The sequence below is a fragment of the Microbacterium sp. gxy059 genome, assembly GCF_050958665.1.
GTDB lineage: Bacteria > Actinomycetota > Actinomycetes > Actinomycetales > Microbacteriaceae > Microbacterium.
Window position 1 is genome coordinate 1 of sequence record NZ_JAMXWT010000004.1, and the last position, 53,167, is coordinate 53,167.

A 53,167-nucleotide genomic window follows, 5' to 3' on the forward strand; every position below is an offset into this window, starting at 1 on the left:
CGACAGGATCCCTCCCCTCCATGACCGTCACGATCGACGACCTCCCCCTTCCCGACTCCCTCGACTCCTCCGACCCCGCGGCCGCCGACTGGCTCGCGTACGCCGACATCGTCAACGGCGTGTGCCGCGCCGACTCCGGCACCGACATGTTCGACGGCGACCCGCGCGCCTGGCTCGTGCACATGCGCGACCAGACCCACACGGCGACCCGGATCCTCGCGGCCCGCGACGACGAGGGCCGCCTCGTCGGCATCGGGCTCCTCGCCTACGACCGCACCACGGACAACGACGTGAACGTCGACGTCGCGGTGCTCCCCGAGAACCGCGACGCGGGCATCGAGGACGCCCTGGAAGAGCGCCTCGAACTCCTCGCTCGCGAGGCCGGGCGCACGAACGCCCGGTCGTACGCCTTCGTGCGCCCCGAGGCGATGCCCGACGACGAGGGCGCGATCCTCCGGCCGGCATCCGGCTTCGGCGGCGTGCCGCGCGACGCGGGCACGACGGGCTTCTTCCTGCGGCACGGCTACGAGCTCGGGCAGGTCGAGCGCGCGAGCGCCTTCGACCTGCGGCAGCCGCTCGACGGCGTGTGTGACATGCTCGCGCGGGCAGAAGAGTTCGCCGGCCCCGACTACGAGCCCGTGTGGTGGCAGGCGCCGACACCCGACCACCTCCTCGACGACTACGCGCGGGCGATCACGCGGATGTCGACCGACATTCCGACCGGCGAGCTCGACATGGACGAGGAGCGCTGGGACGCGGATCGCGTGCGCTCCCGCGACGCCCGCCAGATCGAGAGCGGCCGCGTGTGGGCCGTCGCGGGCGTCGTCCACCGAACCACAGGGCGGCTCGTCGCGTTCAACGAGATCGCATCGCACCCGGATCCCACCCGCGCCGCCGAGAACTTCGGCACGATCGTCCTCGCCGAGCACCGCGGGCACCGGCTGGGCACGATCGTCAAGTGCCTCGGGCTGCTGCGCTTCCACGAGGAGGTGCCGGAGGCTCCCCTCGTGCAGACGTTCAACGCCGAGGAGAACCGCTTCATGCTCGACGTCAACGAGGCCGTGGGGTTCCGCACCGTGTGCTGGACGGGTGAGTGGCAGAAGAAGCTCGTACGCTGATCGGATGCGCATCGTCGTCATCGGAGGAGGGGTGGGCTGCGCCCGCTTCGTCCGCGGAGTCAGGGAGCACGTACGGCGATCCGGGAGCTCGGACGCCATCGACGTCGTCGTCAACACCGGCGACGACTGGTGGGTGTCCGGCCTTCGCATCTCTCCCGACCACGACAGCCTCCTCTATGCGCTCGCGGGAGTGAACGACGCCGAGCGCGGCTGGGGCCGCGCGGACGAGACGGAGCGGGTCTCGTCGGAGCTCGCCGCCTGGGGGACGGCCCCCGACTGGTTCGCGCTCGGGGATCTGGATCTCGGCACCCACATCGCGCGCACCGCCTGGCTGCGCGACGGCGTCTCGCTGAGCGAGGTCTACCGCCGGCTCGGCGCGCGCTGGCCGCTCGGGGCGACGCTGCACCCCGCCACCGATCAGGAGATCGACACGATCGTCGAGACGAGCGAGGGATCCCTGCACTTCCAGGAGTGGTGGGTGCGACACCGCGCCGCGCTCCCCGCTCGCGGATTCGCGCAGCGGCGCATCGCGGAGGCCCGCCCTTCCGAGGGAGCCCTCCGGGTCCTCTCCGAGGCGGACGTGATCCTCCTCGCGCCCTCGAACCCCGTCGTGTCGATCGGGCCCGTGCTCGCCGTGCCGGGGATGCGAGAGGCTCTCGGCCGCGCCGCCGCGCCCGTCGTCGGGGTCTCGGGCGTCATCGACGGGGGCGTCGTGCGCGGGATGGCCGACGCGTGCCTGGCCGCGATCGGCGTCGAGACCTCCGCGCGCGCCGTCGCCGAGCACTACGGATCGCGCGACGCGGGGGGCGTCCTCGACGGCTGGCTCGTCGACGAGGCCGACCGCGACGCCGTCGCGCCGCTCGCCGCGCGCGGGATCGCCGCGCGCGCAGTCCCGCTGTGGCTGCGCGACGCCGATTCGTCCGCACAGGTCGCCCACGACGCGCTGGCGCTCGCGCGGGACATCGGCGAGCGCCGCTGAAGACGACGGCAGGCGCCGCCCTCCGCGAGGAGGACGACGCCCGCGCGCCCGGAATCCGGGTCAGAGCTTCTCGGTGAAGAAGGGGATGGCGTGCTTCAGCGCCTCGCCCGCACCGTTGGGCTGGTCGTAGATGTCGTAGTGCGACGCGCCCTCGAGCACGACGAGCTGCTTGTCGGTCGACGCCGCGCGACGGTGGATCTCCTGCCCGTCGCCGTAGGCGCCGAAGCCGCCCTTCTTGTCGCCGACGACGAGCAGCGGCTGGTCGAGGAGGTCCTCGGCGAAGGCGAAGGCGTCCCAGGCCTGCGTGCTGGCGCCGTGGGAGACGTCGAAGGTCGCCGGGGCGTTCTCGTGCTGCGCGCGCGGCGTGCAGTAGTAGTCGTACGCCTCGATCACGTCGATGTCGCCGATCTCCTGAGCGACCTCGGCCGACGGCGGCAGCGCCGCGTTGAGAGCCTGCTCGCCCTCGCCGCGCACCTCGGCGGTGCGCTGCTGCGCGATGCCGCGGAGCACCTCGAGGGGGCCGCCGGCCAGGCCGGCGTTGTCGCGCGACATGCGGCCGTAGTTCACGCCGGTCATCGAGGCGACGGCCTTGAACCGCTTCTCGGTCTTGGCCGCGGCCCAGGCGTATCCGCCTCCGCCGCAGATGCCCAGGACGCCGATGCGGACTCGGTCATGATCTGCGCACCACCCTGTGTCGCGTCGTCGGAGCGCCCGGGGGGGGCCGCGGCGCTCGTGTGACGGAAGCATGTCGGATGCGCTCCCCGCGGTCAAGACCTCAGACGTCGAGGGTCATCCGTCCGCGGACGGGAGGAGGGAGGCTGCTCTCACGAGGTCGACGATCTCCCGGCGACGCTCCTCCGCCTCCTCGGGGCGACGCAGCTTCACGTGCCGCATCCCGGCGGTCCCCTCGAGGAGCCCCGCGGGGTCGTCGAGCTCGGATCCGCGCATCAGCGTCAGAGACGCCCAGCGACCGAAGGGCGTCACCGCCGCCATCCCCCAGCCGCCGTACCCGTACTGCCGCGCGCCGTAGCCGATCGCGGCATCCACCTCGTCGACGGAGAACACGACGTCGGGGAGCGCATCGAGCACGATCTCGTGCAGCGCGAGGTAGACCTCCCGGATCGCGTCCGGACGATCGCTCACGAGGGAGGCGAGCTGGTCGCGCGTCGGGGAGTCGATGTGGGGGTGCGTCTTCGCCATGCCGTAGAGCCTAGCCTCGGCGCGGGGGCGCGATGCGAGGCCGCCCGCGAGGGCGGACGCTAGTCGCCGGTCGCGGCGAATCGTCTGCGGATCGCGATCGCCGCGACCAGGCCCGCGCCGGTGAGGGCGGCGGTGGCGACGAAGACGGCGTTCGTGCCGAGCGCGCCGCCCAGCACGCCCGCGGCGATCGGACCGGCGACCTGCCCGACGTACTGGGCCGACACGTTGTAGCCGAGGACGAGCCCGACCGAGGTCTCCGGGAGCAGCCGGCGGATCGTGGCGACGACGGTCGGCGTGACCCCTCCCAGCGCGATCCCCGTCGCGAAGCGGAGGGCGGCGAACGTCCACAGGTCGGGCGCGATCGCCTGGAGGGCGAGGAGGACCGTCGCGAGGGCGAGGCTGGCGATCAGCACCCTGAGGTGTCCGACCCGGTCGGCGAGTCGGCCGAGCGCCGGACCGGAGAGGATGGTGCCGAGCGCGGTCAGCGAGAACACCGCCGCGGCGGCGATCGCGACGTGCTCGGCGCTGCCCGTGAGCCGCTCCACGTGGACGGTGATGATCGGCTCGACCGAGATCGTGGCGAACATCAGCAGCATCGACAGGCCGAGCAGGGAGAGCACGGCCGACTTGTGCGGCACCTCCCGCCATCCGCCGACCCGCGTGCGCCGGCGGTCCGCCCTCGCGCGGCGATCTCGGGGCGTCTCGTCGAGGAAGAGCCAGGTGCCGAGGAAGGCGAGGAAGATCAGCGCTCCGGTGCTGAGGAAGGCGATCTCGACGCCGAACGCCTGGGCGATCGTGCCGCCCAGCAGGGGGCCGACGACGTTCCCCGCCATGATCGCCGACGAGAGGACGCCGAGCGCCCACGCGGACCGCTCGCGCGGGGTCTGGGCGGCGACGAGGATGGTCGACCCGGACGCATAGCCGCCGAGCAGTCCCGCCAGCAGCCGGATGAGCACGAGCTGATGCGCGTCCTGAGCCAGCCCGATCAGCGACATCGCGACCGCCATGCCGAGGCTGGCGCGGATCAGCATCGGCTTGCGTCCGAATCGATCGCCCAGGCGTCCCCACAGCGGGGCCGCGAGGGCCGCGGTGAGGAAGGTGGCCGCGTAGGCGATGCCCGACCAGGTGGTGATCGCCGCGGTCCCCGTGACGCCGAGGTCTTCGACGTAGAGGGGCAGGATCGGCAGGATCAGCGTCATGCCGATGATCGTGGTGAACGAGCCGGCGGCGCAGACGACGAGGTTGCGCCGCCAGGCGCGGTCGGGTGAGGAATCCGTCGATGCGGTCATGGAGTGCTCCGTGTCGCGAGGGGTGCAGACGGCAGGACGGCGCCGCGACGAGGAGCCTGCGTCTACGAGACCCCGTCGCGGCGCGGAAGGAGAAGCCGGAGCGACATGATGCGGTCAGTCTAGGGCGTCGGCGACGCAGGCGACGAGGCCGCGAGTCGGGTCGGCCTGGAACCCGACACGCTGCGGTACTTCGAACGCGAGGGAGTCGTGCCGCGGCCGGAACGCGACGGCGCGGGTCATCGTCGATACAGCGCGGCGGACATCGAGCTGATCGACATGCTCGTCCACCTGCGCACGACGGGAATGCCGCTGTCGGAGATCGCACGGTTCATCGGCGCTCACGGCGCCGACGCCGATGCGACGCGGGTGCGGACCGAGCTTCTCGAGGCGCACCGGCGCCGCATCGAGGCCCGCAGGACGGATCTGGATCGCGCGCTGGACATGATCCGACGCAAGCTGTCGAGCACCGCCCCGCTCTCGACGGATCCGGTGCGGCGACTGCGCCGACCCGACTGCACGATCGCGTTCAGCGTCCGCGGCGACGGCCCCCTCCTGTTCCTCGTCGGAGCCCCCGCGGGACGATCCGGGTTCGCGTCGCTGGCGAACGAACTCGCGACGCGCTTCACCGTCGTCACCCATGACCCGCGCGGCACGGGAGAAAGCGGCGCCGTCTCGGGAATGGCCGAGCCGTCGCCGGAGGTGCTCGCCGATGATCTTCACGCCCTCGTGCGCCGGTTCACCCGCGACCGAGCGCTGTTCGCGGGAACCAGCGGCGGCGCCGTGACCGTGCTGGAGCTGGCCAGGCGCTTCCCCGACCTGATCGACCGGGCCGTCCTGCACGAACCGCCCCTCATCCCCCTGCTCGACGAGCCGGCGCTGGAGGATCGCGCTCGCCATGCGTTCGCGATGGCCGACGACGACCCTCAGAGCGCGGCGCAGGAGTTCCTCGACCTCAGCGGCGCGGGGCACCGCACCGCGCCCGGGCAGACCCCTCCCGCCCACACGCCCCTCCCGGCGCTGCCTGACGAGGAGGTCGAGAGGAATCGCTACTTCCTCGGTCGGATGGCCGGCCCGAGCGTCTTCTACGCGCCGGATCTGCACGCCGCACGTCGTGTCCCGCTCACGATCTGCGCAGGCGCCTGGAGCCATCAGCAGATGGCGCGGCGGGCCAGCGTCGCCCTGGCGAACGCGCTGGAGCTTCCGCTCGTCGACATGCCAGGCAGCCATCTCGGTCCGAGCATCGAGCCGGCGGAGTTCGGGCGGGCGCTCGCCGATCTGCTCGAACCTCGAGAGGGGCGATGAGGCGAGAGCTTCCTGCACCCGTCTGCGCGCGCCGGATCCTGCCGATCCCGCGGCGACGCGCGGTCGTCACGATCCATGTCTGCGGATTCGGAAGGCACGCCCTGGACCCGCCAGGTGTCGCCCGCGATGGCGAAGGCGCCCTGGACGGCGTTCCAGGCGGCGCCCAGGTCGCCGAGCGAGCGCAGGAGGATCGCGACGGTGCGGCCGCACTCCGAGCGGAGAGCTCGGCGCACGGCCGCACGCGCGTCGGACATCAGCCGAAGCTCAGCGCGGGACGGACCTCGATCCGGAGACCCGTCGCCTCCGAGACCCTGCCCGCCCACCGCGTCGCCTCATCGAGGTCCGCGACGTCGATGACCGTGAATCCGCCGACGTGCTCCTTGAGCTCCGCGAACGGCCCGTCTGCGAGGACGACGCGTCCGTCGCTGGTCGAGACGACCGTCGACGACGAAGGGTCTGCCAGTCCCATCGCGAACACCCACACACCGGCGGACTGCATCTCGTTGGTGATCGCGGTGATGCGCTCGGCGATCTCCTGAAGGCGCGCCGGCTCGATCGTGCCCCCGGTGGGAGCGAGGTTGTTCAGCAGGTACTGCGTCATGATCTTCTCCTCGTGTGCGACATGGCCCGTGTGCCGCGTTCGCCCTCTACACGTTCGACGTGCGCCGTTCTCGACATCGCCGCAGGATCCGGCGAGCAGGACGCGAGCTCCGCCTGACGCGCGCCGTGCCGCCCCTCTCGGTCGCGGTCTGAGTCGATTCCGTCAGGATTCCCTCCCGGGGGTGCGAATCCCATCCGGCAGCAGCAGCGCGCCCGCCGAGAGCACCAGATAGCCGACGAGGCCGAAGACCACGGCCGTCAGGTCGGGCGCCGCCGCCCACAGCACCGGGAACGGCACGGCGCCCTCGAACCCGAGCATCGCGCCAAGCCCGAAGACGGTCCCGGCCCACAGCACGGCAGCGGCGATGACCCTGGGCAGCGTCGACCGCAGCAGGCGTTGGGCGCGGGGGCGACGAGCGAGTCTCGGCCAGCGCATCGCGTCGGTCACCATCCCCGCCACGACGAGCGCGGCGAGCACGGTCATCGACAGCGCTACCGCGCGGAACCCGCCGTCGTCGGGTTCGGCCGGTTCCCCCGCGAGACGCTCGATGCCGGAGAGGAACGGCGCGTCGCCGGCGTAGAGCTGTCCGTTCTGGGTGCTCAGCACGATCAGTCCGGCCCGCGTCGGCTCGAGCACGCCGACGTCGGCGTACTCGGTCGCCAGCTCGCCCTCGTGCCAGAGCATCTGCGCACCCTCGACGTCGAGGACGCGCAGCCCGAACCCGTAGGTGCTGCCGTACTCCGGATCCTCGGAGACGCCCTCGGGCGGCGAGTGCATCTGCGCGAGGACGTCGTCGGACACGAAGCGCTGGTCTCCGTTCAGCCCGGTCGCGATCACGTCCGCGAAGCTCGCCAGATCGGCGGCGGACGAGATGAGGTAGCCGTCCGCCAGGGCGCCGGGGAAGAACGGCGTGGATGCCGGCAGCTGCGCTCCGAACATCGCGAGATGCCCCTGAGAGACGTCGCGGCCCGCCGCGAGCGGATCGGTGTGGGTGCTCTACAGGTCAGCGGTTCGATGACCTCTTCGGTCAGCACCTCCGCATACGGGGCGCCAGTCACGGCCTCGACGATCAGGGCGAGCACCGCGAAGTTCTTCGTGCAGTAGTGGAACTCCGCTCCCGGCTCGCTCACCGTCTCGACCTCGGCGAGCACGCGCACCCGCTGCTCCAGGGAGACCTCCGGCGTGACGAGGTCCACGCGGCCCGCGCCCTCGGGCAGCCCGCTCGTCTGGGTGAGCAGATGCCGCAGGGTGATCGCCCCGTGCTCTCCCCGCGTGCGGAACCACGGTAGGTATTCGGTCACGGGCGCGTCCAGGTCGAGCCGGTCGTCGTCGACCAGACGGGTGACCACCGCGGTCGTGAACATCTTGCTCACCGAGCCGACGAAGAACGGCGTGTCGGCGCCGTGCGGATGCTCGCCGACCGCGGCGACCTCGGTGATCTCGCCGTCCTGGAAGGACGCGACGACCCCGTCGGGGCCGCCCTGCGCTTCGAGGGCGGACGCCGCGACGCCGACCGCGCTTCCGGTCCGATCCGACGACGGAGTCGTGTTGACGATGACCATGACCCCACCGATCACGGTGAGGATCAGCGCCACCGCGAGGAAGACGATCGCTCTGCGCAGGAACGATCCGACGCGACGTCGGCGGGCGCGTTCCGGATGCGTGGGGACAGACAGGTCCTCAGCCCTTCGTCGGGTCGTCGGGCCGCATCGGCCGATCCGGCGCGCGCTTGACCGTGTGCCGGAGGAAGCCGTCGACGCCGTCCATCACGGCCTGGAGGCGCCACGACGCGAACGTGTCGAAACCGTGCTGCGCGCCCGGCAGCTCGGCGTACCAGACGTCGCGCCGCGATCCCGCCCGGAGGTGATCGCGCAGCGCGCGAGCCTGCTCGACCGGGACGAACGAGTCGTGACCGCCATGCACGATGAAGAACGGGGGCGCCTTCGACGCGTCCAGCGCGAACGGCGTCGACGCCGGCGTCTCGTCGGGCCCGCGACCGTAGTACCGGTCGTACCAGGCGTACAGCGAGACCACCGCGTCGGCGCGTGGCCGATCGGGAGCGCCGTCGTCCTGGGTGAGCGCGCACAGCGCCGCGAGATGGCCGCCCGCCGAACTTCCCGCCATCGCCACGGGGGCGCCCGCGCCGCCGTGAGCCCCGGCATACGCGTGCGCCCAGGCCAGCACGGCCCGCGCGTCGGCGAGGTGATCCTCGAAGCCGAACCGCGGGCGGAGCCGGTACGCGGCGCTGATGCAGGTCCACCCCCGCGCGGTCAGTCGATGCAGCAGGGCGCGCGCCTCGCGCCGGTTGCCGCCAGAGGAATAGCCGCCGCCGTGCAGGCACACCAGCACCGGGCCGCACTTCTCGCTGCCCGCCGGTCGGAAGAGGTCGAGATGCTGCCGGCTGTCCTCGCCGTAGGAGATCGGGCCGACCCGAACCACCGAGCGCGGGCGCCACGGGAACGGGAACAGCAGCGGCCGCACCCATCGGCGGCGCGGGGGGCCTCGCCGTGATTCCGCAGAACGTCCGCGATGACGCTCCGCGCACGCAGCGCGCGGACGAGCAGCCCGATCAGTCCGGCCGCGATCAGAGCGACGACGAGCAGAACGACGACGCGCGCGGCGACCGGGAGATCGTTCAGGTCGCGGTCGACGACGGCCCGAACGATCGAGAACAGCAGGAACAGCATCGCGATGTGCGGGAGCTCGCCGACCGGCAGCGCGAGCGCGAACAGCTGGCGACCCCACCGGCGGATGCGCACGAGCGCGAGCGCCGTGAACGCACCGAGGACGACGAGGGAGAACAGAAGACCGAAGGGCATGAGAAGACTCCCGAATGACTACTACGATCGTCGTAAGCTACCACAGCGATCGTAGTGATATGCGCCCTCCTCCTCGAGCGTCTCAGGACGCTGGCGGCATCTCCTGCCGAGCGCCGATGCCGATGAGCCACGCCGTCAGCACGCTCCGCGCATCGACCCGCTCCCCGCGCACGCCGTTGCCGGCGAGCCGGTCGAACAGCAGTCCGTTCATCAGCCCGATGAAGTCGACGGCGCGTGGGCGCGGCTCCGCGACGTCGAGAGCGGCGAGCATCCGCTCGGCGTCGCCGAGCAGCTTCACTCGCACAGGGGAATCGGTCGTCAGCAGGGCGTGGAACTCGTCGTCATTCACGAGATCGATCGACAGCGCCATGCGCGCACGGGTGTCGACGGCCCGCTCGACGGTCTCCTGCAGCGCGGGGACCAGCTGATCGACCGCCTCGGAGACGGTGCGCGGCAGCGTGCGCTGCTCTCCGCCGCGGATGTCGGCGAGCGCGGCGACCTCGTCGATCACCATCCGCACGAGCGCCCGACGCGACCTCGCGTAGTTCGAGGTCGTCCCCTCGGGCACGCCCAGATGCCGGTCGATGCGGCGGTGGGTCAGCGCGTGGGTGCCACCCTCCGACACCAGCTCGATCGCCGCCGTCGCGATGTCCTGCCGTCTGCTCATCGGTCGTCCTCTCGTCCGCGCCACCAATCCACCACTATCGTAGTAGCCTCGGTGTCGCCGACTGCCGAGCCAGGCCTTCGCGGTCAGCACCGTGGCGCGTCGACGACGATCGCCCCGGTGCGGATGCGCGGCCCGTCGTGATCGACGGCGACGATGACCTGATCAGGTCAGGTCGGAGGCACGGGCATGGTTCCCGGGCATGGCCGAACGACGAGGAGGCGCATGACTTCCCACATCGACGCGATCAACATCACCTGCTCCGACCACGAGGCATCCGGACGGTTCTGGCAGCAGGTTCTCGGGCTCGAAGAGGACCCGACCAACCCGAACAACCCCGGCGATCCGGTGACGGTGCTCGTCACCCATCCCCTGCAGATCACCTTCGTGTTCCAGCCGACAGACGAGGGCGACGAGTTCCACCCTCGCATCCATTTCGACGTCGACGCGGTCGACGGAACGCGCGACGAGGAGGTCGAGAGACTGCGCTCCATCGGGGCGACGGTCGTCGCCGATCGCCGGCGCGTGGACGGCTCCGGCTACGTCACTCTGCGCGACCCCGATGGCTACGACGTGTGCGTGCAGCGGAGCCCGGAGGAGGTGGCCGCCGCACGAGGCATCTGACTACGCGCGCGGCGTGAGCCCGATCAGCGTTCTCGCGTCGGGCGCGGCCGTCGTTGACACCGCGGACAGAAGTGGCTCGACCGATTCGCGAACGCCATGCGCCGGATCGAGCCGCCGCACCGCGGGCACGGCTCTCCCCCGCGACCGTAGGCGTTCAGCGAGTGCGCGAAGCAGCCCCACTCCACACGTTTGTGACATTCATGCTCGACGAGTCGAAGATTGCCGTGTTTCCGCAGGTCAGAGCGCTTTTGGGGTGGCGTCTGGCAGGCTTTCAAAGGCTAGCGAACCTGTCTATCAACCACGAGCACCCGACCATCATGACATTGCACGGGTGCGTTGTGGCGTGACTACCGCAACTGCCCTTCTCTGGGTCCCAGAGGGAGATGTCTGCGAAACGTAGACGGTTGCACCTCCCAGCCTCCCACCGAGCGTACGACGAGCGATCGGCCCGGCCGACTTGCATCCTGTATCGAGAGATCTCAATATCGAAGCATGTCTAATCAAGCGTTGACCGCTGCGCCTCCGGCGACCCGACGGCTCTCGACCCTCGACCGCTGGCTGCCGGCGTGGATCGGCCTGGCGATGGTCGCGGGGCTGCTGCTCGGCCGCCTGGTGCCCGGCCTGTCGGACGTGCTCTCGGCGCTGGAGGTAGGCGGGATCTCGGTGCCGATCGCGCTCGGGCTGCTGGTGATGATGTACCCGGTGCTGGCGAAGGTCCGCTACGACCGGGTCGCCGCGGTCACCGCCGACAAGAAGCTGCTGGGCTCCTCGCTCGTGCTCAACTGGCTCGTCGGGCCCGCGGTGATGTTCGCCCTCGCCTGGCTCTTCCTCCCCGACCTGCCCGAGTACCGCACCGGGCTGATCATCGTCGGCCTCGCCAGGTGCATCGCGATGGTGGTGATCTGGAACGACCTGGCCTGCGGCGACCGGGAGGCGACCGCGGTCCTGGTGGCGATCAACTCGGTGTTCCAGGTGGTCGCATTCTCGCTCCTGGGCTGGTTCTACCTCTCGGTGCTGCCCGGCTGGCTGGGCCTGGACTCGCAGGGACTGGACGTGTCGGTGGGGCAGATCGCGCTGAACGTCCTCGTCTTCCTCGGCGTGCCCCTCGTGGCCGGCTTCGCGTCCCGCTGGATCGGCGAGAAGCGCCGCGGGCGCGACTGGTACGAGGAGAGGTTCCTGCCCCGCATCGGCCCGTGGGCGCTGTACGGCCTGCTGTTCACCATCGTGTTGCTCTTCGCCCTGCAGGGCGAGGCGATCACGAAGAACCCTCTCGACGTCGCGCGGATCGCACTGCCTCTGCTGGCCTACTTCGCAATCATGTGGCTGGCCGGGATGCTCCTCGGGAGAGGCATCGGCCTCGGCTACGCGCGGTCGACGACGCTGGCGTTCACCGCGGCGGGCAACAACTTCGAGCTCGCCATCGCCGTCGCGATCGGCACCTTCGGCGCGCCGTCGGGCCAGGCGCTGGCCGGCGTCGTCGGCCCCCTCATCGAGGTGCCCGTGCTAGTCGGCCTGGTCTATGTCTCGCTCTGGGCCGCGAGGGCCTGGTTCCGCACGGATCCGTACTCCGCTGAATCGAGGACGTCATGACCGACGCCGTGACCATTCCCGACGCCGAGGCGTGCTCGCCGTTGGCGACCCACGCCATCGGCGCGGAAACGGCGACCGTGGTCGCCGGTGCGCTGAAGTCCCTGGCCGACCCGCTGCGGCTGCGGATGCTCTCGGCGATCGCGGCCGACCCGCGCGGCGAGTCCTGCGTGTGCGACCTCGCCGAGCTCGCCGACGTGTCCCAGCCGACGGTCTCCCACCATCTCAAGGTCCTCAAGGACACCGGGATGCTCCTGGCCGAGCGGCGCGGCACCTGGGTCTGGTACCGCATCGCGCCGGAGCGCCGCGCCGCGGCGACGGCTCTGCTGGACGCCTTCGCCCCGGCCGCCGTCGCGCAGGACGCGCCCGACGAACCGGGCCGAGCGGCGGCACTGGCCGCGATGGCCGACAGGGTGGAGCGCCTGGCCGCCGAGCTCGCGGACGAGGCGACCGGGCTGAACCGCGACCTGGTGGTCCAGGTCGTGCGGGAGTCGTACGCCGGCCTGGTCCGCTCGGCGAGGCTCACCGGGCACCTGCTGCCGCTGACCGAGCGGTTCGCCCGTCAGCGCCTGGCCGACCTGGCACGGGACCGGGCGAGCAGCGCGCCGCAGGTGCTGTTCGTCTGCGTCGCCAACGCCGGCCGCTCCCAGCTCGCCGCCGCCCTTGTCAACCGGCTCTCCGGAGGGAAGGTCGTCGCTCGCTCCGCCGGTTCGACGCCCGCCGCCGACGTGCACCCGCGCGTGCGCTCCGTGCTCGCCGAGATCGAGGGCGAGCACGAGGCCGGTGCCGCGTTCCCGAAGCCGCTGACCGACGACGCCGTGCGTGCCGCCGACGTCGTGGTGACCATGGGCTGCGGCGATGTCTGCCCGGTCGTGCCGGGCGTGCGGTACGAGGACTGGGCGGTCGGCGACCCGGCCCTGGCCTCCCCGGAGGGCGTCGAGGCCATCCGCGACGACATCGAGTCCCGTGTGAAGGCCCTGCTGGCGACCCTGACCACCGACTGACCGAGGAAAGCACCATGAACGACAAGAAGAAGCCGTCCGTCCTGTTCGTCTGCGTCCACAACGCTGGCCGCTCCCAGATGGCCGCAGGGTTCCTGCGACACCTCGCCGGCGACCGGATCGAGGTCCGCTCCGCCGGGTCGATGCCGGCCGAGCAGATCAACCCGGTCGCCGTGGAGGCGATGCTCGAGGAGGGCATCGACATCCGCGCCGAGCACCCGAAGGTCCTCACACCCGAGGCCGTGCAGGACTCCGACGTCGTCATCACCATGGGCTGCGGCGACGCCTGTCCGTTCTACCCCGGCAAGCGCTACGAGGACTGGAAGCTCGACGACCCCGCCGGGCAGGGCATCGAAGCCGTCCGGCCGATCCGCGAAGAGATCCGGGCCCGTATCCAGCCTCTGGTCGACGAGCTGCTGGAGCCGGTAGGCCAGGGCACGCCGTCGGTGCTGTTCGTCTGCGCCAAGAACGGCGGCAAGTCGCAGATGGCCGCGGCCCTCATGCGCCGCCTCGCCGGAGGGGCCATTCAGGTCAGTTCGGCGGGCACCGCCCCCGGGGCTGCTCTTAATGCCCTGTCCGCGGCCTCGGTCGCGGAGGTCGGGGCGAGCATGGATGGCGAGCACCCGAAGCCGATCGACCCGGCTCTGCTGCGGACCGTGGACCGCGTCGTCGTCATCGGCGACGAGGCCGTCGTCGAGCCCCTCCCAGGGATGGCCGGCACCATCGAGACGTGGGCTCTCGACGAGCCGTCCGAGCGAGGGATCGAGGGCGAGGAGCGGATGCGCCTCATCCGCGACCAGCTCGATGAGCGGGTCCGCCGCCTCGCCGCCGAGCTCACCGCCCCGTCCGTCGCCTGAACCAGGTCAGGCCGCCCGCGACGGCGCTGCTTCCGCCTGGCGCGGGGAGCCCGTGCGCGCACTGGCGACCATGAGCGCCGCGCCGACGCCGGCCAGCGCTGCCAGCACGGCGAACGCGCTCGCGTAGCCGCCGACGGCGTGGGCCAGGACGGTCCCCGCGAACGGGGCGATGGCGGCGGCCAGCAGGGCCGGGAGCCCGACGACGCCGGAGAGGCGGCCGTAGGCGCGCGGCCCCCAGCGGTCGGTGATCGCCGTCGCCTGCAGCAGGGTCGCGACGCCCCGTCCGACGCCGGCGGCCATCGACGCGGCGATCAGCAGCCCGACGGGCCCGGGGACCACGGCGAGGGCGAGCGTGCTCCCGGCGACGACAGCGAACACCGCCGCGGTGCGCGCCGTGAGCGAGAAGCGGTCGCCCAGCGCGGTGTAGACGAGCCGTCCGGCCACCTGCCCGACGCCGCCGAGGCCGAGCACCCAGGCCGCCGTCCCGGTGCCGAGGCCGCGCTCGAGCATGAGCGGCACCAGCGCGAGCAGGCTCGTGTACATCGCCAGCGAGGCCATCGTCAGGCCCGCCGCGAGCAGCCGGAACCGACCGCTGCGCACGACGCGAGCGGCGTAGGCCCTGTCGGCGGCTGGCTCGGCGGCATGCTGCCTCGCCGGCCACGGGCGGCGGAGCAGGAACCAGTGGACCGGGACCGTGAGGACGGCCAGCACGGCCGCCGCCCACAGGTATGCCCCGTGCCAGCCCAGGTGCTTGCCCGCGGCCGCGGTCAGCGGCGCGAACACGGTGCTGGCCAGTCCGGCGACCAGCGTGAGCGTCGCCAGCGCGCCCAGCCGACGAGCGTCGAACCAGCCGGTGATCGCCGCGAACGCCGGCGGGTAGAGCACCCCGGCCATCGCAGCCCCGGCGAGGACCCAACCGGCCACGAAGACGGGCAGGCCCGGGGCGGTGGCGACCACCACGAGGGCGGCGACGCCGAGCACCGAGCCCGTCGTCATGACCAGGCGCGGCCCTCGCCGGTCGATGACGCGGCCGACCAGCACGCCGGCCAGGGCCGACACGACCAGGGCGGCCGAGAACGCGGCCGTCACGGCCGCAGGTGGCCATCCGGTGTCGGCGCTGATCCGCGGCGCGAGCACCGGGAAGGCGTAGTAGAGCAGGCCCCAGGACACGATCTCGGTCGCGCACAGCGCGGCCAGCACCGCGCCCAGGGTCGGCCTCGTCGCCTGCTCAGCCAACGACGACGCCCCGCGGCTGCCTGCTGAGGGCATCGAGGACGTGGCCGGCGTCGCGGTGGACCCCGCGCAGGGTGTTCGAGGAGAACGAGCGCTGGAACTCCAGGCCGAGGAACCCCAGCCCTGGACGGACCGCCGACACGCCGCGATCGTGCCTGGGCGTCCCTGCCTCGTCGAGGACGCCGAGCGAGCCCAGGTACCGCAGGTGCGGCCGGTAGCCGGTCGCGAAGACCACCGCGTCCACGCGCTCCCATGCGCCGTCGGGCCACGCGACGCCGTCCTCAGTGAACGCGGTGAACATGGGCCGTCGGTCGGGACGGCCCTCGTCGATCGCGCGCCGGTACTTGCCCGTGTCGATGACCGGTGTGCCGGTGACGAGCCGGGCAAGCACGGCGGGCGGGAGGAGATCGGCCCGGGTGGCCCTGAGCCACCAGTGCAGGTCCCTGCCCGCGACGACCTGCGGCGCGAACCGGACCCTGTCCCGCACGGCCAGCGAGGTCCGCGCGTGCTCGGCAAGCTCATGGGCAACCTGCACGGCGGAGTTGCCCGCTCCGACGACCACGACCCGCTGACCGGCGAACTCCTCGGGCGAGCGGTAGCCGGCCACGTGCAGCACCCGTCCCTCGTACCTGTCCCGCCCAGGGATCGTCGGGACGCAGGGGTTGGCGAACGAGCCCGAGGCCGCGATCAGGGCGTCCCCGGCGATCGCGCCGCCGTCTGTCAGCTCCGCCGTGAACCCAGAGCCCTCGGCGCGCACGTCGACGACCCGGGCCCCGGTGCGGACCTCGACACCCAGCCACTCGGCGTACCCGCGCAGGTGCCGCGCGACCTCGTCCCTGCCCGGGTAGTCGTCCGGATCGCCGACGAACGGGAAGCCGGGGAACCCGCTGAACCGGCGCGGCGAGAACAGGCGCAGGCTGTCGTAGTAGCGCGGCCACGACCCGACCGGCTCCTCGCCGGCCTCGAGCACGACCGGCTCCCAGCCGCGTTCCCGCCCGGCCCGGGCAGCGGCCAGGCCCGCCTGCCCGCCGCCGACGACGAGCAGGCGGCCGCGGCTCACCCCGCGCTCCGGGTGCCCAGCTGGACCAGCTGCGGCGTAGGCGAGCAGCACCCGCCCGACGAGCCCTCCTCTGGCGCGTCGAACAGGCCCGACCCGCCGCACACCCCGGTGTCAGGTAGAACGAGGTCCACCCGAGCGGCGGCCTCGTGGTCGCCCGCGAGCTCGGCGGCGACGCTGCGGACCTGCTCGAACCCGGTCAGGGCCAAGAATGTCGGGGCCCGGCCGTAGGACTTCGCGCCGACGATGTAGAAGCCAGGCTCCGGATGCGCCAGGTCGGCCGCGCCGGTGGCGCGGACCGATCCGCAGGAATGGACGTTCGGATCCACCTCGGCGGAGACCTTCGCCGGTGCCTGCAGCCGCACGTCCAGGTCGAGGCGCACTTCGGAGAGGAACGACAGGTCCGGGCGGAAGCCCGTGGCCACGACCGCCCGGTCGGCTGCCGCGAGCCTGCGCCCGTCCTCGGCGACCAGCACCGCCCGCCCGTCCTCGACCTCGACCCGCTCGGTGCGGAACCCGGTCACGAGGTCGACCAGCCCGTCCTCCACCGCCTTCTTCGCCCGCTGCCCCAGAGCGCCGCGCTCGGGCAGCTCGTCGGCGTCCCCGCCCCCGAAGGCGTTGCCGACCACCCCGCGGCGCAGCACCCACGTCACCCTGGTGGACGGGTCGTCCTTGACGACGCGGGCGAGCAGCCCGACCGCCGTCGTCGCCGAGCTCCCGCTGCCGACGACCACGACGTGCCCGCCCGCCAGGCCTGCGGCGTCCTCGGCGGTCGGCGTGCGGTGGTCCAGCAGGCCCGCGGCCGCGGCTGCGCCCTCGCCGAGGGCCGGGAGCCCGTCAGCGCCGAGCGGGCTCGGAGACCGCCAAGTGCCGGAGGCGTCGATCACGGCCCACGCCTCGAGGCGCTCCTCGCTCCCGTCCGAGCTGCGGACGTGGACGACGAACGGCTGCTCAGCGCGGCCGGCGTCGACGGAGAGGTCGCGGCCCTTCCGGCCCACGCCGGTTACCTGGGCCCCGTAGCGGACGCGGCCGCCCAGCGCCGCGGCCAGCGGCGCGAGGTAGCCCTCGACCCACTCGGCCCCGGTCGGGTAGCCGGTCTCCGGCGCTGCCCAGCCGGTCGGCTCCAGCAGCCGGCGCGACGCGGCGTCGACGAGCTCCGACCACTGCGAGAACAGCCGCACGTGCCCCCACTCGGCCACGGCAGAGGCCGGGCCGTCGCCCGACTCCAGGACGAGCGGCTCCAGGCCCCGCTCCAGCAGATGGGCCGCGGCGGCCAGCCCCTGCGGACCGGCTCCGATGACGACGACGGGCTCCATTCCAACCTCCACGCATTGACGTTCTTCGATGTATCGAGCCTGACGCACATATCGACAGATGTCAATGCATGAGGCAGAATGGATGGCATGAACGCCCTCCCCGTCACCATCGACGCCGCGCCCGACGCGGCGGCCTGCTGCGCGCCCGGCCAGGTCGTCGGCGACGCCACGGCCCACGACCTCGCCCGGGTGTTCAAGGCCCTCGGCGACCCGACCCGGGTCAAGCTCATGTCGATGATCGTCGGTAGCAGCGAGGGTGAGATGTGCGTCTGCGACCTCACCGAGCCCGTCGGCCTGTCTCAGCCCACCGTCTCCCACCACATGAAGCTCCTCGTCGAGGCCGGCCTCGTCGAGCGCGAGCAGCGCGGGAAGTGGGCCTACTACCGGCCCACCGTCGGCGTCCTCGTCGACGCCGCGAAGGCCATCGTCGCCTGATGGCGGCCCCGGCCATCCGGCCGATGACGCCGGACGACTGGCCCCAGGTCGCCGAGATCTACCGCGCCGGCATCGCGACCAGCCACGCCACCTTCGAGGTCGAGCCGCCGGTCAGCTGGGACGCGTTCGCCGCGGCCAAGCGCCCGGACCTGATGATCGTCGCTGCAGACGGCGACGACCGCGTACTCGGCTGGGCCGCCGCCGGGCCCGTCTCGGCGCGGGCCGTCTACCAGGGCGTCGTCGAGCACTCCGTGTATGTGGGACCGCACGCCTCCGGACAGGGGGTGGGGACTGGCCTGATGTCCGCGCTCGTCGAGCTCGCTGACCGCGCCGGTGTCTGGACGATCCAGTCCTCGGTCTTCCCCGAGAACACCGCCAGCCTCAGACTGCATGAGCGCGCCGGGTTCAGGGTCGTCGGGCGGCGCGAGCGCATCGCGAGGATGAGCTACGGCCCGCTCGCCGGCCGATGGCGCGATACCCTGCTCATCGAGCGGCGAGCGGCCTCGACCATCCACTGAAGGCCTGTCGGGCTCATGCCAGCCCGTGCTAGCCTGAGGGCACTACATCCCCCACGCCTCTCCACGATGCGCACTTGGGGGATTTTCTCTGCCCGCGTCCAGGAGGAGTGCCGATGCCCCAACCGCGTCACGCTCCCCGTCAGCCCCGTCCGCGCGGGCCCCTGCGCTACGACAAGCCGCCCATGGAGCTGGACGACCTCGTCGACCGCCTCGTCGACCGCGGACTGGTCGTCCCCGACCGGGACCGTGCGCGCCGATACCTGCGCCACATCGGCTACTACCGCCTCTCCCCGTACACGATCCCCTTCCAGCAAGGCGGATCGGACCACCTCCTGCGCGACGGGACGTCCTTCGACGACGTGCTCGACCTCTATGTCTTCGACCGCACGCTCTGCCTGGTGGTCATGGACGCCCTCGAGCGGGTCGAGGTCGCTGTGCGCGCGGCGCTGACCGACCACATGTCCACCACCTACGGCGATGCGCACTGGTACATGGACGCCTCTCACTTCCGCGACCGCGGCAAGCACGTCGGGCTCCTGAAGATCGTCCGAGACACCTGCGACGAAAGGCTCCGCGGCACTCCCGACGCCGGCGAGGACTCACTCGTCCACCGCTCCGCCCTCGAGCACTACCTGACCACCTACGGCTCCCCCGAACTCCCGCCCTCCTGGCTCATGGTCGAGACCCTCACCGTCGGCCAGCTCACCAGCGCGTACCGCAATCTCAAGCGGCGCGCCGACCGGACCGCCGTCGCCCGCAGCATCGACCTGACAGCGCCCGTGCTCGAGTCATGGATGCAGACCTACGTCCGAGTCCGCAACGTCTGCGCCCACCACGGCCGGCTGTGGAACGTCGGCCTCGGCGTCTACCCGGCGATCCCGAACTCCTCGACGGTGTCCTGGCTCGAAGGGCACGAGGCGCTACCGGAGCGATCCAGGAAGCGGCTCTACCCCGTCCTGGTCTCCCTGCAGACGGTCCTCGAGACGATCTCACCGCGCAGCGGCTGGGCCCGCAGACTCCACGGACTGCTCAGCACCCGGCCCACGATGAACCTGCGCGGCATGGGCGTCCCCGAGGACTGGGCAGACGATCCGTTCTGGCGTCGGCACCTCGACTGAACTGACTCGCGAACAATCGAGCGGCGACGCGTCCCAGCACTCGCGGTCGCGCCGAGGCTAGCCACTCAACCTAGCGTCTTCGCTGACAGACCGGGCAGAAGTGGCTGGAGCGGTTCATAAACTTCTCGCGTACGATCGCGGTGCCGCAGCGCTTGCACGGCTGACCCTGTCGGCCATAGACATTCAATGTGTTTCTTCCTGCCTGCCCGTTCACGTTCACGTACTGGGCGTCGAAGCTCGTGCCGCCCTCCGCGAGGGCCTTCTGCAGGACGGCGCGGACCTCGTCGAGGAGCCGGCCGACAGCGCGGGAGGAGAGCTGAGCGGAGAGGTGCTCGGGATGGATCCGCGCGGCCCACAGCGCCTCGTCCGCGTAGATGTTGCCGATCCCGCTCGCGACGGTCTGGTCGAGCAGCACGCGCTTGATCGCGGAGGCGCGGCGGGCGAGGATCCCCCGGAATCGGACCTCGTCGAACGCCGGGTCGAGCGGATCGCGCGCGATGTGCACCGCCTGCGACGCGACGAGGGGCGCCTCGTCTCCCCAGCCGCCCGCCGCGCCGTCCGCGGTCAGCACGAGGGGATCGATCGCGAGCGAGCCGAAGGTGCGCTGATCCGCGAACAGCGCGACGACCTCGCCGTGCTCCGGGTGCCGCACCGTGAGGCGCACGCGCTCGTGCCGCTCGGCCTCCGCGCCCGGCAGCCGCAGCAGCATCTGCCCGCTCATGCCCAGGTGGGCGCCGAGCGCCTCGTCGCCGTCGTCGAACGGGAACCAGAGGAACTTGCCGCGGCGCACGGCCGCGCGGACCCGGCGCCCCACCGCCCGCGCCTCGAAGTCCTCCGCGGTCGGACGCGCGGATCCCGCGACGTGGCGCGTCAGCGCGCGGACGTCGCGCACCTCCGCGCCGATGATGCGCGCGCCCACGAGGGCCGGGGCGAGGCCGGCTCGCACCACCTCCACCTCGGGGAGCTCAGGCACGCCCCTCCTGATCCATCGCCCGCCACAGCTGCAGGGCGGCCGCCATCTCGGCCTGCTTCTTGCTCGTTCCGCTCCCGGACGCGTGGTGATCCCCCACCGTCACGACGGCGGTGAAGCGGCGATCGTGGTCGGGGCCCTCGCTCGTGATCGCGTAGGAGGGCGGATCCACGCCGAGGCGGGCCGCGAGCTCCTGAACGCTCGTCTTCGGATCGACCGCGGCGCCGTAGCGGGCCGGGTCGTCGAGCAGCGGCGCGACGAGCCTCAGCACGAGCGCGTCGGCCTCGGCGCGGCCGGCCGAGAGGAACACGGCGCCGAAGATCGCCTCGGTCGCGTCGGCGAGGATCGAGTCCTTGTCGCGGCCGCCGGTCTGCTCCTCGCCGCGCCCCAGCTTGAGGTGGGCGCCGAGACCGATCGTGCGGGCCACGTCGGCCAGCGCGACGGTCGAGACGACGCTCGCGCGGCGCTTCGCGAGGACGCCCTCGGGCGCGTCGGGGTAGCGCTCGTACAGGAGCGCGGTGATGGCGAGGCCCAGAACGGAGTCGCCGAGGAACTCGAGGCGCTCGTTGTGGGGGATCCCGCCGTTCTCGTAGGCGAAGGAGCGGTGCGTCAGCGCCAAGCCGAGAAGCTCGGCGTCGATGTCGACGCCGAGCTTCTCGGTGAGCGTGACCTGCGCGCTCTCATCGATGCGCAGGGTCATCAGGGGCTGATCAGGCGTCAGCGACCTTGCGGCCCTTGTACTCCAGGAACAGCTCGGTGCCCTGCGAGTCGGTGACGACCTTCGCCTGGTGGGGACGGCTGTACGTGACCTTGCCGTTCTCCACCGTCTTGACGAGCGTGGGGGCCTCGGTCTTCCACTGCGAACGACGCGAACGCGTGTTCGAGCGGGACACCCGGCGCTTCGGGGGGTTACCTGCCATGGCTGACTCTCTTCTCTGCTCTGGACGGCGTCAGTCCGCCGACTCGGTTTCGGTGAGTTTCTGGAGCGCAGCCCACCGGGGATCGATGGGGGCCTGCGCGTCGCCGGGACTCTCGGTCAGCAGATCGCCCGTGGCTGGATCAAGGCCGGGGCAATCCGGTCGACAGACCGGCTGAAACGGAAGCGATAGGACAATCGCGTCCCTGACCAGAGTTTCAAGATCCACGTGGTCGTCTTGAAGCTCGAAGTCAGCGGTTTCGGATCCAGGGTACTCGAAAAGATCCTGGAACTCGACTTCGACAGGCTGGGAGATCTCTCGCAGGCAGCGGCTGCAGACCCCTGCCGCGACGGTCTCGACGGATCCGCTGACGAGGATCCCCTCGTGCACGGATTCGAGGCGGACCTCGATGTCGAGAGCGGTTCCCTTCTCGATCGACACGATGCCCTCGCCCCACTGCTCGGCGAGGGGAACGGAGAGGGTGTGCTCGCGCATCTCGCCGGGCTTGCGGACGATGTCGCGCGCCGGCAGGACGAACGGTCCGGAGAGTCGGTTCTTCACACCCTCCAGCGTACGGGCCGACGGGCCGGCGCGGCTCAGTTCTCGCTGTGCGCGGACGCGAGATGCCGCGCGACGGGCCCGGGCACGTACGGCGAGACGTCGCCGCCGAGGCTCGACACCTGGCGCACGAGCGAGCTCGACACGAGCGAGTTCGCCGGATCCGCGAGGAGGAAGACGGTCTCCACGCCGGAGAGGTGGTGGTTGACGACCGCCATCGGCGTCTCGTAGGCGACGTCGACCTGCGAGCGGATCCCCTTCACGAGGACGCCCGCGCCCACCTGACGCGGATAGTCGACGAGGAGGCCCTCGCTCCACGCGGCGATCGTGATGTCGCCCGCGATGCCGGCCTCGGCGATCGACTCCTCCAGGAGGCGCATGCGCTCGTCGACCGTGAGCATCCCGCGCTTGTCGGGGTTGTGGACCACGAGCACGTGGAGCCGGTCGTAGAGCGACGCGGCGCGGCGGATGACGTCGAGGTGCCCGTTCGTGGGCGGATCGAACGAGCCGGGGACGACGGCGATCCTGTTGCTCATGGCCCCAGCGTAGCGAGTCAGTTCTTGCGGAGCGCGGCGCGCTCCTCGGTCGTGACGCGCGCCGAGATCAGGGCGGAGAGATCGGGATGACCCTCGAGCGTCGGGTCGTCGTCGAGGATGTCCTGCGCGATGTCGCGCGCCTGCTGGATGAGGGGCGCGTCCTTGATGACCCGCAGCAGGCGCAGCGACGAGCGGGCACCCGACTGCGCGTCGCCCAGCACGTCGCCCTCGCCGCGCAGCTCCAGGTCGACCTCCGCGAGCTCGAAGCCGTCGAGCGTCGCGGCGACCGCCTCGACGCGCTCGCGGGCGGGTGTCAGGGGAAGCGCCTCGGTGACGAGCAGGCAGAGCCCCGGCACGCCGCCGCGACCCACGCGCCCGCGCAGCTGGTGCAGCTGCGAGACGCCGAAGCGGTCGGCGTCGAGGATGATCATGGTCGAGGCGTTCGGCACGTCCACGCCGACCTCGATGACGGTCGTCGCGACGATCATGTCGATCTCGCCGCGGGCGAAGGACGTCATGATGCGGTCCTTCTCCTCGCCCGGCATGCGGCCGTGCAGCGGCGCGACGCGCAGGTCCTTCGTCGACTCGTGCCGGGAGAGGGTGTCTGCGACCTGCACGACGCCGAAGCGCGGGCCCCTCTCCTCGCCGTCGTCCGGGATCTCGTCGGTCTCCCCCGGCTCCTTCTGCGGCGTCTCCTGGTCGGTGTCGATGGCCGCGCACACGACGAACACCTGGTGGCCCTTCGCGACCTCCTCGGCGGCGCGCTCCCAGACCCGGCCGAACCAGCCCGGCTTCTCCGCGATCGGCGCGACGAACGTCTCGATGCCCGCGCGGCCCTTCGGCATCGTGCGGATCGTCGACACGTCGAGGTCTCCGAAGACGGTCATGGCGACGGTGCGCGGGATCGGCGTGGCCGTGAGCACGAGCACGTGGGGGTTGGATCCCTTGGCGCGCAGGGTCTCCCGCTGCTCTACGCCGAAGCGGTGCTGCTCGTCGACCACCACGAGACCGAGGTCGGCGAAGGTCGTCTTGTCGCTGAGCAGGGCGTGCGTGCCCACCACGATCCGCGCCTGGCCGGCCGCGACCCGCAGAGCTGCCCGCCGTCGCTCGGGGGCCGACATCTGGCCGGTCAGCAGCGTGGGCATCAGCTCCGCCGACAGGTCGGGGCCGAGCATCTTCGCGATCGAGCGCAGGTGCTGGGCCGCGAGCACCTCGGTGGGCGCGATGAGCGCCGCCTGCCCGCCGGACTCGGCGACCTGCAGCATGGCGCGCAGCGCGACGAGGGTCTTGCCGGAGCCGACCTCGCCCTGCACGAGGCGGTTCATGGGCACCTCGGCCTCGAGGTCGGAGGCGATGCGCGCCCCGACGTCCCGCTGGTCGGGCGTGAGCTCGAACGGCATCGCGTCGTCGAAGCGCTCGAGCAGCCCGCCCGGCGCGGCCGGCCGGCTCGTGGCGGCCAGCGCGCGGACGGACAGGCGCTGCTGCAGCAGCGCCGTCTGCATCACGAGCGCCTCGTGCATGCGGAGCGTGCGGCGCGCGGCGCGGACGTCCGCCTCGGTCTCGGGACGATGCACGAGCAGCAGCGCCTTCCGGGCGGGCAGCAGGCGCTGCGCGCTCCGGAGATCCGCGGGCAGCGGATCCGGCACGTCGCCGAGGTCGTCGAGCACGGCGCCGATGAGCTTCTGGATCTGCCACGTGGGCGTCTTGCCCGTCGCGGGGTAGAGCGGCAGCGGGCGCTCCGCATAGCTCTCGGCGCTCTCGCGCGCCTCGTCCTCGTCGTCGAAGAGCTGGTAGTCGGGGTGGGAGAACTGCAGGGCGCCGCGGTACTCGCCGACCTTCCCCGAGAACACGCCGCGCCTCCCGGGCTGCAGCTCCTTCTCGCGCCACGCCTGGCCGAAGAACGTGAGGCTCATCTCGCCGACGCCGTCGCCGATGACGACCTCGAGGAGCGTCCCCCGTCGCTGGCGCATGGGCCGCGCCTGCACCCGCCTGACCTCCGCGACGATCGTCGCGGTCTCCCCCACCGGCAGCTCGAGGATCGGCGTGAGGTCGCCGCGCTTGGCGTACCGCCGCGGGTAGTGCGCAAGCAGGTCGCCGACCGTCTTCATCCCGAACGCGCGGTCGAGGCTCTTCGCGGGTGCCGTGCCCACGGCGTCCGCGAGCGCATCGTCGAGCGAGAGGGTCATGCATTCGATCATAGTTTCGATGCGCCCGGGGACGCCCCGCGGCGCGCGCCGACGGCCCGCGTAGGGTGAAGGGGTGACGAGGATCATCGCGGGCGCGGCCGGAGGGATCCGGCTCGACGTCCCCTCCGCCGGCACCCGGCCGACGAGCGACCGCGTGCGGGAATCGCTGTTCCAGGCGCTCGAGCCGACGGGCATGCTCGACGGCACGACGGTCGTCGACCTGTTCGCCGGCTCCGGCGCGCTCGGGCTCGAGTCGCTCAGCCGCGGCGCCGCCGTCGCCGACCTCGTCGAGCGCCACGGCCGCGCGGCCCGCGTCGCGCGCGCGAACGCCGACCGCGTCTCCCCCGCCGTGACCGGATCCGCGCACGTGCACGCCGTCTCCGCCGCGGCGTTCCTCCGCACGGCGACCCGCACGTACGACCTCGCCTTCCTCGACCCGCCGTACGACCTCCCGGACGACGAGCTCGCCGAGACCCTGCGGCTGCTGACGCCGCGTCTCTCCGCCGACGCGCTCGTGATCGTCGAGCGGGCGACCCGGTCGGGCGCGCCGCGCTGGGCGGAGGCGGGCCTGGCGCCGTTCAGGGATCGCGCCTACGGCGACACGAGCGTGTGGTGGGGCGAGCCCGCTCAGCGCGCCGAGCCGGATCCGTCCCAGTCGCGATAGGGGTCCCAGCCCCCGCGTCCGGCGTACGCGGCGCCGTCGACCGCGAGCGGCGCGTCCCCGCGCTCCACGACGCGTCCGATCGCGCGGAAGCCGGGAGGGAGCGTCGCCTCGGGGAAGGTCGCGAGCAGCGCGTGGTCCTCTCCCCCTTCGAGCGCGCCCTCGGGATCCGCGCCGAGCGCGGCGGCGTCGAGGTCGATCGTGACCTCGGACGCCCGCGCGAGACGGCGCGCGTCGAGCGCGAGCCCGTCGGAGACGTCCATCATCGCCGTCGCGCCCGCGACGCCCGCGAGAGTCCCGAGGCCGATCGGGGGCTCGGGCCGCAGCTGCATCCGCACGGCCCGCCGCTCCTCGTCCGTCAGCGCCTCGGAGTCCACGGGCACGGGCGCGCCGCGACCGTCGCGGAAGCGCTCGAAGAGCAGCGCGAGGCCGCGCCCGGCGAGGCCCATCTCGCCCGCCAGCGCGACGACGTCTCCGGCCCTGGCGCCTGCGCGCGTAACGGCGGGTCTCCCGTCGAGATCGCCGAGGGCGGTCACGGCGACCGTCAGCACAGCCGACTGGGTGAGGTCTCCCCCGACGACCGCGCATCCGGGCGCGAGCGCCTCGCACGCCTCGCGGAGGCCGTCGGCGAGGCGCTCCACGAACACGATGTCGGTGTCGTTCGGCATCGCGAGGGCGACGAGGAGGCTCGTGGGCCGCGCGCCCATGGCCGCGACGTCGGCGAGGTTGACGGCCGCGGCCTTCCACCCGAGGTCGTACCCGCTCGTCCACGGGGTGCGGAAGTCGGGGCCGTCGACGAGGGTGTCCGTCGTGGCGACGACGGCCCCGCTCGTGGCGATCACCGCCGCGTCGTCTCCGGGGCCGAGGATCTCCGCCGCCGCGCGCCCCGTGCGCTCCTGGATCCGCCTGAGGATCTCGCCCTCGCTGAGCGATCCGACCGTGGTCACCTGCATCCCTCCAGCCTAGAGGCCGCTCAGGCGACGCCGGGGTTCCGCGGAGACCGCCCGATTAGGGTGAGGGCTGTGACACGTCGACCGCTCGCCGCCGGCCTCCTGCTCCTCGCCGCCGTGCTCAGCGGCTGCGCGGCGCCCACGGTGCACCTGACCCCCGCGGAGCACGCGAACGACCCGTCCTGCGCCGACGTGAGCGTGCGCCTGCCGGACGCCCTGGGCGACGTGCCGCGGCGCTGGACCGACGCCCAGGCGACCGCCGCGTGGGGCGACGACTCCGAGGTCGTGTTCACGTGCGGTCTCGAGCCGCCGGGGCCGACGACGCTCCAGTGCGTCACGATCGGCGGCGTCGACTGGATCGTCGACGACGAGCGCTTCCCCCGCCTCGTCATGACGACCTACGGCCGCAGCCCCGCCGCGCGCGTCTCGGTGGACACCGAGGCCCTCAGCAGCAACGACGTGCTGCAGGCCCTGTCCTCGTCGGCTCAGCAGCTGCCGCAGACGGGCGGCGCGTGCGTCGACGCCGACGAGCTCGAGCCCGACCCGTCAGCGTCCTGACGCCCCGGCGGTGCGGGCGATGCCGAGCTCGATCAGCTCGGTGATGAGGTCGGCGTAGCTCAGCCCCGATGCGACCCAGCACTTCGGGTACATCGAGATGGGCGTGAACCCGGGCATCGTGTTGAGCTCGTTGACGACGATGTCGCCCTCCGCGGTGAGGAACACGTCGACGCGCGCGAGGCCCCGGCCGTCCACCGCGTCGAAGGCGCGGGCGCCGACCTCGCGGATCCGCCTCGTCTCGTCCTCCGTCAGGTCGGCGGGGCACACGACGTCCGCGCCGTCTCCGCCGAGGTACTTGCCCTCGAAGTCGTAGAACTCGCGGGTGGTGAGGACGATCTCGCCGGGCAGCGAAGCGCGGGTCGCGCCGCCGGAGCGTCCCTCGAGCACCGCCACCTCGATCTCGCGCCCCTCGATGCCGCGCTCGACGAGCACCTTGTCGTCCTCCGCCAGCGCGATGCGCATCGCCTCGGCGAGCTCGGACGCGTCGTGCGCCTTCGCGACGCCGACGCTCGATCCCGCCCGCGCCGGCTTGACGAACACCGGGTAGCCGAGCGCATCGACGTCGGCGCGCACGCCCTCCTCGTCATCGGCCCAGCGCGATCCCTGGACGGTCGCCCACGGAGCGACGGCGATGCCCTTCGCCTCGAGGGCGACCTTCATGAAGTGCTTGTCCATGCAGAGGGCCGAGTCGAGCACGCCGCCGCCCGCGTAGGGGATCTCGAGGATGTCGAGGAACCCCTGCATCGTGCCGTCCTCGCCGTGGAGGCCGTGGAGGATCGGCAGCACCGCGTCGAGCGCCCCGAGGCTCTCGACGGCTCCGTCCGCGCGCCGCACACGCAGCTCGCGGCCCTCTCCGGGCATCGGCCACAGCACCCGCGTGCCGTTGTCGACGACCTCGGGCAGGCGCTCGCCGTCGAGGCGGAAGCGCTCGGGGTCGTCCTCCTCGAGGACGAAGACGCCGTCGCGGGTGACGCCGACGGGGATCACGCGGAACAGGTCGCGATCAATCGCGCCCAGCACGCCCCCCGCCGTCGCGGAGGAGATCGAGTGCTCGCTCGATCGCCCGCCGAAGAGCACCGCCACGGTCGTTGCTGCCATACTGCGTCTCCTCCTGGGGAGTGTCGTCGTCTGTCGTGAGGTGCGGGGCGATCTCCCGCGGAGACATCGTGCCGTCGAGGACCATCTTCACCTGCTCGACGATCGGCATCTCGACCCCCTTCGCGTGGGCGAGGGCGAGGATCGGCGCGACCGAGTTCAGCCCCTCGGCCGTCTGCTCCATGTGGGAGACGACGTCGTCGAGGGTGTACCCCTGGCCCAGCAGGCGGCCGGCGGTGTTGTTGCGGCTCAGCGGAGACTGGCACGTCGCGATGAGGTCGCCGAGGCCGGCGAGCCCCTGCATCGTCTCGGGCTGCGCGCCGTAGGCGACCGCGAAGTCGGTCATCTCGACCAGGCCGCGGGTGATGATCGACGCCTTCGTGTTCTCGCCGTAGCCGACGCCGTCGACGATGCCGATCGCCACGGCGATGAGGTTCTTGAGCACGCCGCCGAACTCGGTGCCGGGCACGTCGGTGTTGACGAACGTGCGGAAGTAGCGGTTGGACGCGGCTCGCGCGACCTCGGCGGCGGTCTCGGCGCTCGTCGACGACATGACGGCCGCGGTCGGCTGCTCGCGCGCGATCTCGAGCGCGAGGTTGGGGCCGCTCGCCACGGCGATCCGATCGGGATCGCAGCCGAGCGCCTCCGCGATGACCTGGCTCATGCGCATGCCGGAGCGCTTCTCGACGCCCTTCATGAGGCTCACGATCGGCGCGTCGCCGTGCTCGACGAGAGGACGCACCTGCTTGAGCGTCTGCCGCGCCGACTTGCTCGGCACCGAGACGAAGATCTGGTCGGCGCCGGCGATCGCCTGCTCGAGCGAGGCGGTCGCCCGCATGCTGCGCGGGAGGTTGACGCCGGGCAGGTACTGAGAGTTGCGCTTGGCCCGGTCGATCTCCTGCGCGAGCTCCGGTCGCCGCGCCCACATGGTCACCTCGGCGCCGCCGTCGGCGAGGATCTTGCCGAAGGTCGTCCCCCAGCTGCCCGCTCCGAGAACTGCTGCGCGCACGCTCATATCCGTCCGGTCTCCGACTGTCCGTGATCCGAGGGGTTCCAGCGCTCCGCGGGAGGCTCCTCGCCGCGGATCTCGCCGAGCAGGTCGGCGATGGCGTTCATCAGGCGATCGCTGGCCTCCGCGAGCACGCCCTTCTCGTGCTCGCGTCCGTGCAGATCCGACAGGTCGACCGGATCGCCCACGAGCACCGTCACGGGACGGCGCGGCGGGAAGGGACGCAGCCTGCCGTATCGGGGCATGAACGCCTGCTCGCCCCAGTGCGCGACGGGGATGAGGGGGATGTCGCCCGCCAGCGCGAGGCGCACCGCGCCCGACTTCCCGCGCATCGGCCAGAAGTCGGGGTCGCGGGTCAGCGTGCCCTCCGGGTAGACGATCACGCCGCGCTGGTTCTCGACGAGCTCGGTCGCCTGCTGCATCGCCTGCGGAGCGCCCGTGGATCCGCGCCCCGTGCGGGACACGGGGATCATCCCGGTCGCGCGCATCGCGTGCCCGAGCACCGGGATCCGGAAGAGGCTCTCCTTCGCCATGAACCGCGGCGCGCGCCCCATCCGCCACGTCGCGACCGCCGTGATGAGCGGGTCGATCTCGCTGTGGTGGTTGGGAGCGAGCACGTAGGCGCCCTCGCGGGGCAGCTTCTCGGCCCCGCGGATGCGGATCTTCGCGAACCACCCCACGAGGGGCACGACGATCGCCGCGAGGAGCCAGAAGAGGCTCGGTCGGGTCTTCTCCCGCGAAGCCTTCACGGCGCTCAGCCTACGACGTCGAAATCAGCGCCGAGGGCGGTGAGCTTGTCGAAGAACTTCTCGTAGCCGCGACGGATGATGCCCACGTTCGACACGCGCGAGGTCCCCTCGGCCGCGAGGGCCGCGATGACGTACGCGTAGCCGCCGCGCAGGTCGGGGACGACGATCTCCGCGCCGTGCAGCGGGGTCGGGCCGGTGATGACGGCGGCCTGCTCGAGCTCGCGGCGGGCGACGCGACGGTACGCCCCGTCGAGGCCCTTCGGGTGCACGACGATGTCGGCGCCCATCTGGTTGAGCGCGTGGGTGAAGCCGAGGCGGTTCTCGTAGACCGTCTCGTGCACGATCGAGACCCCGTCGGCCTGCGTGAGCGCGACGATGAGCGGCTGCTGCCAGTCGGTCATGAAGCCGGGGTGCACGTCGGTCTCGACCATCACGGGCTTGAGTGGCGTGGCGGCGCGACGGAAGTAGATGCCGTCGTCGGTCACGTCGAACGATCCGCCCGCCTTGCGGAAGACGTTGAGGAAGGTGAGCATCTCGTACTGGCGGGCGCCCTTGACGAAGATCTCGCCGTCGGTCGCGAGGGCGGCGCACGCCCAGGAGGCGGCCTCGTTGCGGTCGAACAGGCTGCGGTGGTCGTAGCCGTGCAGCTCCTCGACGCCCTCGATGAAGATGACGCGGTTCGGCTCGTAGGAGATGATCGCGCCCATCTTCTGCAGCACGCCGATGAGATCCATGATCTCGGGCTCGATCGCCGCGTTCCGGAGCTCGGTGACGCCCCGCGCGCGGACGGCGGTGAGGAGCACCTGCTCCGTCGCGCCCACGCTCGGGTACGGCAGCTCGATGTCCGCGCCGTGCAGCCCGTCGGGCGCCGAGAGGCGGATGCCGCTCGGCTGCTTGTCGACGACCGCGCCGAAGCGCCGCAGCGCGTCGAGGTGGAAGTCGATCGGGCGGTCGCCGATGCGGCATCCGCCGAGATCCGGGATGAACGCCTGGCCGAGGAGGTGCAGGAGCGGGCCGCAGAACAGGATCGGGATGCGGCTCGAGCCGGCGTGGGCGTCGATCTCCTCGAAGTTCGCCGACTTCGCGCCGGCGGGGTCGAGCACGAGCGAGCCCGGCTCCTCCCCCTCCGCGACCGTCACGCCGTGCACCTCGAGCAGCGAGCGGACGACCTCCACGTCGCGGATCTCGGGGACGTCGCGCAGCGTCGAGGGCGTCTCGCCCAGCAGCGATGCGACCATCGCCTTCGTCGCGAGGTTCTTGGCCCCCTTGACGTCGACCTGGCCCTTCAGTGGACGACCGCCGCGGATCTCGAGGACGTCGCCGTTCTTCCGCGAGGACCCTGCCTGTGCACTGCCTACGAGCGTCATTCCTGTGGAGCCTCACTTACCTTCCAGGCGTGTCGCCCGTCCCCGTGCGGGACGGACGAGGCTCACGGAACCGGAAGGGTCCGCGGCCGCCACGATGCGCGGCGGGCCTCGAACTGCGCGATCTCCTGCTCGTTGCGCAGCGTGAGCCCGATGTCGTCGAGCCCTTCGAGGAGCCGCCACCTAGTGTAATCGTCGATCTGGAAGGGAACGGTGAAGTCCGCGATCTGCGCGGTGCGCGTGACGAGATCCACCGTCATCTCGCGTCCGGGATCGGCGTCGATCGCCGCCCAGATGCGCTCCAGGTCGGCCTCCTCGATGACGCCCGTGACGAGCCCCTGCTTGCCCGAGTTGCCCCGGAAGATGTCGGCGAAGCGCGGGCTGAGGACGACGCGGAACCCGAAGTCGCGCAGGGCCCAGACGGCGTGCTCGCGGCTGGACCCCGTGCCGAAGTCGGGGCCGGCGACGAGCACGGAGGCACCCTGGAAGGCGGGCTGGTTGAGGACGAAGTCGTCGTTCTGCCGCCAGGACGAGAACAGCGCGTCCTCGAAGCCGGTCTTCGTGACCCGCTTGAGGTAGACGGCGGGGATGATCTGGTCGGTGTCGACGTTCGAGCGCTTCAGGGGCGCGGCGATGCCGGTGTGGGTGTCGAACTTCTGCATGATCAGGCCTCCGCTCCGCTCAGCGCGGGCTCGTCGATGGGCTCGAGGTCGGACGGGCTCGACAGCGTGCCGCGCACGGCGGTCGCCGCGGCGACCAGGGGGGACACGAGGTGCGTGCGCCCTCCCTTGCCCTGTCGCCCCTCGAAGTTGCGGTTGCTCGTCGACGCGCACCGCTCGCCCGGGGCGAGCTGATCGGGATTCATGCCGAGGCACATCGAGCAGCCGGCGAATCGCCACTCCCCGCCGAACTCCTCGACGATCTTGTCGATGCCCTCGGCCTCGGCCTCGAGCCGCACTCGAGCGGATCCCGGGACGACCATGACGCGCACGCCGTCGGCCTTCCTGCGCCCCTGGATGATCGAGGCGAAGGCGCGGAGATCCTCGATGCGGCTGTTCGTGCAGGAGCCCATGAAGACCGCGTCGACCGCGATGTCCTTCATGGGGGTGCCGGGCTCGAGGTCCATGTACTCGTAGGCGCGCTCCGCGGCGGCCCGCGCGTTCGGGTCGGAGAACGACTCCGGCGCGGGAACCGCCTCGCTGAGCGACACGCCCTGACCGGGGTTCGTGCCCCAGGTGACGAACGGCTCGAGCTCGTCGGCGTCGATGAACACCTCGGCGTCGAAGACGGCGCCCTCGTCGGTCGGCAGCGTCTTCCAGTAGGCGACGGCGTCATCCCAGTCCCGGCCCGTCGGCGCGTGGTCGCGGCCCTTCACGTACGCGAACGTCGTCTCGTCGGGCGCGACCATGCCGGCCCGCGCGCCGGCCTCGATCGACATGTTGCAGATCGTCATGCGCCCCTCCATCGAGAGGGCCCTGATCGCGCTGCCGCGGTACTCGAGGACGTACCCCTGTCCGCCGCCCGTGCCGATCTTCGCGATGACCGCGAGGATGATGTCCTTCGCGGTCACGCCGGGCTTCAGCTCGCCCTCCACGGTGATGGCCATGGTCTTGAACGGCTTGAGCGGCAGGGTCTGCGTCGCCATGACGTGCTCGACCTCGCTCGTGCCGATGCCGAAGGCGAGCGCGCCGAACGCGCCGTGCGTCGAGGTGTGGCTGTCGCCGCACACGACCGTGAGGCCCGGCATCGTCAGGCCCAGCTGGGGCCCCATGACGTGCACGATGCCCTGCTCCTTGTCGCCCAGCGAGTGCAGGCGCACGCCGAACTCCTCGGCGTTCCTGCGCAGGGTGTCGACCTGCGTGCGGCTCGTCAGGTCGGCGATCGGCTTGTCGATCGCGAGCGTCGGCGTGTTGTGGTCCTCCGTGCCGATCGTCAGGTCGACGCGGCGCAGCGGCCGGTCCTCGGCGCGCAGCCCGTCGAACGCCTGCGGGCTCGTGACCTCGTGGATGAGGTGCAGGTCGATGTAGAGGAGGTCGGGCTGGCCGTCCTCGCCGCGGACGACGACGTGGTCGTCCCACAGCTTCTCGGCCAGTGTGCGGGGGTGCTCCGGGATGCGAGCGTCGGAGGTCATTCGTGTTCCTGTTCCTTCACGTCGTGGATTGTCGGCCATCGACTGACTCCGCGACGGGGAGGCCTTCAGAAACGGGCCCCGTCGCGGCTGCTAAGGAGGAGTCGAACGCACCGCACGAGGGAAATCGTAGCAGAATGCTCAGGCCCGGCCGCACGCGGGCGACCGGGCCTGAGCAGGATGCGCAGAGCGCGTCAGCCCTCGATGTCGGAGGACGCCTCGCGCTTCTTCTGCGCGCTGTTGGCGATGAGGCTCGCGACCGTCGACACGACGATCGACGCGACGATCACGCCGAGCGAGGTCCAGTTGCTGATCTCGGGCGCCCAGCCGACGTGCTCGCCGCCGTTGATGAACGGCACCTCGTTGACGTGGAGGGCGTGGAAGAAGAGCTTCGCCCCGATGAACGCGAGGATGAACGCGACGCCGTACTTCAGGTAGCGCAGGCGATCGAGAAGGTCGCCGAGCAGGAAGTAGAGCTGGCGCAGGCCCATCAGCGCGAAGAGGTTCGCCGCGAACACGAGGAACGGCTCCTGCGTGATGCCGAAGATGGCGGGGATCGAGTCGATCGCGAACACGAGGTCGGTGACGCCGATGGACACGAACACGATGATCATCGGGGTGAGCATCTTGCGCCCGTTGACCACGGTGCGCAGCTTCGCCCCGTCGTACTCGTCGTGGATCGGGATGAACCGGCGCAGGACGCGGACGATGAACGTCTCCTTCTGCGCGTCGCCGTCGCCCTCGCGCTCGAACACCTGCTTGGCCGCGGTGTAGACGAGGAACGCGCCGAAGATGTAGAAGATCCAGCTGAAATTCTCGATGAGCGCCGCCCCGAGCAGGATGAACGCGGCGCGCAGGATGAGCGCGATGATGATGCCCACCATCAGCACCTCCTGCTGGTACTTCCTCGGCACCGCGAACTGGCCCATGATGAGCACGAACACGAAGAGGTTGTCGATCGAGAGGCTGTACTCCGTGAGCCAGCCGCTCACGAACTGCACGGCGTGCTCGGCGTCGCCCATCATCCACAGCACGACCGCGAAGATCAGGGCCAGCGTGACGTAGAAGCCGACCCACAGCGCGGATTCGCGGGTGGAGGGGATGTGCGGGCGCTTCAGGATGAGCGCGAGGTCCGCGAGGAGGATGAGGGTGAGGACGACGAGCGAGCCGACCTCGAACCAGACGGGGATGTCCAACGGATGCCTTTCGGGGTATGGGATGACCTCGAAAGTCTCTCCCCCGCGCGATGCGCGGCGCGACCCCGGAGCCGCTTCGATGGTGCTCGTGGTGACGGGGTTCGCGGGAACGGGATACTCCCTCTCGCGTCACTCAGTGTAGGGCACGATCCCGGAAGACGAAGAAGCCCGGATCGTGTGATCCGGGCTTCTTCTCTGCGGTGACCCCAGCGGGATTCGAACCCGCGTTACCGGCGTGAGAGGCCAGCGTACTAGGCCGCTATACGATGGGGCCGCATGTGCTCTGTTCTGTTTTCCGCTTCCCCTTCCGGGGCAACTCGATAAATGTACATCGGATCGGCGGGCACGGCAAAATCGAGCGGCCTCAGCGTGTCACCCGGGCGTGTCCTGCTCGCTCCGAACCATATTCCTTTTCGGGGCCGAGCGGAAGCCCTCGCTCGGTGGCATGCTCGGATCATGCGCGTCACCAAGCATGAGCACGCCCTCCTCTCCGTCCGCCAGGGCGGGGAGACCCTCGTGATCGACCCCGGCGGCTTCGCGCCGTCGCTCGGCGACCTCGGCGACGTCACCGCCGTCGTGGTCACGCACGAGCACCCCGACCACGCCGACCCCCGCCATCTGACGGAGCTCGCCGAGAGGTTCCCCGACGCCCGGATGCTCACGACCACCGCGACCGCGGAGGCGGCGCCGGTGCCCATGACGGTCGTCGCGCCCGGCGACGAGGTCTCCGCCGGGGTCTTCCGGCTGCGCTTCTTCGGCGGAGCGCACAGCGAGATCCACTCCTCGATCCCGATCATCGACAACCTCGGGGTGCTCGTGAACGACGCCCTGTACTACCCGGGCGACTCGTACGCGCTGCCGGGGGACGCCGAGGTCGCCCTGCTCGCCGCGCCGATCGGAGCGCCGTGGCTCAAGATCGGCGAGGCGATGGACTTCGTGCTCGCGGCGCGTCCTCGCCGCGCGTTCGGCACGCACGATGCGACGCTGTCGGAGATCGGCCTCCGCATGCATCGGGAGCGCCTCGCGTGGGCGACCGAGGAGCACGGAGGGACATTCCACCCGCTGGACGCGGGAGAGAGCATCGAGGTGACGGCATGAGGATCGGCATCATCATCGGATCGGTTCGAGATGGACGGAAGGGCGAGTCCGTCGCGCGCTGGGTCCTCGAGCGCGCCCGCCAGAGGGACGGCGCGGAGGTCGCGCTGATCGACCTGAGGGAGTTCGACCTCCCCCTCCTCTCCTCCCCCGTCGTCCCGATGGCCGCGAAGGGCGAGTACGACTCCCCCGCCGTGAGCCGGTGGGCAGACGCGATCGGCGCGTGCGACGCGTTCGTGTTCGTGACCCCGGAGTACAACCACAGCGTGCCCGGCGCGTTCAAGAACGCGATCGACAGCATCGGCGTCGAGTGGGTGCGCAAGCCCGTCGCCTTCGTCTCGTACGGCGCGGCCGGAGGGATCCGCGCGGTCGAGCACTGGCGTCAGATCGTCGCCAACTTCCACATGTTCGACGTGCGCGCCCAGGTCGCGTTCGACACCGCCTCGGAGTTCGAGGGCGCGGAGGTGGAGGCCTCCCCGCGCCGCGAGAACGAGCTCGGGACGCTGCTGACCCAGCTGATCGACATCACGACGACGCCGCGGGGCTGAGGGGCCCGACGCGCGGGGCGGACGCGGGGCGACGCCGGGAGGATCGGCGGATCCGCCCCGCCACGCCGTGCTGGGGCGCCCCGAGCCAGGCGGCGAGGAACAGCGCCGTCGCGGTCAGCACGATGGTGCCGCCGGTCGGCAGGTCGATGGCCCAGGAGAGGTAGAGGCCGACGAACGTCGAGACCGCGCCGAGCGCGGGCGCGAGCGCCATCATGACGGGAAGGCGGTCCGTCAGCAGCCGCGCGGTGGCGGCCGGCACCACGAGGAGCGCGAGGACGAGGATGTTGCCGATCGTCTGCACCGAGATCACGACCGCGACCGTCACCATCACGTAGAGGCCGAGGTCGATCCAGAAGACGGGCAGCCCGATCGAGCGCGCCATCTCGCGGTCGGGCTCACGGCGACGATCTCCTTGTGGAACAGGAGCACGCCGATGAGCAGGAGGGCGCCGGCCACGGACACCGTGACGACGTCCTCGTCGGGGATGCCGGTGATCGACCCGAAGAGGAAGCTCTGCAGGGAGCCCGAGTATCCGGGCGCCCGCGAGATCACCACGATGCCGAGCGCGAAGGCGGCCACGAAGAAGGTGCCGATGACGCTGTCCTCCTTCAGCCGCCTGTCCTGCGAGAACACCGCCACGAGCACGGCCGTGGCGATGCCCGCGACCATCCCGCCGAGGACGAGCGCGACCCCTGCAGCACGAAGGCGATGCTGAGGCCGGGGAAGACGGCGTGGGCCACGGCGTCGCCGATGAACGCCATGCCGCGCAGCACCACGTACGTGCCGATCACGCCGCAGACGACGGAGGACATCACGGCGATGAGGAGCGCCTTCGGCAGGAAGGAGAGCAGCGGGTTCGAGAGGTCGGCGAGGAAGTCGAGCGGCGAGAGCATCAGCGGGCTCCGATCTGCGTCAGGAGAGGAGAGCCCTCGCGGAATCCGAAGGTGCGCCGCCAGAGATCGTCGTCGGCGAGCGCCTCGGGCGGCCCGTCCGCCACGACCCTCCGGTTGATGAGCGCGAGGCGGGAGCACCCGTGCACGGCGCCGACGAGATCGTGCGTGGTCATGAGCAGAGCGGCGCCCTCATCGGACAGCTCAGAGAACAGATCCATGAGGAGCTCCTGCATGGGGATGTCGAGCCCGGTGAACGGCTCGTCGAGGAGGAGCAGGCGCGGGTTCAGCGCGAGAGCGCGCGCCACGAGGACCCGCTGCCTCTGACCGCCCGAGAGCTCCCCGACGGGACGTCGACGCAGGTCGGCGAGCCGGACGCGCTCGAGGGCCTCCCGCACCGCGCGCCAGTCGCGCACGCCGGGGCGGCGGAGCCATCCCGCCGACCGTGTGCGGCCCGACAGCACCACCTCCTCGACGCTGATGGGGAAATCCCACGCGAATTCGAGACGCTGCGGGACGTACCCGATGGTCCGCCGCGCGGAGCGCGTCGCGGATCCGCCCACGCGCACCTCCCCCGCGAAGATCGGGACGAGACCGAGGATCGAGCGGAGCAGGGTCGTCTTCCCCGCCCCGTTCGGGCCGACGAGGCCGACGAACTCGCCCGCGTCGATCGCGAGGTCGACCCCGTCGAGCACGGTGCGCCCTCCGAGGTCCACGGACAGGTCGCGCACATCGAGCAGCGTCATGCGTCGTCTCCCTCGCGCGGCGCGGGCTCGTCGGCCAGCCGACGCGCCCGGCGAGAGCGCAGCACGGCCCACACGGCCCCCGCGATCACGACGACCGCGGCGCCTCCGGCGACCAGGACGCCGGTCGGGATCGGATCGCTCGCCGCTCCCTCGGACGCCTCGGATCCCGCGGCCCCGATCTCCTCGTCGCCCGCGGCGCCGGCGTCCGGTACGGCGAACGCCCCGAAGGCGGTCTGCGGGTCGGTCTCGTCTCCCACGGCGATCTGCAGGACGTCCCGGTCGCTCGCCGTCTCACCGCTCGCGAGCTCTGCGGTCAGCTCGACGTCGACGCCGTAGACGCCCGGCTCCGTGAGCGCCCAGTTTGCGTGGACGTGCGTGTTCGCCTCCGCCCAGATGTCCTGCGGCTCGGGATCCGCGCTGTCCCACAGCAGGGAGGGCGGATCGAAGTTGCGGTTCTGAAGGAAGGAGCTTCTCGAGCTCGAGCAGATAGGCGTCGGCGTTCGCCGCATATTCGGACGCGTGAGCGGGATCCAGCCGGGTGACCGTGTCGCGGATGATCTCGACGTACGCCTGCGCGTTGTGCACGTCGTGCCACAGATGGGGGTCGATCTCGCCGTGCACGTGCGCGCCGAGAACCGCCTGCGGGAGCTGGTAGACCGTGTCGCCCGCCTCCCCCAGGAAGCGCATGCGCGATTCGCCGGGGATCTCGTGCAGAGCGGCCGTCGGCACGGAGACGATCACGTCGTCCGGATCCAGGTTCTGCTGGGCGTGCTCGCCTCCCCCCGCTGTTCGTCGTAGAGGATCTCGATCGCTCCGCCGGGCGCGTCGAGGTTCGCCGTGAGGTCGGCATGGCCGCCGTCGAGCCCGACCGCGTCCTCCGCCCCCTCGATGCCGCAGGAATCGATGCCGACCGCGAAGCGCACGGCCCCAGGCGAGGCGAAGTCGACCCGCGTGTCCTCGTCGACCTCGACGGAGGCGTCGAAGGTCGCCTCGTACAGCCCCGGCTCCGTGAACGCCCAGCTCATGTGCGTGTGCGCGGCGGGCGGCAGCCGCGTGGCGTCTGCCTCGTCGATCCCGTCGCGGGTGTCGACGGAGAAGGCCGGATCGCCGAAGGTCTCCGTCAGGTAGGCGAACATCCCGCCGGGCCCCTCGACCCGCGTCGCGGTGAGCTCGATATATCTGCGCCGCTCGCGCAGGTCTGCGCCGCTCGCGGGCTGTGCGGCGTGGCAGGATGCCTCCATGCCCGATTCCCTCGTCATCCGCGAAGCCGCTGCCGGCACGGCGGATCCGACGGCGATCTCCGCGCTCGCGGCGCGCACGTTCCCGGATGCGTGTCCGGCATGGCTGCCGGAGGAGGAGATCCGCGCGTTCCTCGCCGAGAGCCTCTCGCCCGCGCAGTTCTCGGCCTGGCTGTCCGACGCCGACGCGCGCGTGATCGTCGCCGAGGAGGGCGGGACGCCGGTCGGCTACGCCGTGAGCCTGCACGGCACACACCCGGAGGCGCCCGCCGGGTGGGAGGGAGAGCGCACCGCCTATCTGTCGAAGCTCTACGTCGACCGCCGCCTCCGCGGGGGTCTCGGCGCGCGTCTCCTCGCCGCCGCCGAGGAGACGGCGCGAGCCGACGGGTGCGCGGCGATCTGGCTCGGCGTGAACGACGAGAATGCCCGGGCGCTCGCGTTCTACGAGCGGTCCGGGCTCGCTCGGGTCGGCACGCGCCGGTTCTGCGTCGGAGGGCGCCTCTGCTCCGACGAGGTGCGCGGACGACGCCTCCGCTGACGGTCTGTCAGACGTACCGGCGCGCGATGTCGAGCGACGCGGGTACGTACGAGCCGCCGAACAGGTGGGCGTGCATGATGAGGATCCCGAGCTGGTGCAGCTCGATGCGCCCGCACCATCCGTCCGCGAGGGGCGAAGCCTCGTCGTAGCCGGACAGGACGTCGTCGAGGAACGGGAAGCCGAACACGGCGAGCGTCGCGAGATCGGTCTCGGCGTGGCCGCCGTGCGCCATGGGGTCGATGAGCGTCGCGCCGCGCGCCGTGCCGTCGTAGAGCACGTTGCCCGCCCACATGTCGCCGTGCACGCGGGCCGCGGGATGTCCGCTCTCGGAGACGAGACGCGGCTGGGGAGCGTCGAGGGATCCGCCCTCGAGCACGTCCGCGAGGCGATCGAGAACCGCCGTCTCCTCCTCGTCGATCGCGCCGGCGTCGCGGAGCAGCCGGGAGAACACCCGGATCCGGTGCTCGGCGAAGAACGCGCCCCAGGTCTCCGGCGCGCCCTCGGGATCCGTCACGAGCGGCGTGCGGGATCGCCCCATCCACGCCGGCCCCGACCAGCCGTCTGCGGGGCGCCCCCATCCGTCGGCGCCCGCGGCATGGGTGCGGGCGAGCGCCGCGCCGAACGCCCGCGCGGCGTCTGCGGAGGGGCGCGCCTCGTCGACCCAGGCGGTCTCGAGGCGCCGCTCATCGACGGAGATCACGTCGGCGACGTGCGCCCCGCCGACCCGCTGCGCGGCCCCGAGCCAGCGGAGCCCTGCCGCCTCGCCCCGAGGGTCGCCTCCGGTCTTCACGAACGTGCGCTCCATGCGGGTCACCCTAGCCGCGATGCCGGCGCCGGCGCGCCATCGCACCGGGCGTCGAGGGAGCCGCACGAGGTTCGGTAGCGTATGCGCCATGGACGCCGTCGCCGACTTCCTCGACGACTGGAGCCGCCGCTGGGCGGAGGCGATCGCCGCCGCGGTGGATGCTCTGCCCGCGGACGTCGCGAGCGGGCGGATCTACGGGGCGGCTGTCACCGTGGCCGACGGCGGCGCCGTGCCCGGGCTGCTCGTGCAGACCGAGTCCCGCCTCGCCGCGATCGCCGACCCCGCGGCCGACCCGGAAGACGCCCGGTACTGGCGCTGGCGGCCCGACGAGTCGGGCGTGGATGTCGCCGATGACGCCCTGGCCGCGCTGTCGTCCGAGCTCGGGGAGTGGGCGGAGACGCACCCGCAGCTCACCGCGGAGGGCGATGACGACATGCCGCTCTAGAGCAGGGAGTGGGTCGACGGATCGCACCGCGCTCTCGTCGCGGCGCTGGGATCCGACACGGTCAGGGGCGCGTTCGCGCGCCAGGGAGCGGATCCCGTCCTGGTCGTCACCGAGACCGACGGCGGCGTGGCCCGAGCATTGGAGGCGTTCGATGCCCTGAACTCGCACCGCGACGATGACCTGGCCCGCGATGCGCACCTGTTCTGGCAGGAGAACGCCGACAGCTGAGGGCCGCGAGCGGCGGACGGACCCATCCAAGCGGGGAAACGAGAAGGCCCCCGGATCATCCGGGGGCCTTTCTCATCTTGGCTGGGGTACCTGGACTCGAACCAAGAACAACTGAACCAGAATCAGCCGTGTTGCCAATTACACCATACCCCAAGGGCGCTCCGGCCTGGGCCGTCACAAGTGACTAGCTTAGCTCACGTCTGCGACGCGGCCAAACCCGCCCTGCGGCCGGGGCGTGTCGCGCTCTACGCCGCCGAGGCGAGACGGTCGACGAGGATCTGCAGGCGGGAGATCGTGACCTCCTTGCCGAGGAGCTCCATCGACTCGAACAGCGGCGGCGAGACGCGGCGGCCCGACAGGGCCACGCGCGGCGGCGCGTAGGCGACGCGCGGCTTGAGCCCGAGCCCGTCGATCAGAGCGGTCGACAGGGCGTCCTGGATCGCCTCCGTGCGGAACTCCTCGTCGGAGAGCGACTGCAGCGCGGCGATGCTCGCCGTGAGCACCTGCGGGGCGTCGTCGGAGAGCTTCGCGACGGCGTCCTCGTCGTACTCGAGCTCGTCGGCGAACAGGAATCCGAGCATCGCCGGGGCGTCGCCCAGGAGCTGCATGCGCGACTGGACGAGGGGCGCGGCCGCGCGCACCAGGGCGCGATCGTCGTCGGTCGGCTCGCCGCCGAAGACGCCCGCCTGGGTGAGGTACGGCTCGAGACGCGCGGCGAAGTCGTCCGCGTCGAGCAGGCGGATGTGGTCGCCGTTGATCGACTCGGCCTTCTTCTGGTCGAATCGCGCGGGGTTGGGGTTGACGTCGGCGATGTCGAACGCGGCGACGAACTCGTCGAGCGAGAACACGTCGCGATCGGGCGCGATCGACCAGCCGAGCAGCGCGAGGTAGTTCAGCAGGCCCTCGCGGATGAACCCCTTGTCGCGCTGCAGGAACAGGTCCGCGCGGGGGTCGCGCTTCGAGAGCTTCTTGTTCCCGTCGCCCAGCACGAGCGGCATGTGGCCGAACTGCGGGATGAAGTCGGTCACGCCGGCCTCGATGAGGGCGCGGTACAGCACGATCTGGCGGGGCGTCGAGGGCATGAGGTCCTCGCCGCGCAGCACGTGCGTGATGCCCATGAGCGCGTCGTCGACGGGGTTCACGAACGTGTACAGCGGGATGCCGTTGGGGCGCACGATCACGAAGTCGGGGAAGGATCCCGCCGGGAAGGTCACCTCGCCGCGGATCAGGTCGACGTACGTGATGTCCTCGTCAGGAACCTTCAGGCGCAGGGCGGGCTGACGCCCCTCGGCGCGGAAAGCGACCTTCTGCTCGTCGGTGAGGTCGCGGTCGAAGTTGTCGTAGCCCTGCTGCTTCGGACGGCCGTTGGCCTCGTTGCGGGCGTCGATCTCCTCCGCCGTCGAGAAGCTCTCGTACACGAGGCCCTTCTCGATGAGCGCGTCGAGCACCTCGCGGTGCAGGTCGTGGCGCTCGGACTGCCGGTAGGGGGCGTGCGGTCCGCCGGCCTCGACGCCCTCGTCCCAGTCGATGCGCAGCCAGCGCAGCGCGTCGAGGATCTGCGCGTAGCTCTCATCGCTGTCGCGGTTCGCGTCGGTGTCCTCGATGCGGAAGACGAGCTTCCCGCCGTGGTGGCGCGCGTAGGCCCAGTTGAACAGGGCCGTGCGGATGAGGCCGACGTGCGGCAGGCCGGTGGGCGACGGGCAGAAGCGGACGCGCACGTCGCTGCCGGTGGCCTGGGTGGTGCGGGGATCAGGTGCAGAAGACATCGTCCCCATCCTAGGCCGCGCGCCCCGGGAGAACGCGGGCTACGCGTCGCGCGCCACGTTGCGGAGCGTGCCGATCTGCGGCACCTCCACCTCGATGACGTCGCCCGCGACGAACGGCCCCACGCCCGCCGGCGTGCCGGTGAGGATCACGTCGCCCGGAAGCAGCGTGAAGGCGGCGGAGACGTACTCGACGATCGCCGGCACGTCGAAGATCATGTCGCGGAAGGATCCCCGCTGACGCTCCTCGCCGTTGACGCGCGTGATGATCTCGCCGCCCGCGAGGTCGAGCTCGGTCTCGATGGCCGGCCCGAGGGGGCAGAACGTGTCCATGCCCTTCGCCCGCGCCCACTGGCGGTCGGGCTTCTGCAGATCCCGCGCCGTGACGTCGTTGGCGACGGTGTATCCGAAGACGTAGTCGGCCGCGTCGGACGCCGCGACGTTCTTCGCGATGCGGCCGATGACGATCGCCAGCTCCCCCTCCCACTGCGTGTCCTGCGACTGGGGCGGACGCACGATCGCGTCGCCCGGGCCGATCACGGCCGTGTTGGGCTTGAGGAACAGCAGGGGCTCGGCGGGCACGTCGTTGCCGAGCTCGGTCGCGTGGTCGCGGTAGTTGCGGCCGACGCCGATGACCTTCGACCGCGGGATCACGGGGGCGAGCAGCGCGACGTCGGCGAGCGAGACCCGCTCCCCCGTCGTCTCGTAGCCCGCGAGGATCGGATCCCCCTGCAGCACGACGAGCTCGATCCCGTCGACGATGCCGTAGCGGATGGCGTCGTTGTGGCTGAAGCGCGCGATCTTCACCCTGCCCACCCTACGCGCTCCGCCCGCCCCGGCGGACCGGGGCGGGCGGAGCGAGAGGGGACGAGGACGTCAGGCGTCGAGGCGGCGCAGCCAGCCGTGCGCGTCCTCGCGGCGCCCGTACTGGATGTCCGTGAGCTCCTCGCGCAGCGACAGGCCGAGGGAGCCCGTCGGCTGCACGTCGTCGAAGCCCTCGCCCTTCAGCGCGCCGATCGGCGTGACCACTGCGGCGGTGCCGCAGGCGAACGCCTCGACGATGTCGCCCGACGCCACGCCCTCGCGCCACTCCGACAGCGGAACGGGACGGCGCTCGATCGCGTGGCCGCGCTCGGCGGCCAGCTCGAGGAGCGAGTTGCGGGTGATGCCGTCGAGGATGCTGCCCGAGTCGGGCGTGACGAGCGTGCCGTCCTTCTTCACGAACACGATGTTCATGCCGCCGAGCTCCTCGACGTTGCCGTGCGCGTCGAGGAACACCACCTGGTCGCATCCGCGCTCGGCCGCCTCGGCCTGCGGCAGCAGGCTCGCAGCGTAGTTGCCGCCCGTCTTCGCGGATCCGGTGCCGCCCTCCGCGGCGCGCGCGTACGTCTCGCTGAGCCAGATCGTGATCGGCGTGACGCCGCCCGTGAAGTAGGCGCCGGACGGGCTGCCGATGAGGCAGTAGGTGTACTTCTTCGCGGGACGCACCCCGAGGAAGGCCTCCTTGGCGAACATGAACGGACGCAGATACAGCGTCTGCTCCTCCCCCGAGGGCACCCAGTCGCCGTCGACCGCGATGAGCTCGTGCAGCGACTGCAGGAAGAACTCCTCCGGCAGCTCCGGCATCGCGAGGCGCCGGGCGCTGCGGTTGAAGCGCTTCGCGTTCTGGTCGGCGCGGAACGTGTAGATGCCGCCGTCGGCGTGGCGGTACGCCTTCAGCCCCTCGAAGACCTCCTGCGCGTAGTGCAGGACGGCCGCGGCAGGGTCGAGCGAGATCGGGCCGTACGGCTGCACGCGGGGGCGGTGCCAGCCGCCCTTCTCGGACCAGCAGATGTCGACCATGTGGTCGGTGAAGATGGTGCCGAAGCCGGGGCTCTCGAGCGCCTTCTCGCGCTCCCCCTTCGGCGTCGCGGCGAGATTGCGGGTGACCTGGAACGCGAGGCGCTCCGGAGCGGGATCAGTCATGCCTGTGGGTTCTTCCTGTCTCTGCGCTGCAGCGCAGGATCCTTCGTGTCACGCGGTGATCAGGGAGGCGATCGCGTCGCCGATCTCGGCCGTCGTGCGGGGAGCGGCGCCCCGGGCGGCGATGTCCTGCTCGATCGCGCGGGTCACGCGCGCGGCCTCGTCCGCGAGTCCGAGGTGGTCGAGCATGAGGGCCACCGAGCCGATCGCCGCGGTCGGGTCGGCCGTGCCCTGGCCCGCGATGTCCGGCGCCGAGCCGTGGACGGGCTCGAACATCGAGGGGAACTCGCCCGCCGGGTTGAGGTTGCCGGACGAGGCGAGACCGATGCCGCCGGTGATCGCGCCGGCCAGGTCGGTCAGGATGTCGCCGAAGAGGTTGTCGGTGACGATGACGTCGAAGCGGCTGGGGTTGTCGACCATGTGGATCGTCGCCGCGTCGATGTGCATGTAGTCTACGGCGACATCCGGGTGCTCCTCGCCCACCGCGCGCACGATGCGCGCCCAGAGGGATCCGGCGTTCACGAGCACATTCGTCTTGTGCACGAGCGTCAGGGCGCCGCGGCGGCGCTCCGCGAGCTGGAAGGCGTAGCGGACGACGCGCTCGACGCCGTACGCCGTGCTGATGCTCAGCTCGTTCGCGATCTCGTGGGGCGTTCCCTCGCGCAGGGCGCCGCCGTTGCCCACGTAGGCGCCCTCCGTGCCCTCGCGCACGACCACGAAATCGATCTCGCCCGGCTCGCGCAGCGGACCCGGGACGGTCGGGTAGAGCTTCGAGGGGCGCAGATTCACGTAGTGGTCGAGCGCGAAGCGCAGCCCGAGGAGCAGCCCGCGCTCGATGTTCGCGTCCGTGAGGCGGGGATCGTTCGGCACGCCGCCCACGGCCCCGAGGAGGATCGCATCGTGGCCCCGGATCGCGTCGAGATCGGCGTCCGTGAGCACGTCGCCCGTCGCGAGATAGCGATCCGCGCCGAGCGAGAACCGGGTCTTCTCGAACACGACGTCGCCGTCGCGCGTCGCGCGGTCGAGGACCTTCTCGGCCTCGGCGATGACCTCGGGTCCGATCCCGTCGCCCGGGATCACGGCAAGCTTGACGACACGCGACATGGCACTCCTCGCTGAACAGATGCGTTCGCCGGAGGCGTCACGACGAGGCGGGCTTCCGGCTTCTTCCCAGAGTAGTCGCCGCGACGACGCCCGCGATCACGACGAGACCCGCGCTGATGAGCGAGGTCGCGACGACGCCGTCGTCGAACGCGGCGGCCCCCGCCTGCCGCAGGGCGTCGCCGACGTCGCCGCCCAGCGCCTCGGCCTCGTTCATCGCGCCCGCGAGCGTCTCCCGCGCATGCTCGGCCGCGTCGTGGGGCACGCCCTCCGGGATCCGCAGCGTGACGCGATACCAGGCCGTGAGGATCCCGCCGAGGATGGAGGTGCCGAGCACGGCTCCGAACTCGTACGCCGTCTCGCTGACGGCGCTCGCGGCCCCCGCCTTCGCCGGCGGCGCGGACGAGATGATGAGCTCGTTGGACACCGTCTCGGCCGCGCCGAGACCCGCGCCGAGCAGGACGAACGAGAGAACGAGCATCCACACGTCGTGAGCGCCCGCGGCGGCCACGAGGAGGAGCCCCGCGACGCCCAGGACGAGAGCGGAGGGGACGACGATCGACGCGCGCACGCGGCGGGCGATCGGCGTCACCGCGAATCCCGCCGCGATCGAGGTGATTGCCCCGGGGATGAGCGCGATGCCCGCCCACATCGGGGTGAGCCCCACGATCATCTGCAGGTGCTGCGAGACGAAGTACAGGAACCCGATGTGCGCCATGATGCAGCACAGGTTCACCGCGAGCGATCCGGAGAACTTCGGCCGTCGGAACAGCGTCATGTCGAGCATCGGATGCGGGAGGCGGCGCTGTCGGCGCACGAACAGCCACCCGAACGCGAGCCCCGCGGAGACCGGGACGAGGCCCGCGGCGCCGACGACGGCGATCTCCTTGGTGCCGTAGGCGAGCGGGGCGAGCGCCAGCATCGACAGGAGGATGCCCCACCCGTCGATCGGCCCGGGCTCCGGATCGCGGCTCTCCTTCAGGAGGAAGGGCGCGAGCGCCAGCATGAGCGCGAGGATCGGCACGGCGAGCAGGAACACGCTCTGCCAGGGGAAGTGCTCGATGAGGAAGCCGCCCACGATGGGCCCGAGCGCGCCGCCCGCGGCGAACATGCCCGCCCACGCCGCGAGGGCGATCCGACGCTGGTCGCGGTTGCGGAACGTCGACCGCAGCAGCGACATCGTCGACGGCATGAGCGCCGCGCCGAAGACGCCCATCGCGGCGCGGGCGACGATGAGCCACCCGGCGGAGGGCGCGAAGACGGCGCCGATGGAGACGAGCGTGAACCCGACCGCGCCGAGGAGGAGGATGCGCCTCCGCCCGATGCGGTCGCCGAGCGACCCGGCGGTCACGAGGAGGCCGGCGAGCACGAGCGAGTAGGCGTCGATGATCCATAGCTGCTCGGCGCTCGACGGCTTGAGATCGCGCGCGATCGCGGGCAGGGCGAAGTTGAGGATCGTGTTGTCGATCGAGACGAGCAGCACGGGGAGCATGAGCACGACGAGCGCGGCCCACCCGCGCCAGTCGGCGCGGGGCCCGTCGGTCGCGATCGCATCCGTCGACAGGCTCAAGACGGGGATCCCCTTTCTCGTTCCCTGGCGGGACAGGCCTGCGCCCCGCCGGCCGAGGCCGACGGGGCGCAGGCGCCTGACGGTTCAGTCCTCGGTGATCTCGACCTGGCGCACGACGCTCGCCTCGATGCGCTCGCCGATCTCGGCGACGACCTCGTCTGGCACGCGCGCGTCGACCGTGACGACCGACAGCGCCTCGTCGGTGGTGTCGGAGCTCGCGACCTGCAGCGCCTCGATGTTGATGCCGGCGCGGCCGAACACGTCGCCGTAGATCGCGACGACGCCGGGACGGTCGGCGTAGAGCATCACGATGTGGTGCTTCGCGAGCGGCGCGTCGAGCTCGTAGCCGTTGATGCCCACGATCTTCGGCACCATCTGCGTACCCGCGAGCGTGCCGGCGACGCTCAGGACGGTGCCGTCTGAGAGGGTGCCGCGCAGCGTCGTGAGGTTGCGGAAGAGCGGGCTCTCCTTCTCCACGGTCATGCGCGTCTCGATGCCGCGCTGCTCGGCGAACACCGGCGCGTTCACGTACGAGACCGTCTCGCTGACGACGTTCGCGAGGATGCCCTTCAGAGCCGCGAGCTTGTAGACGCTCACGTCGTAGTCGGCGAGCTCGCCGCGCACCTCGATGTCGAGGCTGACGAGCCCCGACTGCGACAGAGCGCTGAACACCTGGCCGAGCTGCTCGACGAGCGAGATGCCGGGGCGCACGAACGGATCGATCACGCCGCCCGCGACGTTGACGGCGTCCGGGACGAGGTCGCCCTCGAGGGCGAGCTTGACCGACCGGGCGACCGAGACGCCGGCCTTCTCCTGCGCCTCGGCGGTCGACGCGCCGAGGTGCGGCGTCGCGACGACGCCCGCGAGCCCCGTGAGCGACGCGTCGGCCGGCGGCTCGCTCGTGAACACGTCGAGAGCCGCCCCGGCGATCTCGCCCGCCGCGAGGGCCTCGGCGAGGGCCTCCTCGTCGATGAGTCCGCCACGGGCGACGTTGAGCACATAGGCGGTCGGCTTCATGGCCTTCAGCTGCGCCTGGCCGATCATGCCCGTCGTCTCGGGCGTCTTCGGCATGTGGATCGTGAGGAAGTCGGCCTGCGCGACGAGGTCGTCGAGGTCGAGCAGCTCGACGCCCAGCTGCTGGGCGCGAGCCGCGGTGACGTAGGGGTCGTACGCGACGAGGCGCATGCCGAATCCGCGCATGCGCTCGGCGACGAGCGCGCCGATGCGGCCCAGACCGACGATGCCGAGCGTCTTCTCGAACAACTCGGTGCCCGTGAAGGAGCTGCGCTTCCACTCCCCCGCGGCGAGCGACGCGCTCGCAGCGGGGATGTGGCGCGCGAGGCCGATGATGTGGCCGCAGGTGAGCTCGGCCGCGGAGATGATGTTCGACGTCGGGGCGTTGACGACCATGACGCCGGCGGTGGTCGCCGCCTTGATGTCGACGTTGTCGAGGCCGACGCCCGCGCGGGCGATCACCTTCAGCTGCGGCGCGTGCGAGATCGCCTCCGCATCCATCTTCGTCGCGGAGCGGATGAGGACGGCGTTCGCCTCGGCGAGGGCGGCGAAGAGGGCGGGGCGATCGGTTCCGTCGACCGAGCGCACATCGAAGTCGGGCCCGAGGGCCTCGATCGTGGCGGGCGACAGCTGTTCGGCGAGCAGGACGACGGGCTTCGGCACAGTGGATCCTTCGGTGTGACGCTGCGGTGGACCGGTCGCGAGCCGTGAGGTCGGGCGCGACCGCGCCACCAGCCTAGACCCGACGAGCGGCCGTTCCCGACCGGGCGCTCAGGCGAAGACGAGCTGCGTCGAGGTGAACGCCTGCACGTCGAGCCAGAAGACGGCCACGACCGCGAGGCCCACGAGCAGCATGAGGAGGAGCTTCCACGCCTCCCGGCGCCGCCCGATGGCGACCGCGAGCGCGAAGACGCCGACGGGGATCGCGATGGTCATGATCATGGCGACCCAGGCGATCGGGGTGAGGGATCCGCCCGCCGCGGAGGCGTACTGCGCCATGGAGACGAGATACGCCACCCCCGCCCAGACGGCGTAGGCGTAGAACAGACCGAAGAAGCCGGCGATCGAGGCGATGAACCAGCCGGGCGCCTGCCGGCGCCGGGGTGCGACGTCGCTCACTGCCCGATCACCCCCACCATCACGAAGGGCCAGGGGACGAGCAGCACGAGCCCGATGCCGAGCCAGAGGAACGTCGTCCCTGTCGTCCGGCGCCTCGTCGCGACGACCGCCGTGAAGAACCACAGCACGGGGGCCGCGATCGCGAGGACCATGCTGGCGTGGAACATGACGTCGGCCACGCTCCCCGTCGCCGTCTCGATCCAGGCGCGCAGCCGCAGGGATCCGAGGATCCACCCGGCGATCCAGAGCGCGTAGACGCCGCCGAGCACCCCGTAGGAGACGAGGGCGACGTTGCCGAGCCCCGTGGGCTCCGGCGCCTCCGCGTCGCCGACCGGGGCGTCTGCGAGCTCCGGCTCGACAGCGGGACCGCTCGCGGACGGCTCGTCGACGGGACCGGGGACGAGCGTCGGATCGTCGTCGCCGTCCCAGCTCAGCGCGTCGTCTTCTGGCCTGGACATACCGTGAGGTTAGTCGTCGTTCTTGCGCTTGCGCCAGCGGATGCCCGCGTTGATGAACGCGTCGATGTCGCCGTCGAAGACGTTGGTCGGGTTGCCGGATTCCTGCCCGGTACGCAGATCCTTCACGAGCTGCTGGCCGTAGAGGAAGTACGAGCGCATCTGGTCGCCCCAGCTCGCGGTGATGTTGCCCGCGAGCTCCTTCTTCTTGGCGGCCTCCTCCTCCTTCTGCAGCAGCAGGAGGCGGTTCTGGAGCACGCGCATCGCGGCGGCGCGGTTCTGGATCTGCGACTTCTCGTTCTGCATCGACACGACGATTCCCGTCGGGAGGTGCGTGATGCGCACGGCCGAGTCGGTCGTGTTCACCGACTGGCCGCCGGGGCCCGAGGAGCGGAAGACGTCGATGCGGATGTCGTTCTCGGGGATGTCGACCTCTGTGGCCTCCTCCATGAGGGGGATCACCTCGACCGCCGCGAAGCTCGTCTGGCGCTTGTCCGCCGACCCGAAGGGGCTGATGCGGGCGAGGCGGTGCGTGCCGGCCTCGACCGAGAGCGTGCCGAACGCGTACGGCGCGTCGATCTCGAAGGTCGCCGTCTTGATGCCCGCGCCCTCGGCGTAGGTCGTGTCGAGGACCTTCGCGGAGTAGCTGTGCTTCTCGGCCCAGCGCAGGTACATGCGCATGAGCATCTCGGCGAAGTCGGTGGCGTCGTCGCCTCCCGCGCCGGATCGGATGGTCACGATCGCCGCGCGCTCGTCGTACTCGCCGTCGAGCAGCGTCTGCACCTCGAGGTCGCTGATGACCTTCTCGAGCGCCGCGACCTCGGCCCTGGCCTCGTCGGCGGTCTCCTCGTCCTCCATCTCGGTGGCGAGCTCGACCATCACCTCGAGGTCGTCGAGCCGCTGGCCGACGCCCTCGACGCGCTTGATGCGCGCCTTGCGGTGGCTGAGCGCGCTCGTCACCTTCTGCGCGTTCTCCTGGTCGTTCCAGAGGTCGGGATCGGCGGCCTGCTTCTCGAGCTCGTCGGCCTCCGCGCGCAGCGCGTCGACATCGACCACCTCTCGGATGTTGTCGAACGTGGTGCGCAGCGCCTGGATGTCGGCGGAAAGATCGAGTTCAAACATGACGTTTCAGCCTATCGCGCCGAATCGAGGATCCGCCGCGACGTGCCCTAACCTTGCGGGTGATGGGCGACGAACGCGAACCGGGCGGGGCGGCGGCCGAGGCGATCCGACGATTCTGGCCCATGATCTACGCTCCCACGGCGCTCTTCTCGATGGGGCAGGGCGCGATCGCGCCCGTGCTGCCGACGATCGCCGTCGACATGGGCGCGAGCATCCCCGCCGCGAGCCTCGTCGCCGCGGCCCTCATGGTCGGCCAGCTCTGCGGGAACATGCCGGCGGGATGGCTCGTCTCGCGGATCGGCGAGCGTCGGACGATGCTCCTCGCCTCGTCCGCGCTGCTCCTCGCGATCGGCGGGATGTCGCTCTCCGCGCACGTGGGGGTGCTCGCCGCGTGCGTCCTCGTCGTCGGGGTCTGCGCGGCGGCCTTCGCCCTGGCGCGGCACGCCTTCATGACGACGCGCGCTCCCGTGGCCTTCCGCGCGCGGGCGCTCGCCCTCGTCGGCGGATCCTTCCGCCTCGGCACCTTCACGGGTCCGCTCGTGGCGGCTGGCCTCGTCTGGCTGTTCGACGACCCGCGCGCGACGTTCGCCTTCTTCGCCGTGTGCGTGGTCGCCGTCGGCCTGCTGGTGGCCTTCGGCCCCGACCCGGAAGAGCAGGCGTACGCCGCCGAGCGCGAGCGCCTCGGATCCTCGGCCTCGGCCGCTCCCCCGCGCCGCTCCGCCGGACTCGTCCGCACGATCCGCGACAACCGCCGCGTGCTCGCGCGGCTGGGCCTCGCCGCCGCATCGCTGGCGTCCGTGCGCGTGGGTCAGAAGGCGATCCTGCCGCTGTGGGGCGTGTCGATCGGCATGGATCCGGCCGCGCTGTCGCTGCTGATCGGCCTCGCGGGCGCCGTCGAGTTCTCGCTGTTCTACGCGAGCGGCCAGGTCATGGACCGCTTCGGCCGCCTCTGGGCGACCGTGCCCGCGCAGCTGACGATGGGCCTGGGCTTCCTGTGCCTCGCCTTCACCCACGACCTTCCGCAGGCGACGCTGTGGTTCGGGGCGTTCGCGATCGTCATCGGCATCGGGAACGGGCTGTCGTCAGGGGCCCTCATGACGCTGGGATCCGATGCCGCCCCGCGCGAGGATCCGGCCGCCTTCCTCGGGGCGTGGCGCACGATCACCGACGCCGGGGCGTCGTCGACGCCGCTCATCGTGTCCGGAGTCGCGGCCCTCGCCTCCCTCTCCGTGGCGACGGGCCTCATCGGCGGCATCGCCGTGGCGGGGACCTTCGCCTTCCTGCGCTGGGTGCCGCGGCGCATGCCAGACGCCTGACGCTCGAGGCCGTGCGGAAGGCGGGACTCGAACCCGCACGCCGTGAGGCACAGGAACCTAAATCCTGCGTGTCTGCCGATTTCACCACTCCCGCGTGCCCACCAGTCTAGGAGGGCCGCAGGCCGCGCCCGATCGCCGGCCCGGGCACCGCCCTGTGGATAACTTCCGCGGCGCTCTCGGCGTTTCTGCCACGCTGTCGGCGTGAGCAGCGAGCAGACGGCGATCATCGAGCGGGTGCGCGAGCGGATCCGCTCCGATCAGGCCGTGCGCGGCCGCGCAGACGTCTCGATCGACGAGGTGCGGCGGCTCGCCCTCGCCGAGGTGCGGCGCCACAACGACTACGCCCTGGCCCGCGGCGAGCGCACGATCGACGACGTGCACGGCTGCGTCCAGCGCACCGTGGCGCAGGTGGCGGGCTACGGCCCCCTGCAGCCGCTTCTCGATGATCCGACGATCGAGGAGATCTGGATCAACTCGCCCTCGCGGGTCTTCGCGGCCCGCGGCGGGGTGCCCGAGCGCCTCGATCTCGAGCTCACGGGCGACGGGATCCGCGACATGGTCGAGCGGATGCTGCATCAGGCGGGCCGGCGCATCGATCTGTCCGAGCCGTTCGTCGA

At 71.5% G+C, this 53,167-nt stretch carries 58 protein-coding genes, 3 tRNA genes and 5 pseudogenes (1 of these 66 cut by a window edge); 20 read left to right on the plus strand and 46 right to left on the minus strand.

All coding sequences use genetic code 11. From position 1 onward, the window contains the following. Positions 1-1,118: GNAT family N-acetyltransferase (locus NHL53_RS03780; RefSeq protein WP_433775321.1), on the plus strand; the 1,118-nt coding region annotated here is incomplete at its 5' end. A 4-nt stretch (positions 1,119-1,122) separates the two neighbouring features. Further along, positions 1,123-2,097 (plus strand): 2-phospho-L-lactate transferase, encoded by a 975-nt coding sequence (gene cofD / locus NHL53_RS03785; RefSeq protein ID WP_433775323.1) that lies wholly within the window; start codon positions 1,123-1,125, stop codon positions 2,095-2,097. 60 nt (positions 2,098-2,157) lie between these two features. Here the strand turns inward: cofD and NHL53_RS03790 are convergent, their stop codons facing one another. The 3 genes from NHL53_RS03790 to NHL53_RS03800 are packed head-to-tail and all read right to left on the minus strand — an operon-like array spanning position 2,158 to position 4,586. Beyond that, positions 2,158-2,844, minus strand: coding sequence for a hypothetical protein (locus NHL53_RS03790; protein WP_433775326.1), 687 nt, complete (start codon positions 2,842-2,844; stop codon positions 2,158-2,160). Positions 2,845-2,886: 42 nt separating this feature from the next. Next, on the minus strand, positions 2,887-3,297 hold the full coding sequence (locus NHL53_RS03795; protein ID WP_433775328.1) for a DUF1801 domain-containing protein: 411 nt from the start codon (positions 3,295-3,297) through the stop codon (positions 2,887-2,889). A gap of 59 nt (positions 3,298-3,356) precedes the next feature. Further along, a complete protein-coding gene (locus NHL53_RS03800; RefSeq protein WP_433775330.1) occupies positions 3,357-4,586 on the minus strand; it encodes an MFS transporter in 1,230 nt (409 codons plus the stop codon). 153 nt (positions 4,587-4,739) lie between these two features. Here NHL53_RS03800 and NHL53_RS03805 point away from each other — a divergent pair. After that, positions 4,740-5,888, plus strand: a pseudogene (locus NHL53_RS03805) (alpha/beta fold hydrolase); the annotation flags it as partial. A 253-nt stretch (positions 5,889-6,141) separates the two neighbouring features. Here the strand turns inward: NHL53_RS03805 and NHL53_RS03810 are convergent. The 4 genes from NHL53_RS03810 to NHL53_RS03825 form a co-directional block, all read right to left on the minus strand. Beyond that, positions 6,142-6,489 (minus strand): YciI family protein, encoded by a 348-nt coding sequence (locus tag NHL53_RS03810; RefSeq protein WP_433775331.1) that lies wholly within the window; start codon positions 6,487-6,489, stop codon positions 6,142-6,144. 162 nt (positions 6,490-6,651) lie between these two features. After that, entirely contained in the window at positions 6,652-7,428 is a 777-nt protein-coding gene (locus NHL53_RS03815; protein ID WP_433775332.1) for a serine hydrolase, read from the minus strand. Beyond that, positions 7,323-8,084: a serine hydrolase domain-containing protein gene (locus NHL53_RS03820; protein WP_433775334.1), complete on the minus strand. Its 762-nt coding sequence runs from the start codon at positions 8,082-8,084 to the stop codon at positions 7,323-7,325. The genes NHL53_RS03815 and NHL53_RS03820 overlap by 106 nt, the downstream gene beginning before the upstream one ends. Positions 8,085-8,169: 85 nt before the next feature. Further along, positions 8,170-8,928 (minus strand): alpha/beta hydrolase, encoded by a 759-nt coding sequence (locus NHL53_RS03825; protein ID WP_433775336.1) that lies wholly within the window; start codon positions 8,926-8,928, stop codon positions 8,170-8,172. Between the two features lie 68 nt (positions 8,929-8,996). Between NHL53_RS03825 and NHL53_RS03830 the strand changes: the two genes are divergently transcribed. Then, the gene (locus NHL53_RS03830) at positions 8,997-9,326 is read left to right on the plus strand and encodes a hypothetical protein (RefSeq protein WP_433775337.1); all 330 of its coding nucleotides are present in this window, start codon (positions 8,997-8,999) and stop codon (positions 9,324-9,326) included. Between the two features lie 64 nt (positions 9,327-9,390). Here the strand turns inward: NHL53_RS03830 and NHL53_RS03835 are convergent, their stop codons facing one another. Continuing rightward, positions 9,391-9,975: a TetR/AcrR family transcriptional regulator gene (locus tag NHL53_RS03835; RefSeq protein WP_433775339.1), complete on the minus strand. Its 585-nt coding sequence runs from the start codon at positions 9,973-9,975 to the stop codon at positions 9,391-9,393. Positions 9,976-10,197: 222 nt separating this feature from the next. On the opposite strand from NHL53_RS03835, the gene NHL53_RS03840 reads away from it, so the two are divergent. Further along, positions 10,198-10,596 carry a VOC family protein gene (locus NHL53_RS03840; RefSeq protein ID WP_433775341.1) on the plus strand — a complete coding sequence of 133 codons (399 nt, stop codon included), beginning with the start codon at positions 10,198-10,200 and terminating at the stop codon, positions 10,594-10,596. 23 nt (positions 10,597-10,619) lie between these two features. On the opposite strand, the pseudogene NHL53_RS03845 reads toward NHL53_RS03840, so the two are convergent. Further along, positions 10,620-10,772: pseudogene (locus NHL53_RS03845) on the minus strand (zinc finger domain-containing protein); the annotation flags it as partial. Positions 10,773-11,088: 316 nt separating this feature from the next. Here NHL53_RS03845 and arsB point away from each other — a divergent pair. The 4 genes and pseudogenes from arsB to NHL53_RS03865 form a co-directional block, all read left to right on the plus strand. Continuing rightward, positions 11,089-12,186, plus strand: a complete 1,098-nt coding sequence (gene arsB, locus NHL53_RS03850) for an ACR3 family arsenite efflux transporter (RefSeq protein ID WP_433775343.1) — start codon at positions 11,089-11,091, stop codon at positions 12,184-12,186. Then, positions 12,183-13,187 carry a metalloregulator ArsR/SmtB family transcription factor gene (locus NHL53_RS03855; RefSeq protein WP_433775345.1) on the plus strand — a complete coding sequence of 335 codons (1,005 nt, stop codon included), beginning with the start codon at positions 12,183-12,185 and terminating at the stop codon, positions 13,185-13,187. Before arsB ends, NHL53_RS03855 begins: the two co-directional genes overlap by 4 nt. 14 nt (positions 13,188-13,201) lie before the next feature. Beyond that, a pseudogene (locus NHL53_RS03860) lies at positions 13,202-13,603 on the plus strand (arsenate reductase ArsC); the annotation flags it as partial. A 39-nt stretch (positions 13,604-13,642) separates the two neighbouring features. Next, a pseudogene (locus tag NHL53_RS03865) lies at positions 13,643-14,041 on the plus strand (low molecular weight phosphatase family protein); the annotation flags it as partial. Positions 14,042-14,047: 6 nt separating this feature from the next. Here NHL53_RS03865 and NHL53_RS03870 read toward each other — a convergent pair. The 3 genes from NHL53_RS03870 to NHL53_RS03880 are packed head-to-tail and all read right to left on the minus strand — an operon-like array spanning position 14,048 to position 17,647. Then, positions 14,048-15,277 carry an MFS transporter gene (locus NHL53_RS03870; protein WP_433775347.1) on the minus strand — a complete coding sequence of 410 codons (1,230 nt, stop codon included), beginning with the start codon at positions 15,275-15,277 and terminating at the stop codon, positions 14,048-14,050. Continuing rightward, positions 15,270-16,334 carry a flavin-containing monooxygenase gene (locus tag NHL53_RS03875; protein ID WP_433775349.1) on the minus strand — a complete coding sequence of 355 codons (1,065 nt, stop codon included), beginning with the start codon at positions 16,332-16,334 and terminating at the stop codon, positions 15,270-15,272. The genes NHL53_RS03870 and NHL53_RS03875 overlap by 8 nt, the downstream gene beginning before the upstream one ends. Then, positions 16,331-17,647, minus strand: coding sequence for an NAD(P)-binding domain-containing protein (locus NHL53_RS03880; protein WP_433775351.1), 1,317 nt, complete (start codon positions 17,645-17,647; stop codon positions 16,331-16,333). The genes NHL53_RS03875 and NHL53_RS03880 overlap by 4 nt, the downstream gene beginning before the upstream one ends. A gap of 87 nt (positions 17,648-17,734) precedes the next feature. Between NHL53_RS03880 and NHL53_RS03885 the strand changes: the two genes are divergently transcribed. From NHL53_RS03885 to NHL53_RS03895, 3 genes are all read left to right on the plus strand, one after another. Continuing rightward, the gene (locus NHL53_RS03885) at positions 17,735-18,082 is read left to right on the plus strand and encodes an ArsR/SmtB family transcription factor (RefSeq protein ID WP_433775353.1); all 348 of its coding nucleotides are present in this window, start codon (positions 17,735-17,737) and stop codon (positions 18,080-18,082) included. After that, positions 18,082-18,600, plus strand: coding sequence for an N-acetyltransferase family protein (locus NHL53_RS03890; protein ID WP_433775354.1), 519 nt, complete (start codon positions 18,082-18,084; stop codon positions 18,598-18,600). Before NHL53_RS03885 ends, NHL53_RS03890 begins: the two co-directional genes overlap by 1 nt. 113 nt (positions 18,601-18,713) lie before the next feature. Further along, a complete protein-coding gene (locus NHL53_RS03895) occupies positions 18,714-19,718 on the plus strand; it encodes an Abi family protein (RefSeq protein ID WP_433775356.1) in 1,005 nt (334 codons plus the stop codon). A gap of 70 nt (positions 19,719-19,788) precedes the next feature. On the opposite strand, the gene mutM is transcribed toward NHL53_RS03895, so the two are convergent. The 6 genes from mutM to NHL53_RS03925 all read right to left on the minus strand — a co-directional run bounded on the left by mutM (position 19,789) and on the right by NHL53_RS03925 (position 24,885). After that, the gene (gene mutM, locus NHL53_RS03900; RefSeq protein ID WP_433775358.1) at positions 19,789-20,691 is read right to left on the minus strand and encodes a bifunctional DNA-formamidopyrimidine glycosylase/DNA-(apurinic or apyrimidinic site) lyase; all 903 of its coding nucleotides are present in this window, start codon (positions 20,689-20,691) and stop codon (positions 19,789-19,791) included. Further along, the gene (gene rnc / locus NHL53_RS03905; RefSeq protein WP_433775360.1) at positions 20,684-21,388 is read right to left on the minus strand and encodes a ribonuclease III; all 705 of its coding nucleotides are present in this window, start codon (positions 21,386-21,388) and stop codon (positions 20,684-20,686) included. The genes mutM and rnc overlap by 8 nt, the downstream gene beginning before the upstream one ends. A gap of 10 nt (positions 21,389-21,398) precedes the next feature. Next, positions 21,399-21,608, minus strand: coding sequence for a 50S ribosomal protein L32 (gene rpmF / locus NHL53_RS03910; RefSeq protein ID WP_433775362.1), 210 nt, complete (start codon positions 21,606-21,608; stop codon positions 21,399-21,401). 30 nt (positions 21,609-21,638) lie between these two features. Then, complete coding sequence (locus tag NHL53_RS03915; RefSeq protein ID WP_433775598.1) at positions 21,639-22,100, minus strand: YceD family protein; 462 nt, start codon at positions 22,098-22,100, stop codon at positions 21,639-21,641. 101 nt (positions 22,101-22,201) lie between these two features. Next, on the minus strand, positions 22,202-22,699 hold the full coding sequence (gene coaD / locus NHL53_RS03920; RefSeq protein WP_433775364.1) for a pantetheine-phosphate adenylyltransferase: 498 nt from the start codon (positions 22,697-22,699) through the stop codon (positions 22,202-22,204). A gap of 17 nt (positions 22,700-22,716) precedes the next feature. After that, entirely contained in the window at positions 22,717-24,885 is a 2,169-nt protein-coding gene (locus tag NHL53_RS03925; RefSeq protein WP_433775366.1) for an ATP-dependent DNA helicase RecG, read from the minus strand. Between the two features lie 73 nt (positions 24,886-24,958). Here NHL53_RS03925 and NHL53_RS03930 point away from each other — a divergent pair, with 73 nt between their 5' ends. Then, on the plus strand, positions 24,959-25,549 hold the full coding sequence (locus NHL53_RS03930; RefSeq protein ID WP_433775368.1) for an RsmD family RNA methyltransferase: 591 nt from the start codon (positions 24,959-24,961) through the stop codon (positions 25,547-25,549). Here the strand turns inward: NHL53_RS03930 and thiL are convergent. Continuing rightward, a complete protein-coding gene (thiL, locus tag NHL53_RS03935) occupies positions 25,513-26,499 on the minus strand; it encodes a thiamine-phosphate kinase (protein ID WP_433775369.1) in 987 nt (328 codons plus the stop codon). The genes NHL53_RS03930 and thiL overlap by 37 nt on opposite strands. A 69-nt stretch (positions 26,500-26,568) precedes the next feature. Here thiL and NHL53_RS03940 point away from each other — a divergent pair, with 69 nt between their 5' ends. Next, the gene (locus NHL53_RS03940; protein ID WP_433775371.1) at positions 26,569-27,054 is read left to right on the plus strand and encodes a DUF3515 family protein; all 486 of its coding nucleotides are present in this window, start codon (positions 26,569-26,571) and stop codon (positions 27,052-27,054) included. Here NHL53_RS03940 and NHL53_RS03945 read toward each other — a convergent pair. From NHL53_RS03945 to NHL53_RS03980, 8 genes are all read right to left on the minus strand, one after another. Then, positions 27,043-28,152, minus strand: coding sequence for a D-alanine--D-alanine ligase family protein (locus tag NHL53_RS03945; protein WP_433775373.1), 1,110 nt, complete (start codon positions 28,150-28,152; stop codon positions 27,043-27,045). The two genes, NHL53_RS03940 and NHL53_RS03945, sit on opposite strands and share 12 nt — an antisense overlap. Beyond that, complete coding sequence (locus tag NHL53_RS03950) at positions 28,058-29,164, minus strand: NAD(P)H-dependent glycerol-3-phosphate dehydrogenase (RefSeq protein ID WP_433775375.1); 1,107 nt, start codon at positions 29,162-29,164, stop codon at positions 28,058-28,060. The genes NHL53_RS03945 and NHL53_RS03950 overlap by 95 nt, the downstream gene beginning before the upstream one ends. Beyond that, a complete protein-coding gene (locus tag NHL53_RS03955) occupies positions 29,161-29,916 on the minus strand; it encodes a lysophospholipid acyltransferase family protein (RefSeq protein WP_433775600.1) in 756 nt (251 codons plus the stop codon). Before NHL53_RS03955 ends, NHL53_RS03950 begins: the two co-directional genes overlap by 4 nt. Continuing rightward, a complete protein-coding gene (murA, locus tag NHL53_RS03960; protein ID WP_433775377.1) occupies positions 29,913-31,274 on the minus strand; it encodes a UDP-N-acetylglucosamine 1-carboxyvinyltransferase in 1,362 nt (453 codons plus the stop codon). Before murA ends, NHL53_RS03955 begins: the two co-directional genes overlap by 4 nt. Positions 31,275-31,336: 62 nt before the next feature. Next, positions 31,337-31,933, minus strand: coding sequence for a 3-isopropylmalate dehydratase small subunit (gene leuD / locus NHL53_RS03965; protein ID WP_433775379.1), 597 nt, complete (start codon positions 31,931-31,933; stop codon positions 31,337-31,339). Positions 31,934-31,935: 2 nt separating this feature from the next. Further along, a complete protein-coding gene (leuC, locus tag NHL53_RS03970; RefSeq protein ID WP_433775381.1) occupies positions 31,936-33,402 on the minus strand; it encodes a 3-isopropylmalate dehydratase large subunit in 1,467 nt (488 codons plus the stop codon). A gap of 191 nt (positions 33,403-33,593) precedes the next feature. Then, a complete protein-coding gene (locus NHL53_RS03975) occupies positions 33,594-34,595 on the minus strand; it encodes a TerC family protein (RefSeq protein WP_433775383.1) in 1,002 nt (333 codons plus the stop codon). A gap of 201 nt (positions 34,596-34,796) precedes the next feature. Continuing rightward, positions 34,797-34,869 (minus strand) — tRNA-Glu (locus tag NHL53_RS03980). Between the two features lie 182 nt (positions 34,870-35,051). On the opposite strand from NHL53_RS03980, the gene NHL53_RS03985 reads away from it, so the two are divergent. Both NHL53_RS03985 and NHL53_RS03990 read left to right on the plus strand, forming a co-directional pair. Further along, entirely contained in the window at positions 35,052-35,693 is a 642-nt protein-coding gene (locus NHL53_RS03985; RefSeq protein ID WP_433775385.1) for an MBL fold metallo-hydrolase, read from the plus strand. Next, entirely contained in the window at positions 35,690-36,238 is a 549-nt protein-coding gene (locus NHL53_RS03990; RefSeq protein WP_433775387.1) for an NADPH-dependent FMN reductase, read from the plus strand. The genes NHL53_RS03985 and NHL53_RS03990 overlap by 4 nt, the downstream gene beginning before the upstream one ends. Here the strand turns inward: NHL53_RS03990 and NHL53_RS03995 are convergent. The 7 genes and pseudogenes from NHL53_RS03995 to NHL53_RS04025 form a co-directional block, all read right to left on the minus strand. Beyond that, positions 36,216-36,620 (minus strand): metal ABC transporter permease, encoded by a 405-nt coding sequence (locus NHL53_RS03995; protein WP_433775389.1) that lies wholly within the window; start codon positions 36,618-36,620, stop codon positions 36,216-36,218. The two genes, NHL53_RS03990 and NHL53_RS03995, sit on opposite strands and share 23 nt — an antisense overlap. Further along, positions 36,566-36,907, minus strand: coding sequence for a metal ABC transporter permease (locus tag NHL53_RS04000; RefSeq protein WP_433775391.1), 342 nt, complete (start codon positions 36,905-36,907; stop codon positions 36,566-36,568). Before NHL53_RS04000 ends, NHL53_RS03995 begins: the two co-directional genes overlap by 55 nt. Then, positions 36,847-37,131 (minus strand): metal ABC transporter permease, encoded by a 285-nt coding sequence (locus NHL53_RS04005; protein WP_433775393.1) that lies wholly within the window; start codon positions 37,129-37,131, stop codon positions 36,847-36,849. Before NHL53_RS04005 ends, NHL53_RS04000 begins: the two co-directional genes overlap by 61 nt. Then, positions 37,131-37,874, minus strand: coding sequence for an anchored repeat-type ABC transporter ATP-binding subunit (locus tag NHL53_RS04010; RefSeq protein WP_433775395.1), 744 nt, complete (start codon positions 37,872-37,874; stop codon positions 37,131-37,133). Before NHL53_RS04010 ends, NHL53_RS04005 begins: the two co-directional genes overlap by 1 nt. After that, positions 37,871-38,383: a choice-of-anchor M domain-containing protein gene (locus NHL53_RS04015; RefSeq protein WP_433775397.1), complete on the minus strand. Its 513-nt coding sequence runs from the start codon at positions 38,381-38,383 to the stop codon at positions 37,871-37,873. Before NHL53_RS04015 ends, NHL53_RS04010 begins: the two co-directional genes overlap by 4 nt. 16 nt (positions 38,384-38,399) lie before the next feature. Then, positions 38,400-38,561 (minus strand): annotated as a pseudogene (locus NHL53_RS04020) (metal ABC transporter solute-binding protein, Zn/Mn family); the annotation flags it as partial. Positions 38,562-38,611: 50 nt separating this feature from the next. Further along, positions 38,612-39,115 carry a choice-of-anchor M domain-containing protein gene (locus tag NHL53_RS04025; RefSeq protein WP_433775399.1) on the minus strand — a complete coding sequence of 168 codons (504 nt, stop codon included), beginning with the start codon at positions 39,113-39,115 and terminating at the stop codon, positions 38,612-38,614. Between NHL53_RS04025 and NHL53_RS04030 the strand changes: the two genes are divergently transcribed. Further along, the gene (locus NHL53_RS04030; protein ID WP_433775401.1) at positions 39,114-39,650 is read left to right on the plus strand and encodes an N-acetyltransferase family protein; all 537 of its coding nucleotides are present in this window, start codon (positions 39,114-39,116) and stop codon (positions 39,648-39,650) included. The genes NHL53_RS04025 and NHL53_RS04030 overlap by 2 nt on opposite strands. Positions 39,651-39,657: 7 nt before the next feature. On the opposite strand, the gene NHL53_RS04035 is transcribed toward NHL53_RS04030, so the two are convergent. Continuing rightward, entirely contained in the window at positions 39,658-40,455 is a 798-nt protein-coding gene (locus NHL53_RS04035) for a fructosamine kinase family protein (protein ID WP_433775403.1), read from the minus strand. An 88-nt stretch (positions 40,456-40,543) separates the two neighbouring features. Here NHL53_RS04035 and NHL53_RS04040 point away from each other — a divergent pair, with 88 nt between their 5' ends. Beyond that, entirely contained in the window at positions 40,544-40,900 is a 357-nt protein-coding gene (locus NHL53_RS04040) for a hypothetical protein (RefSeq protein WP_433775405.1), read from the plus strand. Positions 40,901-41,206: 306 nt separating this feature from the next. Here NHL53_RS04040 and NHL53_RS04045 read toward each other — a convergent pair. From NHL53_RS04045 to prfB, 10 genes are all read right to left on the minus strand, one after another. Further along, positions 41,207-41,281 (minus strand) — tRNA-Gln (locus NHL53_RS04045). A gap of 92 nt (positions 41,282-41,373) precedes the next feature. Beyond that, positions 41,374-42,894 carry a glutamate--tRNA ligase gene (gene gltX, locus NHL53_RS04050; protein WP_433775407.1) on the minus strand — a complete coding sequence of 507 codons (1,521 nt, stop codon included), beginning with the start codon at positions 42,892-42,894 and terminating at the stop codon, positions 41,374-41,376. A 39-nt stretch (positions 42,895-42,933) separates the two neighbouring features. Further along, positions 42,934-43,698, minus strand: coding sequence for a fumarylacetoacetate hydrolase family protein (locus NHL53_RS04055; protein WP_433775409.1), 765 nt, complete (start codon positions 43,696-43,698; stop codon positions 42,934-42,936). Positions 43,699-43,767: 69 nt separating this feature from the next. Next, on the minus strand, positions 43,768-44,856 hold the full coding sequence (locus NHL53_RS04060; protein ID WP_433775411.1) for a branched-chain amino acid aminotransferase: 1,089 nt from the start codon (positions 44,854-44,856) through the stop codon (positions 43,768-43,770). Between the two features lie 48 nt (positions 44,857-44,904). After that, on the minus strand, positions 44,905-45,957 hold the full coding sequence (locus NHL53_RS04065) for a 3-isopropylmalate dehydrogenase (RefSeq protein WP_433775413.1): 1,053 nt from the start codon (positions 45,955-45,957) through the stop codon (positions 44,905-44,907). Between the two features lie 37 nt (positions 45,958-45,994). Further along, positions 45,995-47,533 (minus strand): MFS transporter, encoded by a 1,539-nt coding sequence (locus tag NHL53_RS04070; protein ID WP_433775602.1) that lies wholly within the window; start codon positions 47,531-47,533, stop codon positions 45,995-45,997. A gap of 75 nt (positions 47,534-47,608) precedes the next feature. Next, on the minus strand, positions 47,609-49,201 hold the full coding sequence (serA, locus tag NHL53_RS04075) for a phosphoglycerate dehydrogenase (protein WP_433775415.1): 1,593 nt from the start codon (positions 49,199-49,201) through the stop codon (positions 47,609-47,611). A gap of 108 nt (positions 49,202-49,309) precedes the next feature. After that, a complete protein-coding gene (locus NHL53_RS04080; RefSeq protein WP_433775417.1) occupies positions 49,310-49,657 on the minus strand; it encodes a hypothetical protein in 348 nt (115 codons plus the stop codon). Then, positions 49,654-50,115: a DNA polymerase III subunit gamma/tau gene (locus NHL53_RS04085; RefSeq protein ID WP_433775419.1), complete on the minus strand. Its 462-nt coding sequence runs from the start codon at positions 50,113-50,115 to the stop codon at positions 49,654-49,656. The genes NHL53_RS04080 and NHL53_RS04085 overlap by 4 nt, the downstream gene beginning before the upstream one ends. A 9-nt stretch (positions 50,116-50,124) precedes the next feature. After that, the gene (prfB, locus tag NHL53_RS04090; RefSeq protein WP_433775421.1) at positions 50,125-51,234 is read right to left on the minus strand and encodes a peptide chain release factor 2; all 1,110 of its coding nucleotides are present in this window, start codon (positions 51,232-51,234) and stop codon (positions 50,125-50,127) included. A gap of 62 nt (positions 51,235-51,296) precedes the next feature. Here prfB and NHL53_RS04095 point away from each other — a divergent pair, with 62 nt between their 5' ends. Beyond that, a complete protein-coding gene (locus NHL53_RS04095; protein WP_433775423.1) occupies positions 51,297-52,550 on the plus strand; it encodes an MFS transporter in 1,254 nt (417 codons plus the stop codon). Positions 52,551-52,562: 12 nt separating this feature from the next. Here the strand turns inward: NHL53_RS04095 and NHL53_RS04100 are convergent. Next, positions 52,563-52,644: transfer RNA gene (locus NHL53_RS04100), tRNA-Leu, on the minus strand. 107 nt (positions 52,645-52,751) lie between these two features. Between NHL53_RS04100 and NHL53_RS04105 the strand changes: the two genes are divergently transcribed. Then, positions 52,752-53,167, plus strand: the start of a protein-coding gene (locus tag NHL53_RS04105) for a CpaF family protein (RefSeq protein WP_433775425.1). 796 nt of this gene lie beyond the right edge of the window; 416 of the gene's 1,212 nt are visible here — the first part of the coding sequence; its start codon is at positions 52,752-52,754; its stop codon lies off the right edge, out of view.

Bases quoted from the DNA above. Each gene is read 5' to 3' on its own strand.
- cofD (WP_433775323.1), top strand. From the start codon at position 1,123: ATGCGCATCGTCGTCATCGGAGGAGGGGTGGGCTGCGCCCGCTTCGTC.
- NHL53_RS03790 (WP_433775326.1), bottom strand. From the start codon at position 2,844: ATGCTTCCGTCACACGAGCGCCGCGGCCCCCCCCGGGCGCTCCGACGA.
- NHL53_RS03795 (WP_433775328.1), bottom strand. From the start codon at position 3,297: ATGGCGAAGACGCACCCCCACATCGACTCCCCGACGCGCGACCAGCTC.
- NHL53_RS03800 (WP_433775330.1), bottom strand. From the start codon at position 4,586: ATGACCGCATCGACGGATTCCTCACCCGACCGCGCCTGGCGGCGCAAC.
- NHL53_RS03810 (WP_433775331.1), bottom strand. From the start codon at position 6,489: ATGACGCAGTACCTGCTGAACAACCTCGCTCCCACCGGGGGCACGATC.
- NHL53_RS03815 (WP_433775332.1), bottom strand. From the start codon at position 7,428: ATGTTCGGAGCGCAGCTGCCGGCATCCACGCCGTTCTTCCCCGGCGCC.
- NHL53_RS03835 (WP_433775339.1), bottom strand. From the start codon at position 9,975: ATGAGCAGACGGCAGGACATCGCGACGGCGGCGATCGAGCTGGTGTCG.
- NHL53_RS03840 (WP_433775341.1), top strand. From the start codon at position 10,198: ATGACTTCCCACATCGACGCGATCAACATCACCTGCTCCGACCACGAG.
- arsB (WP_433775343.1), top strand. From the start codon at position 11,089: ATGTCTAATCAAGCGTTGACCGCTGCGCCTCCGGCGACCCGACGGCTC.
- NHL53_RS03855 (WP_433775345.1), top strand. From the start codon at position 12,183: ATGACCGACGCCGTGACCATTCCCGACGCCGAGGCGTGCTCGCCGTTG.
- NHL53_RS03880 (WP_433775351.1), bottom strand. From the start codon at position 17,647: ATGGAGCCCGTCGTCGTCATCGGAGCCGGTCCGCAGGGGCTGGCCGCC.
- NHL53_RS03885 (WP_433775353.1), top strand. From the start codon at position 17,735: ATGAACGCCCTCCCCGTCACCATCGACGCCGCGCCCGACGCGGCGGCC.
- NHL53_RS03890 (WP_433775354.1), top strand. From the start codon at position 18,082: ATGGCGGCCCCGGCCATCCGGCCGATGACGCCGGACGACTGGCCCCAG.
- NHL53_RS03895 (WP_433775356.1), top strand. From the start codon at position 18,714: ATGCCCCAACCGCGTCACGCTCCCCGTCAGCCCCGTCCGCGCGGGCCC.
- rnc (WP_433775360.1), bottom strand. From the start codon at position 21,388: ATGACCCTGCGCATCGATGAGAGCGCGCAGGTCACGCTCACCGAGAAG.
- rpmF (WP_433775362.1), bottom strand. From the start codon at position 21,608: ATGGCAGGTAACCCCCCGAAGCGCCGGGTGTCCCGCTCGAACACGCGT.
- NHL53_RS03915 (WP_433775598.1), bottom strand. From the start codon at position 22,100: ATGCGCGAGCACACCCTCTCCGTTCCCCTCGCCGAGCAGTGGGGCGAG.
- coaD (WP_433775364.1), bottom strand. From the start codon at position 22,699: ATGAGCAACAGGATCGCCGTCGTCCCCGGCTCGTTCGATCCGCCCACG.
- NHL53_RS03925 (WP_433775366.1), bottom strand. From the start codon at position 24,885: ATGACCCTCTCGCTCGACGATGCGCTCGCGGACGCCGTGGGCACGGCA.
- thiL (WP_433775369.1), bottom strand. From the start codon at position 26,499: ATGCAGGTGACCACGGTCGGATCGCTCAGCGAGGGCGAGATCCTCAGG.
- NHL53_RS03945 (WP_433775373.1), bottom strand. From the start codon at position 28,152: ATGGCAGCAACGACCGTGGCGGTGCTCTTCGGCGGGCGATCGAGCGAG.
- NHL53_RS03950 (WP_433775375.1), bottom strand. From the start codon at position 29,164: ATGAGCGTGCGCGCAGCAGTTCTCGGAGCGGGCAGCTGGGGGACGACC.
- murA (WP_433775377.1), bottom strand. From the start codon at position 31,274: ATGACGCTCGTAGGCAGTGCACAGGCAGGGTCCTCGCGGAAGAACGGC.
- leuD (WP_433775379.1), bottom strand. From the start codon at position 31,933: ATGCAGAAGTTCGACACCCACACCGGCATCGCCGCGCCCCTGAAGCGC.
- leuC (WP_433775381.1), bottom strand. From the start codon at position 33,402: ATGACCTCCGACGCTCGCATCCCGGAGCACCCCCGCACACTGGCCGAG.
- NHL53_RS03985 (WP_433775385.1), top strand. From the start codon at position 35,052: ATGCGCGTCACCAAGCATGAGCACGCCCTCCTCTCCGTCCGCCAGGGC.
- NHL53_RS03990 (WP_433775387.1), top strand. From the start codon at position 35,690: ATGAGGATCGGCATCATCATCGGATCGGTTCGAGATGGACGGAAGGGC.
- NHL53_RS03995 (WP_433775389.1), bottom strand. From the start codon at position 36,620: ATGGCGCGCTCGATCGGGCTGCCCGTCTTCTGGATCGACCTCGGCCTC.
- NHL53_RS04000 (WP_433775391.1), bottom strand. From the start codon at position 36,907: ATGGTCGCGGGCATCGCCACGGCCGTGCTCGTGGCGGTGTTCTCGCAG.
- NHL53_RS04005 (WP_433775393.1), bottom strand. From the start codon at position 37,131: ATGCTCTCGCCGCTCGACTTCCTCGCCGACCTCTCGAACCCGCTGCTC.
- NHL53_RS04010 (WP_433775395.1), bottom strand. From the start codon at position 37,874: ATGACGCTGCTCGATGTGCGCGACCTGTCCGTGGACCTCGGAGGGCGC.
- NHL53_RS04015 (WP_433775397.1), bottom strand. From the start codon at position 38,383: ATGCGGCGAACGCCGACGCCTATCTGCTCGAGCTCGAGAAGCTCCTTC.
- NHL53_RS04030 (WP_433775401.1), top strand. From the start codon at position 39,114: ATGCCCGATTCCCTCGTCATCCGCGAAGCCGCTGCCGGCACGGCGGAT.
- NHL53_RS04025 (WP_433775399.1), bottom strand. From the start codon at position 39,115: ATGGAGGCATCCTGCCACGCCGCACAGCCCGCGAGCGGCGCAGACCTG.
- NHL53_RS04035 (WP_433775403.1), bottom strand. From the start codon at position 40,455: ATGGAGCGCACGTTCGTGAAGACCGGAGGCGACCCTCGGGGCGAGGCG.
- NHL53_RS04040 (WP_433775405.1), top strand. From the start codon at position 40,544: ATGGACGCCGTCGCCGACTTCCTCGACGACTGGAGCCGCCGCTGGGCG.
- gltX (WP_433775407.1), bottom strand. From the start codon at position 42,894: ATGTCTTCTGCACCTGATCCCCGCACCACCCAGGCCACCGGCAGCGAC.
- NHL53_RS04060 (WP_433775411.1), bottom strand. From the start codon at position 44,856: ATGACTGATCCCGCTCCGGAGCGCCTCGCGTTCCAGGTCACCCGCAAT.
- NHL53_RS04065 (WP_433775413.1), bottom strand. From the start codon at position 45,957: ATGTCGCGTGTCGTCAAGCTTGCCGTGATCCCGGGCGACGGGATCGGA.
- NHL53_RS04085 (WP_433775419.1), bottom strand. From the start codon at position 50,115: ATGTCCAGGCCAGAAGACGACGCGCTGAGCTGGGACGGCGACGACGAT.
- prfB (WP_433775421.1), bottom strand. From the start codon at position 51,234: ATGTTTGAACTCGATCTTTCCGCCGACATCCAGGCGCTGCGCACCACG.
- NHL53_RS04095 (WP_433775423.1), top strand. From the start codon at position 51,297: ATGGGCGACGAACGCGAACCGGGCGGGGCGGCGGCCGAGGCGATCCGA.